The 57,671-nt window shown below is 54.9% G+C and carries 49 protein-coding genes (2 of these 49 running past the window's edge); 22 read left to right on the top strand and 27 right to left on the bottom strand.

Annotation, left to right across the window (positions count from 1 at the left end; translation table 11 throughout):
- From pdhR to lpdA, 4 genes are all read left to right on the top strand, one after another.
- A protein-coding gene (gene pdhR, locus ACOTX4_RS14805; RefSeq protein ID WP_023315403.1) for a pyruvate dehydrogenase complex transcriptional repressor PdhR crosses the window boundary here: on the top strand, positions 1–72 show its 3' end. 693 nt of this gene lie to the left of the window's left edge; only the last 72 of its 765 coding nucleotides appear in the window; its start codon lies off the left edge, out of view; its stop codon occupies positions 70–72.
- Positions 73–195: 123 nt separating this feature from the next.
- Complete coding sequence (gene aceE / locus ACOTX4_RS14810; protein WP_003856315.1) at positions 196–2,859, top strand: pyruvate dehydrogenase (acetyl-transferring), homodimeric type; 2,664 nt, start codon at positions 196–198, stop codon at positions 2,857–2,859.
- A gap of 14 nt (positions 2,860–2,873) precedes the next feature.
- Complete coding sequence (gene aceF / locus ACOTX4_RS14815; RefSeq protein WP_023315404.1) at positions 2,874–4,772, top strand: pyruvate dehydrogenase complex dihydrolipoyllysine-residue acetyltransferase; 1,899 nt, start codon at positions 2,874–2,876, stop codon at positions 4,770–4,772.
- 175 nt (positions 4,773–4,947) lie between these two features.
- Positions 4,948–6,372: a dihydrolipoyl dehydrogenase gene (lpdA, locus tag ACOTX4_RS14820; RefSeq protein WP_003856313.1), complete on the top strand. Its 1,425-nt coding sequence runs from the start codon at positions 4,948–4,950 to the stop codon at positions 6,370–6,372.
- Positions 6,373–6,424: 52 nt separating this feature from the next.
- Here lpdA and ACOTX4_RS14825 read toward each other — a convergent pair whose 3' ends face one another.
- Both ACOTX4_RS14825 and ACOTX4_RS14830 read right to left on the bottom strand, forming a co-directional pair.
- On the bottom strand, positions 6,425–7,216 hold the full coding sequence (locus tag ACOTX4_RS14825) for a DUF2950 family protein (protein WP_045330964.1): 792 nt from the start codon (positions 7,214–7,216) through the stop codon (positions 6,425–6,427).
- A 10-nt stretch (positions 7,217–7,226) separates the two neighbouring features.
- The gene (locus ACOTX4_RS14830) at positions 7,227–8,711 is read right to left on the bottom strand and encodes a DUF3300 domain-containing protein (RefSeq protein WP_045330966.1); all 1,485 of its coding nucleotides are present in this window, start codon (positions 8,709–8,711) and stop codon (positions 7,227–7,229) included.
- Positions 8,712–9,160: 449 nt separating this feature from the next.
- Here ACOTX4_RS14830 and acnB point away from each other — a divergent pair, with 449 nt between their 5' ends.
- Both acnB and yacL read left to right on the top strand, forming a co-directional pair.
- Positions 9,161–11,758, top strand: a complete 2,598-nt coding sequence (gene acnB / locus ACOTX4_RS14835; protein ID WP_045330968.1) for a bifunctional aconitate hydratase 2/2-methylisocitrate dehydratase — start codon at positions 9,161–9,163, stop codon at positions 11,756–11,758.
- A gap of 190 nt (positions 11,759–11,948) precedes the next feature.
- On the top strand, positions 11,949–12,311 hold the full coding sequence (gene yacL, locus ACOTX4_RS14840) for a protein YacL (RefSeq protein ID WP_003856309.1): 363 nt from the start codon (positions 11,949–11,951) through the stop codon (positions 12,309–12,311).
- Positions 12,312–12,342: 31 nt separating this feature from the next.
- On the opposite strand, the gene speD is transcribed toward yacL, so the two are convergent.
- The 3 genes from speD to ACOTX4_RS14855 form a co-directional block, all read right to left on the bottom strand.
- Positions 12,343–13,137 carry an adenosylmethionine decarboxylase gene (gene speD / locus ACOTX4_RS14845; protein WP_003856308.1) on the bottom strand — a complete coding sequence of 265 codons (795 nt, stop codon included), beginning with the start codon at positions 13,135–13,137 and terminating at the stop codon, positions 12,343–12,345.
- Positions 13,138–14,007, bottom strand: a complete 870-nt coding sequence (gene speE / locus ACOTX4_RS14850) for a polyamine aminopropyltransferase (protein ID WP_045330972.1) — start codon at positions 14,005–14,007, stop codon at positions 13,138–13,140.
- Positions 14,008–14,108: 101 nt separating this feature from the next.
- On the bottom strand, positions 14,109–14,456 hold the full coding sequence (locus ACOTX4_RS14855) for a YacC family pilotin-like protein (protein ID WP_003856306.1): 348 nt from the start codon (positions 14,454–14,456) through the stop codon (positions 14,109–14,111).
- 145 nt (positions 14,457–14,601) lie between these two features.
- On the opposite strand from ACOTX4_RS14855, the gene cueO reads away from it, so the two are divergent.
- Positions 14,602–16,161 carry a multicopper oxidase CueO gene (gene cueO / locus ACOTX4_RS14860; protein WP_047654672.1) on the top strand — a complete coding sequence of 520 codons (1,560 nt, stop codon included), beginning with the start codon at positions 14,602–14,604 and terminating at the stop codon, positions 16,159–16,161.
- 87 nt (positions 16,162–16,248) lie between these two features.
- On the opposite strand, the gene ACOTX4_RS14865 is transcribed toward cueO, so the two are convergent.
- A complete protein-coding gene (locus ACOTX4_RS14865) occupies positions 16,249–18,639 on the bottom strand; it encodes a glucose/quinate/shikimate family membrane-bound PQQ-dependent dehydrogenase (protein ID WP_003856304.1) in 2,391 nt (796 codons plus the stop codon).
- Between the two features lie 206 nt (positions 18,640–18,845).
- On the opposite strand from ACOTX4_RS14865, the gene hpt reads away from it, so the two are divergent.
- Entirely contained in the window at positions 18,846–19,382 is a 537-nt protein-coding gene (hpt, locus tag ACOTX4_RS14870; RefSeq protein WP_003856303.1) for a hypoxanthine phosphoribosyltransferase, read from the top strand.
- A 64-nt stretch (positions 19,383–19,446) separates the two neighbouring features.
- Here the strand turns inward: hpt and can are convergent, their stop codons facing one another.
- Complete coding sequence (can, locus tag ACOTX4_RS14875) at positions 19,447–20,109, bottom strand: carbonate dehydratase (protein ID WP_003856301.1); 663 nt, start codon at positions 20,107–20,109, stop codon at positions 19,447–19,449.
- Positions 20,110–20,216: 107 nt separating this feature from the next.
- Between can and ACOTX4_RS14880 the strand changes: the two genes are divergently transcribed.
- The 4 genes from ACOTX4_RS14880 to ACOTX4_RS14895 all read left to right on the top strand — a co-directional run bounded on the left by ACOTX4_RS14880 (position 20,217) and on the right by ACOTX4_RS14895 (position 23,768).
- Positions 20,217–21,143: an ABC transporter ATP-binding protein gene (locus tag ACOTX4_RS14880; RefSeq protein WP_003856300.1), complete on the top strand. Its 927-nt coding sequence runs from the start codon at positions 20,217–20,219 to the stop codon at positions 21,141–21,143.
- Positions 21,140–21,910 (top strand): ABC transporter permease, encoded by a 771-nt coding sequence (locus ACOTX4_RS14885; RefSeq protein ID WP_023324161.1) that lies wholly within the window; start codon positions 21,140–21,142, stop codon positions 21,908–21,910. Before ACOTX4_RS14880 ends, ACOTX4_RS14885 begins: the two co-directional genes overlap by 4 nt.
- Positions 21,911–22,016: 106 nt before the next feature.
- A complete protein-coding gene (locus tag ACOTX4_RS14890; protein WP_003856295.1) occupies positions 22,017–22,457 on the top strand; it encodes a PTS sugar transporter subunit IIA in 441 nt (146 codons plus the stop codon).
- A gap of 63 nt (positions 22,458–22,520) precedes the next feature.
- Positions 22,521–23,768 carry a polysaccharide deacetylase family protein gene (locus tag ACOTX4_RS14895; protein WP_003856293.1) on the top strand — a complete coding sequence of 416 codons (1,248 nt, stop codon included), beginning with the start codon at positions 22,521–22,523 and terminating at the stop codon, positions 23,766–23,768.
- A 1-nt stretch (position 23,769) separates the two neighbouring features.
- Here ACOTX4_RS14895 and ACOTX4_RS14900 read toward each other — a convergent pair whose 3' ends face one another.
- From ACOTX4_RS14900 to thpR, 16 genes are all read right to left on the bottom strand, one after another.
- Positions 23,770–24,843 (bottom strand): fimbrial protein StkG, encoded by a 1,074-nt coding sequence (locus ACOTX4_RS14900; protein WP_003856292.1) that lies wholly within the window; start codon positions 24,841–24,843, stop codon positions 23,770–23,772.
- 11 nt (positions 24,844–24,854) lie between these two features.
- The gene (locus ACOTX4_RS14905) at positions 24,855–25,463 is read right to left on the bottom strand and encodes a fimbrial-like protein (RefSeq protein WP_022650406.1); all 609 of its coding nucleotides are present in this window, start codon (positions 25,461–25,463) and stop codon (positions 24,855–24,857) included.
- Positions 25,464–25,477: 14 nt separating this feature from the next.
- The gene (locus ACOTX4_RS14910; protein WP_045330980.1) at positions 25,478–26,041 is read right to left on the bottom strand and encodes a fimbrial protein; all 564 of its coding nucleotides are present in this window, start codon (positions 26,039–26,041) and stop codon (positions 25,478–25,480) included.
- Positions 26,042–26,067: 26 nt separating this feature from the next.
- Positions 26,068–26,640: a fimbrial protein gene (locus ACOTX4_RS14915; protein WP_003856288.1), complete on the bottom strand. Its 573-nt coding sequence runs from the start codon at positions 26,638–26,640 to the stop codon at positions 26,068–26,070.
- Between the two features lie 28 nt (positions 26,641–26,668).
- Positions 26,669–29,260 (bottom strand): outer membrane usher protein, encoded by a 2,592-nt coding sequence (locus ACOTX4_RS14920; RefSeq protein ID WP_022650408.1) that lies wholly within the window; start codon positions 29,258–29,260, stop codon positions 26,669–26,671.
- A gap of 79 nt (positions 29,261–29,339) precedes the next feature.
- Entirely contained in the window at positions 29,340–30,083 is a 744-nt protein-coding gene (locus tag ACOTX4_RS14925; RefSeq protein ID WP_003856286.1) for a fimbrial chaperone, read from the bottom strand.
- Positions 30,084–30,163: 80 nt separating this feature from the next.
- Positions 30,164–30,772 carry a fimbrial protein gene (locus tag ACOTX4_RS14930; RefSeq protein WP_045331001.1) on the bottom strand — a complete coding sequence of 203 codons (609 nt, stop codon included), beginning with the start codon at positions 30,770–30,772 and terminating at the stop codon, positions 30,164–30,166.
- Between the two features lie 276 nt (positions 30,773–31,048).
- Positions 31,049–31,429: an aspartate 1-decarboxylase gene (gene panD, locus ACOTX4_RS14935; RefSeq protein WP_003856284.1), complete on the bottom strand. Its 381-nt coding sequence runs from the start codon at positions 31,427–31,429 to the stop codon at positions 31,049–31,051.
- A 31-nt stretch (positions 31,430–31,460) separates the two neighbouring features.
- Complete coding sequence (panC, locus tag ACOTX4_RS14940) at positions 31,461–32,312, bottom strand: pantoate--beta-alanine ligase (protein WP_003856282.1); 852 nt, start codon at positions 32,310–32,312, stop codon at positions 31,461–31,463.
- Between the two features lie 11 nt (positions 32,313–32,323).
- A complete protein-coding gene (gene panB / locus ACOTX4_RS14945; RefSeq protein WP_003856280.1) occupies positions 32,324–33,115 on the bottom strand; it encodes a 3-methyl-2-oxobutanoate hydroxymethyltransferase in 792 nt (263 codons plus the stop codon).
- Positions 33,116–33,238: 123 nt separating this feature from the next.
- Positions 33,239–33,718 carry a 2-amino-4-hydroxy-6-hydroxymethyldihydropteridine diphosphokinase gene (gene folK / locus ACOTX4_RS14950; protein WP_032608527.1) on the bottom strand — a complete coding sequence of 160 codons (480 nt, stop codon included), beginning with the start codon at positions 33,716–33,718 and terminating at the stop codon, positions 33,239–33,241.
- Complete coding sequence (gene pcnB, locus ACOTX4_RS14955) at positions 33,715–35,112, bottom strand: polynucleotide adenylyltransferase PcnB (protein ID WP_071785222.1); 1,398 nt, start codon at positions 35,110–35,112, stop codon at positions 33,715–33,717. Before pcnB ends, folK begins: the two co-directional genes overlap by 4 nt.
- 42 nt (positions 35,113–35,154) lie before the next feature.
- Positions 35,155–36,045, bottom strand: coding sequence for a tRNA glutamyl-Q(34) synthetase GluQRS (gene gluQRS, locus ACOTX4_RS14960; protein WP_063937942.1), 891 nt, complete (start codon positions 36,043–36,045; stop codon positions 35,155–35,157).
- Positions 36,046–36,104: 59 nt separating this feature from the next.
- Positions 36,105–36,560: an RNA polymerase-binding protein DksA gene (gene dksA, locus ACOTX4_RS14965; protein WP_001155232.1), complete on the bottom strand. Its 456-nt coding sequence runs from the start codon at positions 36,558–36,560 to the stop codon at positions 36,105–36,107.
- Between the two features lie 176 nt (positions 36,561–36,736).
- On the bottom strand, positions 36,737–37,441 hold the full coding sequence (sfsA, locus tag ACOTX4_RS14970; protein WP_003856251.1) for a DNA/RNA nuclease SfsA: 705 nt from the start codon (positions 37,439–37,441) through the stop codon (positions 36,737–36,739).
- A complete protein-coding gene (gene thpR, locus ACOTX4_RS14975; protein WP_003856249.1) occupies positions 37,431–37,985 on the bottom strand; it encodes an RNA 2',3'-cyclic phosphodiesterase in 555 nt (184 codons plus the stop codon). Before thpR ends, sfsA begins: the two co-directional genes overlap by 11 nt.
- 73 nt (positions 37,986–38,058) lie before the next feature.
- Here thpR and hrpB point away from each other — a divergent pair, with 73 nt between their 5' ends.
- The 6 genes from hrpB (at position 38,059) to fhuB (ending at position 49,323) form a co-directional block, all read left to right on the top strand.
- Entirely contained in the window at positions 38,059–40,488 is a 2,430-nt protein-coding gene (hrpB, locus tag ACOTX4_RS14980; RefSeq protein ID WP_045330986.1) for an ATP-dependent helicase HrpB, read from the top strand.
- A gap of 144 nt (positions 40,489–40,632) precedes the next feature.
- Positions 40,633–43,158: a bifunctional glycosyl transferase/transpeptidase gene (gene mrcB / locus ACOTX4_RS14985; RefSeq protein WP_032608531.1), complete on the top strand. Its 2,526-nt coding sequence runs from the start codon at positions 40,633–40,635 to the stop codon at positions 43,156–43,158.
- 237 nt (positions 43,159–43,395) lie between these two features.
- Positions 43,396–45,606, top strand: coding sequence for a ferrichrome porin FhuA (gene fhuA / locus ACOTX4_RS14990; protein ID WP_023299357.1), 2,211 nt, complete (start codon positions 43,396–43,398; stop codon positions 45,604–45,606).
- Between the two features lie 50 nt (positions 45,607–45,656).
- On the top strand, positions 45,657–46,454 hold the full coding sequence (gene fhuC / locus ACOTX4_RS14995) for a Fe3+-hydroxamate ABC transporter ATP-binding protein FhuC (protein WP_003856242.1): 798 nt from the start codon (positions 45,657–45,659) through the stop codon (positions 46,452–46,454).
- Positions 46,454–47,344 (top strand): Fe(3+)-hydroxamate ABC transporter substrate-binding protein FhuD, encoded by an 891-nt coding sequence (gene fhuD / locus ACOTX4_RS15000; RefSeq protein ID WP_048210793.1) that lies wholly within the window; start codon positions 46,454–46,456, stop codon positions 47,342–47,344. Before fhuC ends, fhuD begins: the two co-directional genes overlap by 1 nt.
- Positions 47,341–49,323 (top strand): Fe(3+)-hydroxamate ABC transporter permease FhuB, encoded by a 1,983-nt coding sequence (gene fhuB / locus ACOTX4_RS15005; RefSeq protein ID WP_063937944.1) that lies wholly within the window; start codon positions 47,341–47,343, stop codon positions 49,321–49,323. Before fhuD ends, fhuB begins: the two co-directional genes overlap by 4 nt.
- Before the next feature lie 94 nt (positions 49,324–49,417).
- Here fhuB and hemL read toward each other — a convergent pair whose 3' ends face one another.
- Positions 49,418–50,698 (bottom strand): glutamate-1-semialdehyde 2,1-aminomutase, encoded by a 1,281-nt coding sequence (gene hemL, locus ACOTX4_RS15010; protein WP_003856235.1) that lies wholly within the window; start codon positions 50,696–50,698, stop codon positions 49,418–49,420.
- Positions 50,699–50,875: 177 nt separating this feature from the next.
- On the opposite strand from hemL, the gene clcA reads away from it, so the two are divergent.
- Both clcA and erpA read left to right on the top strand, forming a co-directional pair.
- Positions 50,876–52,276, top strand: a complete 1,401-nt coding sequence (clcA, locus tag ACOTX4_RS15015) for a H(+)/Cl(-) exchange transporter ClcA (protein WP_032608537.1) — start codon at positions 50,876–50,878, stop codon at positions 52,274–52,276.
- 85 nt (positions 52,277–52,361) lie between these two features.
- Positions 52,362–52,706, top strand: coding sequence for an iron-sulfur cluster insertion protein ErpA (gene erpA, locus ACOTX4_RS15020; RefSeq protein WP_003856230.1), 345 nt, complete (start codon positions 52,362–52,364; stop codon positions 52,704–52,706).
- A gap of 58 nt (positions 52,707–52,764) precedes the next feature.
- Here erpA and ACOTX4_RS15025 read toward each other — a convergent pair whose 3' ends face one another.
- The 3 genes from ACOTX4_RS15025 to mtnN are packed head-to-tail and all read right to left on the bottom strand — an operon-like array spanning position 52,765 to position 54,912.
- Positions 52,765–53,388, bottom strand: coding sequence for a TRIC cation channel family protein (locus tag ACOTX4_RS15025; protein WP_003856227.1), 624 nt, complete (start codon positions 53,386–53,388; stop codon positions 52,765–52,767).
- Between the two features lie 23 nt (positions 53,389–53,411).
- Complete coding sequence (gene btuF, locus ACOTX4_RS15030) at positions 53,412–54,221, bottom strand: vitamin B12 ABC transporter substrate-binding protein BtuF (RefSeq protein WP_032608538.1); 810 nt, start codon at positions 54,219–54,221, stop codon at positions 53,412–53,414.
- Positions 54,214–54,912 (bottom strand): 5'-methylthioadenosine/S-adenosylhomocysteine nucleosidase, encoded by a 699-nt coding sequence (mtnN, locus tag ACOTX4_RS15035; protein WP_003856223.1) that lies wholly within the window; start codon positions 54,910–54,912, stop codon positions 54,214–54,216. The genes btuF and mtnN overlap by 8 nt, the downstream gene beginning before the upstream one ends.
- A gap of 82 nt (positions 54,913–54,994) precedes the next feature.
- Here mtnN and dgt point away from each other — a divergent pair, with 82 nt between their 5' ends.
- A complete protein-coding gene (gene dgt, locus ACOTX4_RS15040; RefSeq protein ID WP_063937946.1) occupies positions 54,995–56,509 on the top strand; it encodes a dGTPase in 1,515 nt (504 codons plus the stop codon).
- Between the two features lie 132 nt (positions 56,510–56,641).
- On the top strand, positions 56,642–57,671 hold the 5' portion of the coding sequence (degP, locus tag ACOTX4_RS15045; RefSeq protein ID WP_003856219.1) for a serine endoprotease DegP. Its footprint extends 404 nt past the window's final position; the window shows 1,030 of its 1,434 coding nt (coding positions 1–1,030); its start codon is at positions 56,642–56,644; the stop codon falls past the right edge of the window.

Raw genomic sequence — 57,671 nt, forward strand, 5'->3', positions numbered from 1 at the left:
TTGCTGGACCGCAGCCGTGAACAATCGCGTCGCGAACGTTCATTACGCCGCATACAGCAACGAAAGGATTAAGCGCCAGGTACTTTTAGAGCGCGGCAACTAAACGCAGAACCTGTCTTATTGTGTTTTCTGGCGAAAATACAATGGGACAGGTTCCAGACAAATCAACGTATTAGATAGATAAGGAATACCCCCATGTCAGAACGTCTCCAAAATGACGTGGATCCGATCGAAACTCGCGACTGGCTACAGGCGATCGAATCGGTCATCCGTGAAGAAGGTGTTGAGCGCGCTCAGTATCTGATTGATCAGCTGCTTTCTGAAGCACGCAAAGGCGGCGTGAAAGTGGCTTCAGGTGCAGGGGCTAGCAACTACGTAAACACGATTGCCGTCGAAGACGAACCGGAATACCCGGGCAATCTGGATCTGGAACGCCGTATCCGTTCTGCTATCCGCTGGAACGCCATCATGACCGTTCTGCGCGCATCCAAGAAAGACCTGGAACTGGGTGGCCACATGGCGTCCTTCCAGTCTTCTGCGACCATTTACGAAGTGTGCTTCAACCACTTCTTCCGTGCAGCTAACGAGAAAGACGGCGGCGATCTGGTGTACTTCCAGGGCCACATCTCTCCGGGCATCTATGCACGTGCCTTCCTGGAAGGTCGTCTGACTGAAGAGCAGATGAACAACTTCCGTCAGGAAGTTCACGGTAAGGGTCTGTCTTCTTACCCGCACCCTAAACTGATGCCTGAGTTCTGGCAGTTCCCGACCGTATCTATGGGTCTGGGTCCAATCGGTGCGATCTATCAGGCTAAATTCCTGAAGTACCTGGAACACCGTGGTCTGAAAGACACCTCTGAGCAGACCGTTTACGCCTTCCTGGGCGACGGTGAAATGGATGAGCCAGAATCTAAAGGCGCGATCACCATCGCGACCCGTGAGAAGCTGGACAACCTGTGCTTCATCATCAACTGTAACCTGCAACGTCTGGATGGTCCGGTAACCGGTAACGGCAAGATCATCAACGAACTGGAAGGCATCTTCGCAGGTGCTGGCTGGAACGTGATCAAAGTGATGTGGGGCGGTCGTTGGGATGAACTGCTGCGTAAAGACACCAGCGGTAAACTGATCCAGCTGATGAACGAAACCGTTGACGGCGACTACCAGACCTTCAAATCCAAAGACGGTGCCTACGTTCGTGAGCACTTCTTCGGCAAATATCCTGAAACCGCAGCCCTGGTTGCAGACTGGACTGACGAGCAGATCTGGGCGCTGAACCGCGGTGGTCACGATCCGAAGAAAGTTTACGCTGCACTGAAAAAAGCGCGTGAAACCAAAGGTAAAGCGACTGTGATCCTGGCCCACACCATCAAAGGTTACGGCATGGGTGATACCGCAGAAGGTAAGAACATCGCTCACCAGGTTAAGAAAATGAACATGGACGGCGTGCGTTATATCCGCGACCGTTTCAACGTTCCAGTGACCGATGAGCAGGTAGAAAAACTGTCTTACATCACCTTCCCGGAAGGGTCTGAAGAACACAAGTACCTGCACGAACGTCGTCAGGCGCTGAAAGGCTACCTGCCTGCTCGTCAGCCTAACTTCACCGAGAAGCTGGAACTGCCAGCGCTGGAAGATTTCTCTCAGCTGCTGGAAGAGCAGAACAAAGAGATCTCTACCACTATCGCTTTCGTTCGTGCCCTGAACGTGATGCTGAAGAACAAGTCGATCAAAGATCGTCTGGTTCCAATCATCGCCGACGAAGCGCGTACTTTCGGTATGGAAGGTCTGTTCCGTCAGATCGGTATCTACAGCCCGAACGGCCAGCAGTACACCCCGCAGGACCGTGAGCAGGTTGCATACTACAAAGAAGACGAGAAAGGCCAGATCCTTCAGGAAGGTATCAACGAACTGGGTGCAGGCGCATCCTGGCTGGCCGCTGCGACCTCTTACAGCACCAACAACCTGCCGATGATCCCGTTCTACATCTACTACTCCATGTTCGGGTTCCAGCGTATCGGTGACCTGTGCTGGCAGGCAGGCGACCAGCAGGCTCGCGGCTTCCTGATCGGTGGTACTTCCGGTCGTACGACCCTGAACGGTGAAGGTCTACAGCACGAAGATGGTCACAGCCACATTCAGTCACTGACTATCCCTAACTGTATCTCTTACGATCCGTCTTACGCGTACGAAGTGGCAGTCATCATGCATGACGGCTTGCAGCGCATGTACGGTGAAGCGCAAGAGAATATTTACTACTACATCACCACCCTGAACGAAAACTACCACATGCCGGCAATGCCAGCAGGCGCCGAGGAAGGTATCCGTAAAGGTATCTACAAACTCGAAACCATCGAAGGTAGCAAAGGTAAAGTTCAGCTGCTGGGCTCCGGTTCTATCCTGCGTCACGTTCGTGAAGCAGCGCAGATCCTGGCGAAAGACTACGGTGTGGGTTCCGATGTGTACTCTGTTACCTCCTTCACTGAACTGGCGCGTGATGGCCAGGATTGTGAGCGCTGGAACATGCTGCACCCAATGGAAACCCCACGCGTTCCGTACATCGCTCAGGTGATGAACGACGCGCCAGCGGTGGCGTCTACTGACTATATGAAACTGTTCGCTGAGCAGGTTCGTACTTACGTTCCAGCTGATGATTATCGCGTACTGGGTACTGACGGCTTCGGTCGTTCTGACAGCCGCGAAAACCTGCGTCACCACTTCGAAGTTGATGCTTCCTACGTGGTTGTAGCAGCACTGGGCGAACTGGCTAAACGTGGCGAAATCGATAAGAAAGTGGTTGCAGACGCAATTACTAAATTCAACATCGATGCAGATAAAGTTAACCCGCGTCTGGCGTAAGAGGTAAAAGAATAATGGCTATCGAAATCAATGTACCGGACATCGGGGCTGATGAAGTTGAAATCACCGAGATCCTGGTCAAAGTGGGCGACAAAGTTGAAGCTGAACAGTCGCTGATCACCGTAGAAGGCGACAAAGCTTCTATGGAAGTCCCGTCTCCTCAGGCTGGCATCGTTAAAGAGATCAAAGTCTCTGTTGGCGATAAAACCGAGACTGGCAAACTGATCATGATTTTCGATTCCGCCGACGGTGCAGCAGCTGCTGCACCTGCGCAGGAAGAGAAGAAAGAAGCCGCTCCTGCTGCTGCTCCAGCGGCGGCCGCGGCAGCGAAAGAAGTGAACGTGCCTGACATCGGCGGTGACGAAGTTGAAGTCACTGAAATCCTGGTGAAAGTGGGCGATACCGTTGCGGCTGAGCAGTCACTGATCACCGTAGAAGGCGATAAAGCCTCTATGGAAGTACCAGCGCCATTCGCCGGTACCGTTAAAGAGATCAAGATCAACACCGGTGACAAAGTGTCTACGGGTTCCCTGATCATGATTTTCGAAGTGGCGGGCTCTGAAGGCGCTGCGGCTCCAGCGAAAGCGGAAGCTGCTCCGGCTCCGGCTGCTGCACCAGCGGCTGCTGGCGGCGTGAAAGACGTTAACGTACCAGACATCGGCGGTGACGAAGTTGAAGTGACCGAAGTGATGGTGAAAGTGGGCGACAAAGTTGCCGCTGAACAGTCACTGATCACCGTTGAAGGCGACAAAGCTTCCATGGAAGTGCCTGCGCCGTTCGCGGGTACCGTTAAAGAGATCAAAATCAGCACCGGCGACAAAGTCTCTACCGGCTCTCTGATCATGGTCTTCGAAGTGGAAGGCGCTGCACCTGCCGCCGCTCCTGCTGCTGCGGCTGCTCCGGCACCGGCTGCTGCACCGGCTCAGGCTGCTAAACCGGCTGCTGCCCCTGCTGCTAAAGCAGAAAAATCTGAGTTCGCTGAAAACGACGCTTATGTCCACGCGACTCCGCTGATCCGTCGCCTGGCGCGCGAATTCGGCGTGAACCTGGCGAAAGTGAAGGGCACCGGCCGTAAAGGTCGTATCCTGCGCGAAGACGTTCAGGCTTACGTGAAAGACGCGGTGAAACGCGCCGAAGCTGCACCTGCGGCAGCCGCTGGCGGCGGTATCCCGGGTATGCTGCCATGGCCGAAAGTGGACTTCAGCAAGTTCGGCGAAATCGAAGAAGTGGAACTGGGCCGTATCCAGAAAATCTCCGGTGCTAACCTGAGCCGTAACTGGGTGATGATCCCGCACGTTACCCACTTCGATAAGACCGATATCACCGATCTGGAAGCGTTCCGTAAACAGCAGAACGCCGAAGCTGAGAAGCGTAAGCTGGACGTGAAGTTCACCCCAGTGGTCTTCATCATGAAAGCGGTTGCGGCGGCGCTGGAACAGATGCCACGCTTCAACAGCTCCCTGTCCGAAGACGGCCAGAAGCTGACGCTGAAGAAATACATCAACATCGGTGTTGCGGTTGATACGCCAAATGGTCTGGTTGTTCCGGTCTTCAAAGACGTGAACAAGAAGAGCGTCACAGAGCTGTCCCGTGAACTGACCACCATCTCCAAGAAAGCGCGTGATGGTAAGCTGACTGCCGGCGAAATGCAGGGCGGCTGCTTCACCATCTCCAGCATCGGCGGCCTGGGTACCACCCACTTCGCGCCGATTGTGAACGCGCCGGAAGTGGCTATCCTCGGTGTGTCCAAGTCCGCGATGGAGCCGGTGTGGAATGGCAAAGAGTTCGTACCGCGTCTGATGATGCCAATCTCTCTGTCCTTCGACCACCGCGTGATCGACGGGGCTGATGGTGCGCGTTTCATCACCATCATTAACAACATGCTGAGCGACATTCGCCGCCTGGTGATGTAATCGAAAAGCCGGCCAATCGGCCGGCTTTTTTCTGATAATCTCATGGGGTTTTTGAGGTTATTGGTGAAAGCGATAATTCGTGAGCCGTTTGTTGTTTCAAAATTGTTAACAATTTTGTAAAATACGGGCGGATAGAACGACCCGGTGGACGACGGGTATACATTAAGAGGTCATGATGAGCACAGAAATCAAAACTCAGGTCGTAGTACTTGGGGCAGGCCCGGCAGGTTATTCCGCAGCATTTCGCGCCGCGGATTTAGGTCTGGAAACCGTCATCGTAGAACGTTACAGCACCCTCGGCGGTGTTTGTCTGAACGTCGGCTGTATCCCTTCTAAAGCGCTGCTGCACGTAGCGAAAGTTATCGAAGAAGCCAAAGCGCTGGCTGAACACGGTATCGTCTTCGGCGAGCCGAAGACCGACATCGACAAAATTCGTACCTGGAAAGAGAAAGTTATCACTCAGCTGACCGGCGGTCTGGCGGGTATGGCCAAAGGCCGTAAAGTGAAAGTGGTAAACGGTCTGGGTAAATTCACCGGTGCGAACACCCTGGAAGTGGAAGGTGAAAACGGTAAAACCGTGATTAACTTCGACAACGCGATCATCGCGGCAGGCTCTCGCCCAATCGAACTGCCATTCATTCCACATGAAGATCCACGCGTGTGGGATTCCACCGATGCGCTGGAGCTGAAAACCGTTCCTAAGCGTCTGCTGGTTATGGGCGGCGGTATCATCGGTCTGGAAATGGGTACCGTGTACCATGCGCTGGGTTCAGAGATCGACGTGGTTGAAATGTTCGACCAGGTTATCCCGGCTGCCGACAAAGACATCGTTAAAGTCTTCACCAAACGCATCAGCAAGAAATTCAACCTGATGCTGGAAACCAAAGTGACTGCCGTTGAAGCGAAAGAAGACGGTATTTACGTTTCCATGGAAGGCAAAAAAGCCCCATCCGAACCTCAGCGTTACGACGCCGTACTGGTGGCTATCGGTCGTGTGCCGAACGGTAAAAACCTCGACGCGGGCAAAGCTGGCGTGGAAGTGGACGACCGTGGCTTCATCCGTGTTGACAAACAGCTGCGTACCAACGTGCCGCACATCTTTGCTATCGGCGATATCGTCGGTCAGCCAATGCTGGCGCACAAAGGTGTTCACGAAGGTCACGTTGCCGCTGAAGTTATCGCCGGCATGAAGCACTACTTCGATCCGAAAGTGATCCCATCTATCGCCTACACCGAGCCAGAAGTTGCATGGGTTGGTCTGACTGAGAAAGAAGCGAAAGAGAAAGGCATCAGCTACGAAACCGCCACCTTCCCGTGGGCTGCTTCTGGCCGTGCTATCGCGTCCGACTGCGCAGACGGTATGACCAAACTGATCTTCGACAAAGAAACTCACCGTGTAATCGGTGGTGCGATTGTCGGTACCAACGGCGGCGAGCTGCTGGGTGAAATCGGTCTGGCTATCGAAATGGGCTGTGACGCGGAAGACATCGCGCTGACCATCCACGCTCACCCGACTCTGCACGAGTCCGTGGGCCTGGCGGCAGAAGTGTTTGAAGGTAGCATCACCGACCTGCCAAACGCGAAAGCGAAGAAGAAATAAGTTTCTTCAGATGAAAAAAGCGGCCTCAGGCCGCTTTTTTTATGCACTGCGTTCAGGGGGTAACAGGCTGCCAGGTTTTATCCGGGTGGTATGCAGCGAGCGCCTGCGCTTTCTGCGCCGAATCGTTGCCGAGATTTGCCTGATAAACCTTGTCTTCCTGGTTAACGACAAAGCTCATTACCCCCGTCTGACCATAGCTTACGGGCCAGGCAACCATCGCAAAGCCATTTTTATCCGACAGAATGCGGAACCGATAGCCGTGATAGCCCATACCAGGCTCCGGCGGGCTAAAGGCGGGACCCAGCGGGCTTGGCGCTTCGCCCGGCGAGATGGGCCAGTACAGGCCGTCTTTTAGCCCTGGCGTGCTGACAATCTTCTGCGCATAGCGGTGGTTCATGGCGTAGTAGCTCCGCTGTGCGTCGACGTAGGCGTGCAGCGCTTCGATAGCCGCGAGTTCGTTGCGGCCGATTTCGCGGGTCAGGATCTCATCAGCCGCTTTCTGCATATCAAATTGCCAGCCCTCTTTTTTCTTCACTACCGGTATGGGGAGTTGCCAGCCGTTATCGCCAACTGACAGATGGGCAATATCGTCGCTGATTTCGGTACGATGGTTTATCTTCCAGTCACGCAGGAATCGAGCCACCGCCTCCGGATCAACCCCTTCAGGTGGCAGATAGTCGCGCCAGTTATCCCCCAGCAGGTCGGCCATCGCGCTCTCATTCTGCTCGCTGATGGCCTTCGTCAGGGCATTGGCCGCCTGCTCAGGTGTGGAGAAAGATTGCTGGGCGAAGGCGAAGGTGGATACCATCAACAACAGCATTCCACCGATCGGTTTCATGTTCATAGCGGCTCCCTTAACGACGGTGGAATTCATGGTGTTCGGACAGCTGCTGGCGGAAGCTGGCACGCTGCTCATTGTTCAGCGACGCGTGCTGGCGGCTTTGCAGCCCGCGCTGGTGCTGGGCCTGCCAGCTGGCCGAACGGCTGTCGTTGCCGCTCAGGGCGTTTGCCCGCAGCGGCTGATGCTGAACCTGCGTCGGGCGTCTGGTTTGCGCAAGAGTATTATTCATCTGTTGTGCGTGGGGCCGCACGCTGTCGTAGCCGCGGTAGTTGCTGCGCTGAGAGAGCTGCTTCAGTTGCTGCGCGGACGCTGAATGTTGCGGGAAATGCGCGTCGCCATGCTGTAGCTGTGTGAGCGTTTTGCCCGTCGACTGCTGTACCTGCGCCATCGCGGCCTGCCGCTGGCTATCGCGGTTGACCGGCTGCTGTCGGGTAGCGCTCAACCCGCCCGGCACTGAAGTCTGATGATAGCGGCTGGCAAGCTGGCTATTGGCGTAGGGCACGCCGTTGCGGTAGGCCGGATTATGCTGCCAGACCTGGTGATTATCGGTACGGTGCTCGCCGGTGATCTTATTGAAGTTATTAACATTAATATTAATGTTATCGCCGTTATGCGAATAACCGCCGTGGTGATCGTCATCACGATCGTGATGATGATCGTCGTCATCGTCCCAGTCGATGTTACTGAACAGCGCATAGGTGGTGGCTACGCCGAGGCTATAGCCAAAGCCTCTGACAAAACTATTGGTAAACTGCTGGCCGGGAGACGGAGGCAGATACACCGGCGGATAGCTGGCATTTGGCCACGTGCCGTAAACGGTGGAAGGGTTGTAGGTAGGGACATAAACCACCTGTGGATCGGCTGGCTCAATTTTAATCACCGTCGGACTAGCCGACGTTGACGTCGCGGCTGTACTGGCGGAGGCTGGCGCAGATTTTTTCACGGTGGTGACGGTCTGCTGCGGGGTGGATTGCAATGTGCCTGTCTGCTTCGCCAGCAGGCGCAGACGCTGCACGGAATCCATCACATCCTTTGGCTGGGCCAGAAAGGCGTCGCCGAGGCTTTGTACCCACGACGGGTTTTCCCCCATCAGCGACATTAACTGCGGAAAGGCGACCAGCGATTTCACGCTGGCATCCCATGGCTGCCCGCTGACCGCCTGAATGGCGGCATCGCCCTGCATTTTAGGGTTGTCCTTTGACCACTGGGCGGCCTGAATCACGCTCGCCGGATAGGTTGAGGCCATCAGAATTTGCGACAGCAGCGCGTCGGGGTAGAGCGCAATGGGCGCGGTCCACTGATCGATCTGCGCGGCGGTATAGGCAGGGGTGGCCACCGGGGCAGGCTGTGCTGCCGGGTCGGGGAGCTGCGGGGCTACCGGCGCAGGTGCGGGAGCGGGTTCCGTTGCGCGGCTTTTAACGAACATGACGCCCGAGGCGGCAAACAGCCCCGCACTGCAAAGCAGAACAAGAAGATGTGGTTTAAAAGGCAACTTCATAGATTGACTCCAACGAGACGAGTGCAGTGCCGTGAGGCGTTGCTGTTGCCGCGAGTATCATTCACCCGTGTTTTACAGTTTTGACTTTTGTTGGGAAAAACTCTGAAGCATCCGGATAAAGAGTGTGAGTATTTATTACACAATTATATCGGATGGCTGAGCAGGCGACGGAAATTCAAAAGGCCGCTCTTGCGAGCGACCAGCAGCGCGTTGCCGGGGGGACGACAGACTTACGGAACTGCTTCCGGGCCCGGTGACGGGGTGCTACATCATGCTTAACGATTCAGCAAATTTTTTAATGTTGCTTTTTTGTAAACAGATTAACACTGTGCAGAAATCCTGCTATGCTGCCCGACGCGGTATCGGGCATTTACCCTACAAACTGCTGTCTCACAGGAGCGTGAAGAGAACGCCCGCCGCATATGACAATGAGAGCGAGGAGAACCGTCGTGCTAGAAGAATACCGTAAGCACGTAGCAGAACGTGCCGCCGAGGGAATTGTACCCAAACCGTTAGATGCAACCCAAATGGCCGCGCTCGTCGAGCTGCTGAAGAACCCGCCTGAGGGCGAAGAAGAATTCCTGTTAGATCTGCTGATCAACCGTGTACCGCCTGGCGTAGATGAAGCTGCCTACGTAAAAGCCGGATTCCTTGCCGCCGTTGCCAAAGGCGAAGCCACCTCCCCACTGGTTACTCCTGAAAAAGCGATTGAACTGCTCGGCACCATGCAGGGTGGCTATAACATTCATCCGCTGATTGACGCGCTGGATAACGACAAGCTGGCACCGATTGCCGCTAAAGCGCTCTCTTCAACGCTGCTGATGTTCGATAACTTCTACGATGTGGAAGAAAAAGCCAAAGCAGGCAACGTCTATGCGAAGCAGGTGATGCAGTCCTGGGCCGATGCCGAATGGTTCCTGAACCGCCCTCAGCTTGCTGAAAAAATTACCGTTACCGTCTTCAAAGTGACCGGTGAAACCAACACCGATGACCTCTCCCCGGCACCGGACGCGTGGTCTCGTCCTGATATCCCTCTGCACGCCCTGGCGATGCTGAAAAACGCCCGTGAAGGCATTGAGCCGGACCAGCCGGGCAGCGTTGGCCCGATCAAACAGATCGAAGCCCTGCAACAAAAAGGTTTCCCGCTGGCTTACGTGGGTGACGTTGTGGGTACCGGCTCTTCCCGTAAGTCCGCCACCAACTCCGTGCTGTGGTTCATGGGCGACGACATTCCGCACGTGCCAAACAAGCGCGGCGGCGGCCTGTGCCTCGGCGGCAAAATTGCGCCAATCTTCTTCAACACCATGGAAGATGCTGGCGCGCTGCCGATCGAAGTGGATGTCTCTCACCTGAACATGGGCGACGTGATTGACGTTTACCCGTATAAAGGCGAAGTGCGTAATCACGAAACTAATGAGCTGCTGGCAAGCTTTGAGCTGAAAACCGACGTGCTGATCGACGAAGTACGTGCTGGTGGCCGCATTCCGCTGATCATCGGCCGTGGCCTGACCACCAAAGCGCGTGAAGCGCTGGGTCTGCCGCACAGCGACGTGTTCCGTCAGGCGAAAGACGTGGCGGAAAGCAACCGTGGCTTCTCGCTGGCACAAAAAATGGTCGGTCGCGCCTGCGGCGTCGCTGGTATCCGTCCTGGCGCGTACTGCGAGCCGAAGATGACCTCCGTCGGCTCTCAGGACACCACCGGTCCGATGACCCGTGATGAGCTGAAAGACCTGGCGTGCCTGGGCTTCTCTTCCGATCTGGTGATGCAGTCCTTCTGCCACACTGCGGCGTATCCGAAGCCGGTTGACGTGACCACGCACCACACGCTGCCAGATTTCATCATGAACCGCGGTGGCGTGTCTCTGCGTCCGGGCGACGGCGTTATCCACTCCTGGCTGAACCGCATGCTGCTGCCGGATACCGTCGGTACCGGCGGTGACTCCCATACCCGTTTCCCAATCGGTATCTCCTTCCCGGCGGGCTCCGGTCTGGTGGCGTTTGCTGCCGCGACCGGCGTGATGCCGCTGGATATGCCGGAATCGGTGCTGGTGCGCTTCAAAGGTAAAATGCAGCCGGGTATTACCCTGCGCGACCTGGTTCACGCGATCCCGCTGTATGCCATCAAACAGGGTCTGCTGACCGTTGAGAAAAAAGGGAAGAAAAACATCTTCTCTGGCCGCATTCTGGAAATTGAAGGTCTGCCGGATCTGAAAGTTGAGCAGGCTTTCGAGCTGACCGATGCCTCCGCTGAGCGTTCGGCTGCGGGCTGTACCATCAAGCTGAACAAAGAGCCGATTATTGAGTATCTGAACTCTAACATCGTGCTGCTGAAGTGGATGATTGCAGAAGGCTACGGCGACCGTCGTACGCTGGAGCGTCGTATCCAGGGCATGGAAAAATGGCTGGCCGATCCGCAGCTGCTGGAAGCCGATGCTGACGCAGAGTACGCGGCGGTGATCGACATCGATCTGGCGGATATCAAAGAGCCAATCCTGTGTGCACCGAACGATCCGGACGACGCGCGTCCGCTGTCCGAAGTTCAGGGCGAGAAGATCGACGAAGTGTTCATCGGTTCGTGCATGACCAACATCGGCCACTTCCGTGCAGCCGGCAAGCTGCTGGATACCCACAAAGGCCAGCTGCCAACCCGTCTGTGGGTGGCGCCGCCAACCCGTATGGACGCGGCTCAGCTGACCGAAGAGGGCTACTACAGCGTGTTTGGTAAGAGCGGCGCGCGTATCGAAATTCCTGGCTGTTCCCTGTGTATGGGCAACCAGGCGCGCGTAGCCGACGGCGCGACGGTGGTCTCCACTTCGACCCGTAACTTCCCGAACCGTTTAGGTACCGGTGCGAACGTCTTCCTGGCCTCTGCGGAACTGGCGGCGGTTGCGGCGCTGATTGGCAAACTGCCAACGCCGGAAGAGTACCAGACCTTTGTGGCTCAGGTGGATAAGACGGCGGTGGATACCTATCGCTACCTGAACTTCGACCAGCTCTCTCAGTACACCGAGAAGGCAGACGGGGTGATCTTCCAGACGGCGGTATAAACAGCAAAACCGTCTCTACGAGACGGTTTTTAGTGTTTGCACCCTCTCCCGTGGGAGAGGGACGGAGTGAGGGCATCAGGCCGCAGGGTCTTGCTCTCACCTTTTTATTTTCATTCCTCCCACCTCTCCCGCTTTTTTTCTTCCTCGCTGCTGCGATAATTACCTTAATGGCTTTGCAGAGGAAAACACTATGGATTACGAATTTCTGCGCGACATCACCGGCGTGGTGAAAGTGCGAATGTCGATGGGGCACGAAGCCGTTGGACACTGGTTTAACGAAGAGGTGAAAGAGAACCTCGCGCTGCTGGATGAAGTTGAGCAGGCGGCGGAAACGGTGAAAGGCAGTGAACGCTCCTGGCAACGCGCCGGGCACGAATACACCCTGTGGATGGATGGCGAAGAGGTGATGGTGCGCGCCAACCAGCTTGAGTTCTCGGGTGATGAAATGGAAGAGGGGATGAGCTACTACGACGAAGAGAGCCTGTCGCTGTGCGGCGTGGAAGACTTCCTGAGTGTGGTGAATGCCTACCGCGACTTTATGAAACAGAAGTAACTTCCCGAAGCGTCCCTGCTCCGGGTCACGTTTACACGGTCGGAATGTTACGGCCGTAGTAAATTTCGCGCATCTCTTTCCAGAGCAGGTCGGTAATGACCTTTCGCTCTTCCTCACTTAAATCTTCCGGCTTCGTGTGGAACATGTAGTGCTTAAGGTCGAATTCCTTAAGTAACATTTTGGTGTGGAAGATATTCTCCTGATAGACGTTCACATCCATCATGTCGTACAGCGACTTCATGTCCTCGGACATGAAGTTCTGAATGGAGTTGATCTCATGATCAATGAAGTGCTTCATGCCGTTGATATCACGGGTAAAACCGCGTACGCGATAATCAATGGTGACGATGTCCGATTCCAGCTGGTGGATTAAATAATTCAACGCATTCAGCGGTGAAATCACGCCGCAGGTGGACACTTCAATATCCGCGCGGAAGGTACACAGCCCGCCTTCCGGGTGGCTTTCCGGGTAGGTGTGCACGCAGATGTGGCTTTTATCCAGGTGAGCAACCACCACTTCCGGCAGCGGGCCGGGGTGTTCGGTTTTGTCGATAAGCTGTGGGTCAACCGGCTCTTCACTCACCAGAATGGTGACGCTCGCACCCTGAGGCTCATAATCCTGGCGCGCGATATTGAGGATGTTCGCGCCGATAATCGAGCAGGTCTCTGTCAGGATCTCGGTCAGACGGTTGGCGTTGTAGAGTTCATCGATATAGGCGATGTAACCATCGCGCTCTTCTGCTGTTTTGGCGTAGCAGATATCGTAAATACAAAAACTCAGGCTTTTGGTCAGATTGTTAAAGCCATGCAGTTTAAGCTTTTTCAATTAGTTCACCTCCTTTGAGGACAGCGCGTCTTGCAGATATTGAGGCAACGCAAAGGCTGCGGTATGAATAGCCGGATTGTAGTATCGGCACTGTAGACCTGCCTGATGGAAGCGGGCCTGAATAATTTCGGTGGAGAGATGACGTAATACGTCGTTATCCGTCGCCCAGGCAAAGGTCATGATACCGCCGTAGTACGTCGGAATGGCCGCCTGATAGAAGCTGACGTCAGCAAAATAGGTGCTCAGCTTACGGTGGCTATCAAGCGCTTCATCCTGTTGCAGGAAGCAAACGCCGTTTTGCGCCACAAAAATTCCGCCAGGCTTCAGGCAGCGCTTGCAGCCTTCGTAAAACGACGAGGTAAACAGCGACGCGCCCGGACCGATAGGGTCGGTACAGTCAGAGATAATGACATCAAACGTTTGCGTGGTCTGGTTAACAAAATTGACACCATCGTCGATAACCAGATTAAACCGCGGATCGTCATAGCTGCCGGCATTATGGTTGGGCAGATACTGGCGGCAGAACGACACGACCCCGGCGTCAATTTCCACCATGGTGATGGTTTCGACATTCTGATGGCGAGAGACTTCACGCAGCATCGCGCCGTCGCCGCCGCCGATAATCAGCACGTCCTTCGCGTGGCCGTGGGCCAGCAGCGGGACGTGGGTCATCATTTCGTGATAGATAAACTCGTCGCGCTCGGTGGTTTGCACCACGCCGTCCAGCGCCATCACGCGGCCAAAAGCGGCGTTTTCGAATATTATCAAATCCTGATGATCGGTTTTCTCATGATAGAGCACGTTATCCACGGCAAAATACTGACCAAAATGGTCGTGCAGCGTTTCTTGCCATACCGTTTTTTCGGTCATGGGGAGCACCTCCTTCGTTAACATCCATTACATCCGGCAGATGGGCGCAACACAACACCACCGTGAGGCGGTTAGCGGGTCAACAAGGGGCGTCGGGAAGGTTACTTCACGTAGGCGAGCAGGCTGAGTGAATCGCGAGCCAGCGCTTTGCATTTTTTAGCAGTGGGAATGCCAATACCGCTTAAATCACGGTAGCTGTCTTCACCGAGCGCCTTCATGTCGAAGCTGTCGTAGTTGCTGAGGTCCCATTGATTCTGCTGGGCAAAAAAGACCAGTGCGCGACGAATTTGCCCATTGGGTAAATTCTGGTAACCACAATCGTTTTTCAGAAAAACAAAAACTGCCGTCAGATCGGCCATATCTTCCGCTTCGTTTTCACTTAGCGCGTAACTGTTCGCACACATCGCCATCAGGCTGGCGAACAAAATTGTTCTGAAAAACGTCTTCATTGCCTTTACCACTGCATCACGGAAAATTAACGTTAGCATACTTGATGCCAGGCCGACGATCTTTATTATTGCCGCCGTGCTTGACCTTCCGGTAAGGGGAGGGTTTATGCTCAAAAGATCGCCTGCTGAAAATAAGGAAATGCACATGCAACGTCGTGATTTTTTAAAATTTTCTGCCGCGCTGGGGGTTGCCAGCGCGATACCTCTCTGGAGCCGCGCCGTTTTTGCCGCCGACAGACCGGCTTTACCCATTCCTGAATTACTCGCCCCAGATGCCCGCAGCCGCATTCAGCTTGTGGTGCAGGCCGGTAAAACCACGTTCGGTCAGCACGCCGCCACGACGTGGGGCTATAACGGCAATCTGCTCGGCCCGGCGTTGCAGTTACGCAAAGGGAAGGCGGTGACGGTAGACATTCATAACACGCTTGCGGAAGAGACCACGCTGCACTGGCACGGGCTGGAAGTCCCGGGCGAAGTGGATGGGGGGCCTCAGGGCGTCATCAGGCCTGGTGGTAAACGCAGCGTAACCTTTACCCCGGAACAACGCGCGGCGACCTGCTGGTTCCACCCGCATCAGCATGGCAAAACGGGCCATCAGGTGGCGATGGGGCTGGCCGGGCTGGTGCTGATTGAAGACGATGAAAGCCGCCTGCTGCGCCTGCCGAAACAGTGGGGTATCGACGATGTCCCGGTGATTGTGCAGGATAAAAAATTCAGCGCTGACGGGCAAATTGACTATCAGCTGGACGTAATGAGCGCGGCGGTAGGCTGGTTTGGCGATACGCTGCTGACCAACGGCGCGATCTACCCGCAGCATGCCGCGCCAAAAGGCTGGCTGCGCTTACGTCTGCTTAACGGCTGTAACGCCCGCTCCCTGAACTTCGCCACCAGCGATAAACGCCCGCTTTATGTAGTGGCAAGCGACGGCGGCCTGCTGCCGGAGCCGGTGAAGGTGAGCGAGCTGCCGATGCTGATGGGCGAGCGCTTCGAGGTGTTGGTGGATATCAGCGATGGCAAAGCGTTTGACCTGGTGACCCTGCCGGTCAGCCAGATGGGGATGGCCGTCGCGCCGTTTGATAAGCCGCATCCGGTCCTGCGCATTCAGCCGCTACAGATCACCGCCTCCGGTACGCTGCCGGAGACCCTCACCACGCTGCCAGCACTCCCGTCGCTGGACGGGCTTACGCAGCGTAAACTTAAGCTTTCCATGGACCCGATGCTCGACATGATGGGCATGCAGGCGCTGATGAAGAAGTACGGCAATCAGGCCATGGCGGGAATGCATCACGGCCAGATGATGGGCCATATGAATATGGACCACGGCAATATGGGCGGCATGAATCACGGCGGCCATGGTTTCGATTTCCACAATGCCAACCGCATCAACGGCAAAGCGTTCGATATGAACACGCCCATGTTCGCCGCCACGAAAAGGCAGTTTGAACGCTGGGTGATTTCAGGCGAAGGCGACATGATGCTGCACCCGTTCCATATCCACGGCACGCAGTTCCGTATTCTGTCTGAAAATGGTAAAGCGCCGGAGGCGCATCGTGCGGGCTGGAAAGATACGGTGAGGGTGGAAGGCGGCGTCAGCGAGGTGCTGGTGAAGTTCGACCACGAGGCGCCGAAAGAGTTTGCCTATATGGCCCACTGTCATCTGCTGGAGCATGAAGATACGGGGATGATGCTCGGTTTTACCGTATAAAAAAAAGCCGGGTGGCGGCTTCGCCTTACCCGGCCTACATAGGGCACCCGTAGGCCCGGTATGCGTTAGCGCCACCGGGCTTTTTCGTTACTTAGCGTCGTCAGGCAGTGCATACGCGACAATATAGTCGCCCATCTTCGTGCCAAACGAACCGTGACCACCCGCGGAGATGACAACATACTGTTTGCCATTCACTTCATAGGTCATCGGCGTTGCCTGTCCACCGGCTGGCAGACGGCCTTGCCACAGTTTTTCACCGTTGGTCATGTTGTACGCGCGCAGGTAGTTATCTGCGGTTGCCGCGATAAACAGCACGTTACCGGCGGTGGAGATTGGGCCACCCAGCATTGGCATACCCATATTGAACGGCACTGGAACAGGCATCGGGAACGGCATGCTGTCCTGTGGCGTACCAATACGTTTTTTCCAGACGATCTTATTGGTCTTCAGATCCAGACCGGAGATATAACCCCAGGCAGGCTGTTTACACGGCAGACCGAACGGAGAAAGGAACGGATTCAGGGTCACACCATAAGGAACGCCATACTGCGGCTGGATACCGGCTTCGGTACCGCTGCCTTTCGCATCTTTCGGCTGCTCCATTGGGTTACCCGGACCGCGTGGGATCAGACGGGAAACGAACGGCAGCGCCATTGGGTTAGCGATGGCGACCTGACGGTTAGGGTCAACGGAGATCCCACCCCACTCGAACATCCCCAGGTTACCCGGGAAGACCAGCGTGCCCTGCTCTGAAGGCGGCGTGAAGATGCCTTCATAGCGCAGTTGATGGAACATCACGCGGCACACCAGCTGGTCAAACATGGTGGCACCCCACATGTCTGCACCGCTGAGATCTTTCTTCGGACGGAAGCTCAGGTCAGAGAACGGCTGCGTTTTGGTAACGTAGTCGCCTTTGGCCGCGCCCTGCGGAACCGGTTTTTCTGGCGCAGGAACAACCAGCTTACCGTTGCTGCGATCCAGCACGAAGATGTTGCCGGTTTTGGCCGGGGCGTAAATGACCGGAACGGTTTTACCGTTAACGGTAATGTCCGCCAGCGTCGGCTGGGACGGCATATCCATATCCCACAGATCGTGGTGAACGGTCTGGTAGCTCCATGCCAGTTTACCGGTCGTTGCGTTCAGCGCCACGATGGAGCTGGCGTAACGTTCCTGCTCCGGCGTGCGGTTACCGCCCCAGATATCCGGCGTGGTCACGCCCATCGGCAGGTAAACCAGGTCCAGCTTCGCGTCATACGCTGCCGGTGCCCAGGAGTTCGGTGAGTTAAAGGTAAAGGTGTGTTCATCGGATGGGATCGCGTTAGGATCTTTCGCGCCCGGGTCGAAGGCCCACAGCAGTTTACCGGTGTTCACGTCGAAACCACGGATAACGCCGGAGGTTTCGCGGGTAGAGAAGTTATCCGTTACCGAACCGGCAATCACGATGGTTTTATCAGTGATGATTGGCGGGGAGGTCGGCTCATACAGACCCGGCGTAGTGTCCGGCATGTTGGTCTGAAGATTCAGAATGCCTTTGTTAGCGAAGGTTTCGCACAGCTTACCGGTCTCAGCATTGATGGCAAACAGGCGGCCATCGTTCACCGGCAGCATAATGCGGCGAGGACAGTCGGCAATGACTTCCGGGCTGGCATTATCTGCGCGCGCTTCGTGGTAAGAGACGCCGCGGCAGGTGATGTGCTGGAACGACGGGTTGGAGTTCAGCTGTGGATCAAAGTGCCATTTCTCTTTACCGGTGGCCGCGTCGAGCGCGAACAGGCGCTGGTGCGCCGTACACAGGTAGAGCATGTTGCCCACTTTAATCGGGGTCACTTCGTTGGTCAGCTCACCCGGATCGTTTGGCATCTTCAGGTCGCCGGTACGGAATACCCAGGCTTCCTTCAGGTTTTTCACGTTGTCCGCGTTGATCTGCTTCAGCGGGGAGTAGCGTTGACCTTCCTGGTTACGACCATAAGCAGGCCAGTCACCGTCCGCCACCTGCGAAATAGCCGCAGCCGGCGTGGATTCCGCGTTCAGCGTGCCATTGATCTCCTGCGGGTCGTTAAAACCGGCCCAGGTCAGGATGCCGCCACTAATCAGCAGAGCAACGACCAGACCGGCCACGGCGCCACTGGAAGGGACAATCAGACGACGCCAGACAAACGGCAGGATCAGCCAGATACCGAAGAAGACCAGAATGTCGCTGCGCGGCGTCAGCGCCCAGAAGTCGAACCCGACTTCCCAGACGCCCCAGATCATGGTTGCGAGCAGTAACGCTGCGTACAACCACAGAGCAGATTGTTTTCTGCGTAAAAGCAGGACGGTTACGCCAACCATAACCAGACCCGCAATCGGGTAGTACCAGGAGCCGCCAATCGCGACCAGCCATACGCCACCGATTAACAAATACAGCGCGCAGAATGCGGCAAACGCGGCTGTTAATGTCACCAGTAGACGCGGCTGTTTAGTTTTTGTTTCAGCCATAGAAAAGTACTCGTCAGTTTTGTTAATTATTTGCTAGCAATTAATTATAGGTATTAACAACTGTGATCGGAATCACAAATATTGCTTTTTATAACTCATACGCCAGGCTTATCCATTTACTGGTATAATGGCTGACTTGCGTATCGATGCCGGAGCGAGAGTCATCCGCATTGAGAGATTTTCACTAAAATCATTTGGTTAGTAATATGAAACATACTGTTGAAGTGATGATCCCGGAAGCCGAGATCAAAGCGCGTATCGCCGAACTGGGTCGTCAAATCACCGAACATTACAAGGACAGCGGCAGCGAAATGGTGCTGGTCGGTTTGTTGCGTGGCTCTTTCATGTTCATGGCAGACCTGTGCCGTGAAGTGCAGGTGCCGCACGAGGTCGATTTTATGACCGCCTCCAGTTACGGCAGCGGCATGTCCACAACCCGTGATGTGAAAATCCTGAAAGATCTGGATGAAGATATTCGTGGCAAAGATGTGTTGATTGTTGAGGACATCATCGACTCCGGCAACACGCTCTCTAAAGTGCGTGAGATCCTGAGCCTGCGTGAACCTAAATCACTGGCGATTTGTACTCTGCTGGATAAGCCTGAGCGCCGTGAAGTGCAGGTGCCGGTGGAGTTCGTTGGTTTCTCCATCCCGGATGAGTTCGTGGTGGGTTATGGCATTGATTACGCACAGCGTTATCGCCATCTGCCGTATGTTGGGAAAGTGGTGATTCTGGACGAATAATTGCGGGCTGATGCCCTCACCCCAGCCCTCTCCCACAGGGAGAGGGTGAAAACCCCCGGCTTTGTTATTTATGGTTAACGTGCTTAAGCTTGAGGTTGGCAATTCCCGAGCGGTAACGCTGTTCCAGCGTTTCGCGGTTGGTGGCGGTCACTTCCAGATTGCGCAGTAGGCCGTCGTGAATACCGTACGCCCAGCCGTGGATAGAGACCTTCTGCCCGCGTTTCCAGGCAGACTGCATAATCGTCGAATGGCCCAGGTTATACACCTGCTCCATCACGTTCAGCTCACACAGCGTGTCGAGACGGCGCTCCTGCGGCATTTCGCCCAGCAGTGAGCTATGTTTGAACCAGATATCACGAATGTGCAGCAGCCAGTTATCGATTAACCCCAGCTCTGTATTTTCGACTGCCGCCTGCACGCCGCCGCAGCCGTAGTGACCACAAATAATGATGTGCTCAACCTCAAGAACGTCGACGGCATACTGAACAACCGAAAGGCAGTTGAGATCGGTATGAATAACCAGGTTAGCCACATTGCGGTGAACAAACAGTTCGCCAGGTTCAAGACCAGTCAGACGTTCGGCGGGGACGCGGCTGTCGGAACATCCAATCCAGAGAAAGCGCGGGTTCTGCGCTTGCGCGAGTTTTCCAAAAAATCCGGGGTCTTCCTCCACCAGCATTTTTGACCATAGTGCATTGTTGCTGATGAGTGTATCAATGTCGTTCATGGAGGTTAGCGACCTGTAACCAAGTGATTGCGTTGCGCTACTATAGGGTAACCCGACTTTTAATGAAACCACACAACGTGTGTCAGAACTTAAGGTAAGTTGAATTCATGGCGATTGCACTGGAGCTTGAACAGCTCAAAAAAACCTACCCGGGGGGCGTTCAGGCGCTGCGCGGGATAGATCTTAAAGTCGAAGCGGGAGATTTCTACGCGCTTCTGGGGCCGAACGGGGCAGGGAAATCCACCACCATCGGGATCATCAGTTCACTGGTCAATAAAACCTCGGGCCGCGTCAGCGTGTTTGGCTACGATCTGCAAAAAGATGTGGTCAACGCCAAGCGCCAGTTGGGGCTGGTGCCGCAGGAGTTCAACTTTAACCCGTTTGAGACGGTACAGCAGATTGTTGTTAACCAGGCGGGTTACTATGGCGTGGAGCGCAAAGAGGCGCTTGAGCGCAGCGAAAAGTACCTGAAACAGCTTGATCTGTGGGAGAAACGTAACGAGCGCGCGCGGATGTTGTCCGGAGGGATGAAGCGCCGCCTGATGATTGCCCGCGCGCTGATGCACGAGCCAAAGCTGCTTATCCTTGATGAGCCGACCGCTGGTGTGGATATTGAACTGCGTCGCTCCATGTGGGGTTTCCTGAAAGATCTGAACGACAAAGGCACCACCATCATTCTGACCACGCACTACCTGGAAGAGGCGGAAATGCTGTGCCGCAATATCGGCATCATTCAGCACGGTGAGCTGGTGGAAAACACCTCGATGAAGAATCTGCTCTCCAAGCTCAAATCAGAGACCTTTATCCTCGATCTGGCGGCGAAAAGCGCGCTGCCGAAACTGGAGGGCTACAACTATCGCCTGGTCGATACCTCGACGCTGGAGGTAGAAGTGCTGCGCGAGCAGGGTATTAACAGCGTGTTCTCACAGTTGAGTGCGCAGGGCATTCAGGTATTAAGCATGCGTAACAAAGCAAACCGACTGGAAGAGCTGTTTGTCTCTCTGGTGCACGACAAACAAGGAGACAAGGCATGACGCATCTTTACTGGGTCGCGCTGAAAAGCATCTGGGCGAAAGAGATTAACCGCTTTATGCGTATCTGGGTGCAAACCCTGGTGCCGCCGGTGATCACCATGACGCTCTACTTCATCATTTTCGGCAACCTTATTGGCTCCCGCATTGGTGAGATGCACGGCTTCACCTATATGCAGTTTATCGTGCCGGGCCTGATCATGATGGCGGTGATCACCAACGCCTACGCGAACGTGGCGTCCTCATTCTTCAGCGCCAAGTTCCAGCGCAACATTGAAGAGCTGCTGGTGGCGCCGGTGCCAACGCACGTCATCATCGCCGGTTACGTGGGCGGCGGCGTGGCGCGCGGGCTGTGCGTGGGTATCCTGGTAACGGCCATTTCGCTGTTCTTCGTGCCGTTTCAGGTTCACTCCTGGCTTTTCGTGGCGCTGACGCTGCTGCTCACCGCGATTCTGTTCTCGCTGGCCGGCTTGCTGAATGCGGTGTTCGCTAAAACCTTTGACGACATCAGCCTGATCCCGACCTTTGTGCTGACGCCGCTGACCTACCTCGGCGGGGTGTTTTACTCCCTGACGCTGCTGCCGCCGTTCTGGCAGGCACTCTCGCACCTGAACCCGATTGTCTACATGATCAGCGGCTTCCGCTTTGGTTTCCTCGGCATTACCGATGTCCCGCTGTTTACCACGGTGGTGGTGCTGGTGGTGTTCATTATCGCCTTCTACCTGCTGTGCTGGTATCTGATCCAGCGTGGACGTGGGCTGCGTAGCTAACCTTCTGCCCGGCAGACGTTCTGTTTGCCGGGCGCTTTCTTTGACAGTTATCACCGTAAACTAACCTTCACTTCGGTAAACTACTCGCCTGCTAAGGAGAGACGTTATGCTGGGATGGGTGATCACCTGCCACGATGAAGTGGCGCAGGAAATGCTGCTGAAGCTGGAGGCCCGGTTTGGTCCCCTGGCGCAATGCCGTGCTGTAAATTACTGGCGAGGGTTAAGCACCAACATGCTCAGCCGGATGATGTGCGACGCGCTGCATGAAACCGACACCGGTGATGGCGTGATTTTTCTCACCGACAAATCGGGCGCGGCGCCTTACCGTTCAGCGGCGTTAATGAGCCATAAGCATGATAATTGTGAAGTGATCTCCGGTATCAGCCTGCCTTTACTCGAAGCGATGTATCCGCTGCGCGCAACGTTGAGCAGCGCTGAGTTTCGCCACGCCATTGTGGCGCAGGGCTCCCCGGGCGTGAGCAGCCTGTGGCACCAGCAGCAGAAGAACCCGCCTTTCGTTCTGCTTCACGATCTGTATAAGCATTAAACATTGGTATTGATGTCGCTTTTGCTACAATGGCGACTGATTTTCCGTATCGATTTATATCCCATGCTTATGCGCGTTATCTTTATCCTTCTGCTGCTGGTTTCCGGTGGTGCGTCTGCCAGCCTGACCAGTCAGCAAGGCCTTCCTGCCCAATATATGCAAACCACCGAAGATGCGGCCATCTGGGCGCAGGTGGGAAATGCCGTCGTGAATGTAGGGAATGTTCGCGCCGGGCAGATCCTCGCTGTCTTTCCGGCCGCGGCGGATTACTATGAATTTCGTTTCGGATTCGGTACGGGGTTTATTGATAAAGACCACCTTGAAAAAGTTCAGGGCAAACAACGCGTTGAGGATAGCCTGGGTGACTTGAACAAGCCGCTCAGTAATCAAAACCTCATTACCTGGAAAGACACGCCGGTGTATAACGCCCCCAGCAGCGGAAGCGCGCCCTTTGGCACCTTAAGCGCCAATCTTCGCTATCCGATTCTGAATAAGCTGAAAGACCGCCTGAACCAGACCTGGTTTCAAATTCGCATCGGTAATCGTCTGGCGTGGATCAGCAGCCTCGATGCACAGGAAGATAACGGGCTACCGGTTCTGACTTACCATCATATTTTGCGTGATGAAGAGAACACCCGTTTTCGACATACCTCCACGACGACCAGCGTACGTGCGTTTAATAATCAGATGGCCTGGTTACGCGATCAAGGCTATACCACGCTGACGATGTACCAGCTTGAAGGGTACGTGCGTAACAAGATGAACCTACCCGCGAAAGCAGTGGTGATCACCTTTGATGATGGTCTCAAATCGGTGAGCCGCTACGCGTACCCTGTTCTGAAAGAATATGGCTTCAACGCGACGGCGTTTATAATTTCATCACGTATCAAAGGCCATCCGCAGAAGTGGGATCCAAAATCGCTACAGTTTATGAGCGTTCAGGAAATCAAGGGCATCCAGGATGTGTTCGACATTCAGTCTCACACCCATTTCCTGCATCGCGTGGATGGCTATAAACACCCCATCCTGTTGAGCCGTAGCTATCACGTGATCCTGTTTGATTTTGAACGATCACGTCGTGCACTGGCGCAGTTCAACCCGCGCGTGTTGTATGTGTCGTATCCGTTTGGCGGCTATGACAATAAAGCGATTAAAGCGGCGAACGATGCGGGGTTTCATCTGGCGGTGACCACGGTGAAAGGGAAGGTGAAGCCGGGGGATAATCCGTTCTTACTGAAACGTCTGTATATTTTAAGAACGGATTCGCTGGAGACCATGTCGCGGCTGATCAGTAATCAGCCGCAGGGGTAGGTTATTCGTACGTGGTCTGAATGGTCACGGTGGTGCCGAAAACACCGACGGTTACCGGATCGCTGCCGATCTTAACCAGTTTGGCCCAAATTGATTTGTCTAAAATACTCACGGGATCGCCGTACACTTCACCCACCGCGATGACGTGCTTGCTGCCATTCGCTGGCACAGGATAATTATCATTCTGGCTATCCAGAATCATAACGCCAACGCCACCTGCCGCAGTCACACCACCTGAACTCTCCACGGTATTGGTAAAATATTTCTTATCTGCGGTGGTGTGCGTGGAGGATAGCGTATAGTAAACGCCGATGGTATTCACGCATGTACCCGTCACATGGAACTCGACTTTGCTGGTATTCCCGCTTTCGACCTCCGCGGGATACCAGTCACCAAGGTTTACCGTTGTGGGCGCACGTAAGGCACAGGTCGGGCGATTTAATGGAATACTGAACGACATCTGAGACATATTCACCAGAGGGCGAGGGTGATCTTCTACTGTCGTTCCATTTGGATTACCGAGGATAATTTGACCGATTGGACCACTGCTTGCGGTCAGGAAGTCTTCGTCGTTGGGAACACCGGTGAATCCGTTTGTCTGCCAGAACTCCATACGAACGTGCCAGGTTTTTCCTTTTACAGCATCTTCGTTATCATGATCGTTACCCGTGAGATAAAACTCATTTGGATTGGGTGGGAACCAGGCCGTTACACCATTGCCATCAGGATAGAATGCCAGCGTGTAAACAATCCCGGGGATGTTTGTACGAAAAGTGGCTTTGCCATCGATCTCCCCCCAAAGCATTGCATTGTTCGTCATCTGGTAAACATTTTCACCATCGTCACCAACTTCGCAACTTGATGTTAATGCTGGGGTTGTTTCCATAATAATAGTGTTACTGATCTGCACGGGTGTCGTTACCGTACCAACAGGCAGAGGTGTAATGACCGGCTGTGTGCCCGGAGACATAATGAGCAGCGTATCATTACTGTTAAATTTACATTCTAACGCGGAATGCGCTGCGCCAGACAGCCCGAACGCCGCTAACGCTAATATAGTAAGATATTTTTTCATCCTAAATCCCTTTATTCATAGCTTACGTTAACCAGAACATTACTCATCACAGCGCCGCTGGTGATAGTTCCAACGTTCTGATAACGCGCGTAAAATCCATAATCCTTTATATAGTTCTCGCTACTTCCACTGACATCGTAAATAACGTTTGATGTCCCGTCGCTGTTCAGGACGTTAGTTTTGAACGCATCTGAAAAAATAACGATACCCACATTTTCAGCCGCACCGGCTGTGGCATCGTTTTTAAAGACCTGGTTGTGATTACTCCAGAAACCATTTTGCGGAGCAAAACTAAATTTCAGTTTGTTAATCGTTGCGCCTTCTGTACTGCTCGCGTAGCAGTCATCTACGTGGATCGTAAAAGGCGTTCCTGCTTCATCATCGGTTGGCGATAGACGATCGCTCTTGTCGCTGTTATAAAACCAGTCTCGTGTCACGGTCGGCAAAGTGATCTCTCCGCCGTTTTCGACGCTTAGCCGACAGGTATTATTAACAATATTTGCTGTCAGGTTTACATCCACACCTGAACCTGCCTGGCATATGCCAGGCAGAGTGCTACCAGCCAGACCGATAAGCAACACAAGACCGGGCTGGTGTAAATTAAACGGTGATTGTTGCATGATGGTACCTGGAATTATTGATAGGTGACGGTAAACGTTACCGGAGCGGTAACCGCACCTGTGCCAACATCACTAATCGCCATGCCTTGGCCTATGACAATACGAGAGTTCATCGGGAATTCACCCGCGCCGTCAGTAATGGTGACTTCCTGAGCCGCCGGAGGCGTGTTACAGCTCATCAACAAGCCTGTATCGACAGTGCCGGACCAGATTTCAAAGCCCGTTGCTAAGCCGCCAGAGAAAGAGTCACCATTTTTGGCTATACCACTACATTCTCCGCCAGCGCCTTTCGCGGCAGCGACCGTTGCCTTCGTTACCCCAGAACAGTTAGTGAAGCTTATTTTGAGCGGCTCGACGCGGGTTTTATTCACCAGATCCGATTTGTATACATCGCCAAATGCAATTTCAGTGGATGCAGTACCTGCGCCGTTGAGCACTTTTGCTGTACAGGTGCCTGAAACTACCTTTGTTTGAATCGTCATACTGACACTATCGGTGCCTGTAATTGCAGCGCTTACCACTCCAGAGAAGAGAAGGGTAGAAACGGACAGGGCGATTAAAGTTGATTTAAATTTCATAATATTGCTCCGTTTTCCTGCGCCAATTACTCGTAGCTAAACTCGAAAGTTGCCACGGCCTGGAAATCACCAACTGTCATGCTGTTAGCTTTGGTTTCACGCAATGTGGCTACCAATTGAACTTCTTTATTCTGGATTTCTGTAGGGGTCCAGACCAGGCGCTCCGAATCGTCTTTGGAGTTAATGATAAACGGGGCATCCGGTGTGCTGGCTCTGGCAATTTCAACAGCAGAGTAGTCTGCGCCTCCGGCGGTTTTTAATATTGAGTTAACAAGGCCGGAGAATAAATAACCAGAGCGTGTTCCCGATACTGTGGTTTTCAATGAGGTCAGAGATGCCGGGCACTCAACGATCACGATTTTGAAATTGGCATTTGCGGTGCCAGCTTTGACATCGTCAAGGCGCACCTGACCGCCACCGATTTTCAGCGTTTGCTGAGTATCGGAACCCTCACCACCAACCAGTTTCATATCACAAGTGGTTTCACGGATATTAGCCGTGAAGTTAACATCGAGATTCGTGCCCTCGGCGAGCGCTGCACCTGATAACGCCAGCATCGTCATGGCAACGGCTGACAGGCTATAAAGATTTTTTTTCATACAAACTCTCGTCTATTTTCCCGAATAATTACATCTGGCACACTTGATTGCTGAGTACCGTTGTAAGTCCTACTTTTTGAGCATGTGATGAGACGTTATAATGCACGTCACACTTACTGTCTTTATCGCTTCCCCAGACAACATGAAGCGTGCCTTCATCTTCAACGCCGCGGACATAGGCTTGCCCCGCCTGCCCTACGGTGCCAATTGATTCATTTTTTTCATTTAAAACATCAGCGCCTAAAGGAATAAATCCGTTATCGGTGCGCTTAAGTTCTAAAATTAATGAACGACCTTCATCGGTTACAAAATCAACCAGCACAACGGAACCACTGCGGGGAACCGTAATTTCACTGGTGTTTTTAATTTCAACATCGTTTTCCAGCGTGCTGATATCAAGGTATACGCGGTTTTCACGGTAGGCAGACATATAAGGCAGAATGCCATAGCCGGAACTGCCTATTTCACTGTTACCAAAGCCGATACCGGCACCTTTCGCGCCACTCGCTTTGACCAGCGCCAGCGCATCGTTGTCACCAATACTCCCTGGCGCAAATGCGATGCCCCCTGAATGCAATACCATGCCACCGCTATAGGAGGCAGAATATTGTTTACTGTTGTCATCGCCAAAAGAGGCAGATAAACCCAGCGGGCCATATTCACTGTTATAGGACCCGTAGCCGCTTATCTGATTCAGGTCACCATAATTACCGCTGTTTGACGAGGCGCTAACGGAATAACTCACCTTATTATCTTGCGTATTTCCACCCGCGGACGTGTTAAAGCTTGTGCCGCCTTTAAGGTCGGAACGTAATCCCATGTTAATGTTCGAGAATCCACCAGAATTCCCTCTATCTTTTGAGAATACACTTAATGGAATGCTCAGGCTTAAATAAACGCTGTCGTCTTTCTTGCCGTTCTGATCATAGGTTCGCTGTAATGACAGGCTGTAGCTGCCATAGGTGAAGCTATTGTTATAACCAATATTATAATTGGAAGTTGAGCCCGTAGCGTTCCAGTAATCCTGCCAGGTGCCGCTTACATACAGGGAGCCATAATTGTCCTCTCCGGATGTTAGCGGTTGGTTAAGACTAATTTGCACCTGATTTTTGGTGCGCTGGTAGTCTGCATATAACGCTTCGTTTGAGTCATAGCTACGGTTTGAGTATTTCTGGTGCTTAATACTGTCCTGAAGTTGCGCCGCATCGTTAAGCGTCAGGTAGTCTTCCGTCGAGAAACGATAAGCCGCAACGTTAAAGGAAGTATTCGTCGACTCAATCATTTTACTGTACGTTAAACGATAACTTTGACCGCTTAATTTATCCAGCCCCTCAATATCTGCGTATGATTGCGTAACGTCGAATGCAAACGCACCAACAGGGGTATTCATTGCCACGCCGAGAATACCGGCATAAAAATCCATATCGGTATATTGTGCGCCAATATAACCCGTGAACGTATTATTCAGGCCATAGTAAAGGGTACCGTAACCCACTTTAGGCGCATCAATCAGTGAATCGTCATTTAATTCACCTAAACCGACGTCCCAGCGAGAGGCTCCCGGACGGAGCATCTGAGTAACGGATGAAAAGGGTACGGTAAAAGAGCGTTTGCTGCCGTCCGCTTCTTCAATCGTTACCAGTAAATCATTACCGTAACCTGTGGTACTCAGGTCGTTTATTTCAAACGCGCCTGGTGGCACCGAGGTTTCATAGATCTTATTGCCGCTCTGCGTGACGCTGACCTTCGCGTTACTGTTCGCGACACCCCGGATGACAGGAGCGTAGCCTGTGGACCCCATTGGCAACATGCGATCGTCACTGTACATGCGTGCACCGCGAAGGCTCATAGAGTTAAATACCTCGCCACGCGTGTAAGAGTCGCCGATGACAAACTGGGCGCTCAACGGTGTAATATCGCGCTGCAAATAGACATCCTGACTGGAATATTTTGTGCCACTATCTTTGTCCCAGTTAAAATTGCCACGCGAGCGCAGACGCCATGGCCCCATATTCAGACCATAGCGTAATCCTACATATGCACTTTCTGATGTACTGCCGTTGTTCTCGCTACGCCACCCGTTCATGTCATAAGAGAGCAGAGCGGCAGGGATCCCATTATCCCACAACGATGGATCGACATAGCCTGCCGGGCGTTTCAGCACATAAATCTGCGGAAAATTAAAATCCATTGCCTGCTTGCCACTGTCATAGCTAACCGTAGCGCCAGGGAAGGATTTTTTAATATCGACGCAGGTTTCATCGTCTTCCGGTCCGTCAGGCAATGTGCTGGTGTCGACACCCGATTGTGACAGCAGCAGTTTTGTTATGCACGGTGTCGCACGAGGTGTTCCGTTATCTTTAAACGTGACCTCCACGGTAGACTTCAGTTTACCGTTCAGGTTGATCTTAGTGCGATAGGTCCCCGGTAAAACCGGGTTGCCATGTGAAAAACGATTAATATCAATACTAGCACTGCCATTTAAAAGAAATTGATCGTTAAACTCGACCTCTTCTTCATTATCAGGCAAATCTTTTGCTGGCGTGATATTTTCTGCGCAAGCATAAAAAGGCAATGCTGCGCTTATCGCAAGACATAAAAGAGAACGTTTAAATAACATGGCACATCCACTTAATCAGTGTAGAGAGAACTCTCCACAGAGTTAATGCTATCAATTATTATGTGTATTAAAGCGTGTTCTATTTAAGTCCAGCTTCGTGATGGTCTGTGCCGCCATAATCATTAATGGTATCAAACTCGACTTTACCATTTACGGCAGAAGCTAAGCCTTTCACCGTCATTGTGGTATCACTAAACGGTGGAACGGCCTTATGATCAACGTCGTATGTTTTTTGACTGGCTTTAATGGTGACCGCTGAAACGGAGACGTTATAGGGTGAGTTATTATGGGCAACAAGCTTAACTGCGTTCCCCTCTTTTTTCTGCGTCCATGTCAAATGCTCAGCGGCTTCACCTGCCGAGCCTTTTAACCCGTCTGGTCGGTAAAAGAATTTAATACGCGTTCTGAATGCCAGCTGAAGCTGGTTAAGATTCTCTTTATCCGCAGCTTTTGATTTTGGCGGAATCTCCAGGACATTGAACCAGAAAAGCGATTCACGATCCTGTGGTAAAGGTATACCTGTGTAGGTAATACGTACGGATTGGCCTTTTTTCGGGTCAATGCGGGATACCGGAGGGGTAATGATAAAAGGAAGCTTCAACTCTTCCGGGTTTACGCCATCACGCCCATCATCAAGCCAGGTTTGAACCAAAAGCGGTTTGGTTCCATGGTTATCGAGATTAACGACGACATCCTTCGATGACTGTGGGTAGATAATACGGGTGCCGGAAATAACAATGTCCGCACTTGCATTCGATGCGGCCAAAAAAGCAGTTGCGAGCAATGCGGCTTTAAAATTTTTAATAAAGATTGAATGAGACATTTTTCCACTTCCTTTTGGAATTACACAAGCAATCCCTCATTTATCATGAAGGATTGCTTAATTTAAAGTTTACGAATCTCTTATTCGTAAATCATGGTGAAGGCAACCTGTGCCTGCACGGTACCAGCAGATACTGGGTTGCTTGTTGCATTCCAGCCCTGACCCTGGGTGTATGCTACGCGGTAGTACAGGTTTCCTGCGCCAGAAGTCGCATCAATAGTTGCTTTCTGAGTGTTGTTGGTCTGGTCAATTTTAATCTGATCGGTAGCTGAGTTACCGTCGTTTGACAGCACCAGGTTAACGTTCTTAGCAGAACCCTGTGCATTGCTTGGTGGCACCAGCAGACCGCCTTCTGTAGAAGAAGAACCCGCCCATGAAGAGAACTGGGCAGACGCTTTCTTCGCAGTCTCGGTATCACAACCGGTCAGAGAAAGGGAGAATTTCTTTTCACCCAAGGTGCTGGTGGTACCCAGTGCGGTTGAAAAATCACGTACAAATACAGTGTCCAGGGTTACGTCAAAATCGTTACCGTTTTGATCGATTTTCTGGTCAAGGGAGACCTGGCAAGTATTGTTAGAAACCATGCCGTGGAAAGTAATAGTCCCGGTGTCAGAATCTGCTGCTACCGCTGAACCCGCAGCCAGAACGCTTGCTAGTGCAATTGGCAAACCATATTTTTTAGAAATCATTTCAATATCCATATTCGTTGAGTAAATAATAAGTGCCTGTAAAGCTTTTATTTGAAATTAAATTTCGTGGCGAATTATATTGTTAATCTCAATGAAATGTAGATATTGTGCGTGATTTAAACTAAAAGAATAGTTTAGTAAATTTAAAGTTATTTGTTATCAATATGGTGTGTTTGTCTGGTGGGGCGGGAAGAGCTGGATATTAATTCAATAAATGCTTTTTAAAGACCCATTCATTTAATAAATGCACAAGAATGGGTCGTGGGATAAATATTATCAGGCAACCTGCACCGGAATCGCCTTCGCGGTACGTTTCATCTCATTATCGCCTTCAAAGTAGGCCACTTTAGGCTGCCAGCGACGTGCTTCTTCGTCAGACATCATCACAAAGCTGGCAATAATGACGATATCGCCTACGTCCGCGCAGTGCGCTGCTGCCCCATTAACGGAGATGATTTTAGATCCGCGTTCAGCGGCAATCGCGTACGTTGAAAAGCGTTTGCCGTTATTAACGTTCCAGATATCAATAGCTTCGTTTTCGAGAATACCCGCCGCGTCGAGAAAATCCTGGTCAATCGCGCAGGAGCCTTCATAGTGCAGGTCGGCCTGGGTGACTTTCACACGGTGAAGCTTACCTTGTAGCATTTTGCGAATCATTACGTTTACCTTTCACTTCCGGGTAGTAAAACTACGCCAGTTCAACCACTTTGTTATCGATAAGGCGGGCCTGGCCGAGCCATGCCGCCACCAGAATTACCGCACGTTTGCTGGTCTCTGTAAGCGCCAGAAGCGTATCGGCATCCCGAATTTGAACGTCGTCAGCACGAAGACCTTTCTCGTTCAGCGCCTGTTCAGCCAGAGCGATAATTTCTTCTGCGGTTAACTCTTTTGCCAGCAGTTGCTCTGCCATGGTATTCATGACTTTGCTTAAACCCGGCGCAATTTTACGCTGTTCGGCGGTCAGATAGCCGTTACGGGAGCTGAGCGCCAGGCCATCTTTCGCACGCACAATCGGTACGCCGACTATCTCAATGTCGTAGCCCATATCGGCAACCATTTTGCGGATCAGCGCCAGCTGCTGGAAATCTTTCTCGCCAAAACAGGCGATGTCCGGCTGCACCAGGTTAAACAGCTTGCTGACGATGGTAGAAACGCCACGGAAATGGCCCGGGCGGCTGGCGCCCTCCAGCATGGTCGAAATACCCGGCACATCGACGTAGGTCGATTCAGTGGTGCCCTGGGGATATACATCTGCGGGGGCCGGAGCGAAGACGATATCCGCATGACGTTTTTTGAGCTTCTCGCAATCTTCCTGCAAGGTACGTGGGTAGCGCGCCAGATCGTCTTCGCGATCGAACTGCATCGGGTTAACGAAGATACTGACTACCACAATATCTGCACGGGCTCTCGCTTCATCGACCAGCTTCATATGGCCGTCGTGCAGGTTGCCCATGGTTGGAACAAGGGCGATACGTTTACCTTCCTGACGTGCACGGCGGATATGCTGGCGCAGCAGCGGCAGAGTTTCTATGATTAGCACACCTGGACTCCTTAATGGAAACTGTGTTCTTCGCCCGGATAAACGCCGGACTCAACCTCGGCAATATACTGCCGCACAGCAGCACGCATGTCGCCTGCTTCTGTCAGGAAATTTTTAGCAAATTTTGGAATGTGGCCGCCGGTGATCCCGAAGGCGTCGTGCATGACCAGAATCTGGCCATCGGTGACGTTGCCCGCGCCGATGCCGATCACCGGAATCGACAGCGCCTCAGTGATACGCTTAGCCAGCTCAACCGGCACACACTCCAGCACCAGCAGCTGTGCGCCCGCGGCTTCCAGCGCCACGGCATCATCAAACAGCGTCTGCGCCGCATCGCCTCGGCCCTGCACCTTATATCCGCCAAAGATGTTGACAGACTGCGGCGTTAGCCCCAAATGACCACAAACCGGCACGGCGCGTTCGGTAAGCATTTTTACCGTATCGACCAGCCAGGCGCCGCCTTCGATTTTGACCATATTGGCGCCAGCACGCATCACTGTCGCCGCATTTTCAAAGGCCTGTTCCGGGGTGGCATACGCCATAAACGGCAGATCGGAAAGCAGCAGGCAGGCGGGCGCACCCCGGCGCACGGCGCGGGTATGGTAAGCAATATCCTCGACCGTGACCGGCAGAGTGGAATCATGTCCTTGTACCGTCATCCCTAACGAGTCCCCGACCAGCATGACGTTGATCCCTTCTTCGGCAAACAGTTTTGCGAAGCTGTAGTCATACGCGGTGATAGTGGCGAAGCGTTTTTTTTCCTGTTTGCATTTCTGCAATAAGGAGATGGTGGTTGGTTTCATACTGTTTCCTGATGGCCCAATAGCGAATCTTTGCGCATTCTAACAGTAACATTCGAGGGAACAATGATTTTAGGCAATCGATTAACCGCAAATAAGGAATGGTTAATCGATGCAGAGGCGGGATTACCAGCGGGTCGGTTTATCCGCGTTGAGATTTTGCAGAACGGCTTGCAGCGAGGCGCCGTCAGGGAAGGTGAGATCGGGCGCGACTTCAAACAGCGGCCAGAGCATAAACCCGCGGTTTTTCATGTCGTAATGCGGAACGGTGAGGCGTTCGGTGTTAATCACCTCGTGGCCGAAAAGCATAATATCGAGATCGAGGGTGCGCGGTCCCCAGCGTTCGGCTTTGCGGACGCGACCCTGCTGTAGCTCAATACGCTGGGTATTATCCAGCAGCGTTTCTGCGTCAAGGGTCGTTTCCAGCACCACGGCGGCGTTCAGATAATCAGGCTGATCCTGCGGGCCGAGCGGCGGCGTACGGTAAAATGAGGACAGCGCGACGATGCGGCTTTGCGGGATCTTCCCCAGCGCCTGCACAGCAGCGTTAACCTGCTCCAGCGGAGAGGCCAGATTGCTGCCGATGGCGATATACGCAAGGGTCATGCCGTGCCTTCACGACGCGGTGCGCGTTTGCGCGGGCGACGGTGACGACGGCGCGGTGCCGGCTCGTCATCCAGATCCGTAAGCATATCTTTCTGCTCTGGTGGTGCAGAGACCTGAAATTCTCCCCACCACTGCGCCAGACGCTGTAGCTCCTGGTTTCTTTCGACTTCAGCACGCAGAGAGAGCAAATCGAACGCGGCGCGGAACTTAGGATGCTCCATCAGCTTCCAGGCGCGTTTACCCTGACGGCGGGACATACGCAGCTGAAGCTGCCAGATATCACGCACCAGCGTGGTAATACGTTTCGGGATCGCCAGCGTGCGACAGCCTTCGTCCAGCACGTCGTTTGCCGCCAGCGCGAACGCATCATAATAGGCGAGACCACTCTCCTGAGTGATGCGCTGCGCCGTTTCCAGCAGCGGATACCAGAACATGGCCGCGAACAGGAACGCCGGATTCACGCGCATATCGTTATGAATACGGGTATCTGTGTTCTTCAGCACCTGTGCAATCATCCGCTCCATTGCGCTGTCACCGTTTTCGGTGAAGTAGCGGGTAATGGTCGGGAACAGCGGCTGGAACAGGTTGTATTCACGCAGCAAATTGTAGGTTTCAAACCCGTAGCCTGCCTGGAGCAGCTTTAACGACTCCTCAAACAGACGGGCAGGGGGGACGTCGTTAATCAGCGTCGCCAGGCGCGGGATCGGCTCTGCGGTTTCCGGACTGATACGCATGTTCAGCTTGGCGGCGAAACGCACGGCGCGCAGCATTCGGACCGGATCTTCGCGATAGCGCGTTTCCGGCGTGCCGATCAGGCGAATCAGGCCGTCTTTCAGATCCTGCATACCGCCGACGTAATCGCGCACGGTAAAATCCGCCACGCTGTAGTAAAGGCTGTTGATGGTGAAATCGCGACGCTGAGCATCTTCTTCAATAGAGCCGAAGATGTTGTCGCGCAGCAGCATGCCATTTTGGCCGCGCTGGGAAGTCGTGCGATCGTTGACGCCCGCTTCGTGGTGACCGCGGAAGGTCGCCACTTCAATGATTTCTGGTCCAAACATCACGTGCGCCAGACGGAAACGGCGGCCAACCAGACGGCAGTTGCGGAATAATTTACGCACCTGCTCAGGCGTGGCGCTGGTCGTCACGTCGAAATCTTTTGGTTTTTTGCCCAGCAGTAAATCGCGCACCCCGCCGCCGACGAGATAGGCCTCGTAGCCTGCTTTATTCAGACGATAGAGCACCTTGAGGGCATTTTCACTGATATCTTTGCGGGAAATATTGTGCTGCTCACGCGGAATGACCGACATGTGTGGCTGTGCAATAGCGTCGTTCGCCATGCTCTCTTCGCGGCTCAGCACTTTACGGCAAAAATTAGCGACTCGGGTAAAAATAGTACACCTCGTAGTGTGTTTTGTTATCAAAAAAGCGGCTAATCATAGCTCAGCGCAACGCATTTGAGAATGCTGGATTTTTGGCACGGTGATAAGCGCCCAGTCAGCAATGGCCGTTTTCAGCAATTCATCCAGACTCAGATCCTGCCATTCCTGCGTTACATTCTGGTTGAGAAATCGCAGCGCGTCGATCAAAACCGGGCGCGGATCGCCGTCAGGCAGCGCCGGGGCATGATTCTGTTTCGACAGCTTATTTCCCTGTTCATTGACCGCCAGCGGCAGATGGATGTAATCCGGCACCGTCCAGCCAAACTGCTGGTAAAGCGATATTTGCCGCACGGTAGGCTCAACCAGATCCGCCCCGCGCACGATTTCCGTGACGCCCTGGAAATGGTCATCGACAACCACCGCCAGGTTATAGGCAAACAAACCATCACGACGGTGAATAATAAAATCTTCACGCGCCAGGCGTTCATCCGCCTGAATGGTTCCTGAGAGAACGTCGGTAAACTGCGTCACCGGAGAACGCTGTATCAGCCGTACGGCAGCATTCTCAGGACCGTTGTGCCGCGTACGACAGTGGCCGTCGTAAACGCCACCCACGCTTTGAATTCGCGCCCGCGTGCAGGTGCAGTTATAGGAAAGGCCCTGTTCAGCAAGCCACGCCAGACGTTCACGGTAGGCATCATGGCGTTGAGACTGCCAGAGTACGTCGCCGTCCCAGTGAAGACCGTAATGTTCCAGCTGACGCAGAATAGTTTCTGCTGCACCGGGAACTTCACGCGGAGGATCGATATCTTCAATGCGGACCAGCCATTGACCCTGACGGGCGCGAGCCTGTAGGTAGCTGCCAAGCGCGGCAATTAATGAGCCGAAGTGTAATTCACCGGAGGGAGATGGCGCAAAGCGCCCGATATAGTGAGATTCAGACATATCAACAGTAACAAGGCGGGAGAGACTCCCGCCTTAGCAGAGTAGTGAGAGGGCAGGCGTTAGCCAGCCATCTGTTTTTCGCGGATTTCTGCCAGCGTTTTACAGTCGATGCACAGATCGGCTGTTGGACGCGCTTCCAGGCGACGAATACCGATTTCAACACCGCAGGATTCGCAGTAGCCAAAATCTTCGTCCTCGACCTTCTTCAGCGTTTTTTCGATCTTTTTGATCAGTTTGCGCTCGCGGTCACGGTTACGCAGTTCGAGGCTGAACTCTTCTTCCTGAGCGGCACGGTCGACCGGGTCCGGGAAGTTAGCAGCTTCGTCCTGCATATGTGTAACGGTGCGATCGACTTCATCCCTGAGTTGATTACGCCATGCTTCAAGAATACGCTTGAAGTGCGACAGCTGGGCTTCGTTCATATACTCTTCGCCCGGCTTCTCTTGATACGGCTCCACCCCAGCGATGGCGAGAATACTCAGGGACGATGTTTTACGGTTTTGCCCTTCTTGCATGTTGCTTCTCCTTAACACGCACTATCGATCCCCGTGTTGGGGGAAAAATCAGGTCGCTATAAATAGCAGATGCTTTTCCGTATGGCAATTATCTAAACGTAACACTTGACAACCCTGTGAGGAAAAGCGTATTTGCGCACGCGGCCAGAACACTTATTAGTCAATCGTCTAATCCCTTATAAGACAATGGGAAGAGAGGATCTCAGAGTCATATTATCGGCAGAAAGTTCCGCTTTATAAGCGAAAATCTCTACCCCCTGCTTTTGTGCCTCATTCAACAATTGCGCGTATTTAGGATCAATATGACGGGCCGGGGAAAACCGTTCAATGGCTGAATGCAGAACCGCAAACAGCAACACGGCGCGCTTGCCCGCCGCCGCTACACTCATTAGCTCTCGCAGATGCTTCTGGCCACGTAGCGTTACCGCATCCGGAAAGAAGCCGTTTTCCTGTTCCGCTAACGTCACTGATTTCACTTCAATATAGCACTCAGGGCGGTCTTCCGCCTGTAACATAAAATCAATTCTGCTGCCTTCATCGCCATATTTCACTTCGCTTTTTTGCGTGCCGTAACCCACCAGTTCAGGAAGCATTCCATTTGTCAGAGCTTCCTTAACCAGCTGATTTGCGCGCAGGGTATTAACGCAAATAAATGCCCCGCTTTGCGTCTCGGTCATTTCCCAGGTATGGGGATATTTGCGTTTAGTATTTTCTGATGTGGAATACCAGACCGTGTCACCCGGCGTGGCGCAACCGGTCATGGCGCCGGTGTTAGGGCAGTGCAGCGTGAGCGTTTCGCCCGCAGGGGTGATCACATCAGCGAGAAAGCGTTTGTAACGCTGGATCAGCGTGGCGGGCTGGAGTGCAGGACTAAACTTCATCAGGATTCCTTAACGTGTCGCCCAGCGTCCAGCGCTGGAGCGGAGTATAGCGGGTGCGTCCTTGTACAAAGGCAGATTCGTACAGCGCAAATTCATTCACCTGAAAGGACCAGTGAAAGCCCGGTGGCGGGATGGCAACGGCCTGACCCGCATCGCGCAGCAGGGTAATGTGGGGATGAAACGGCTGCGGGCTCTGATAACAGCCGCTGCGCGCGGCCTGCGCCCGCAGCATGTTGGCGAGCTGTAGCAGTCCGCGAGGGGGCTGCCGCGTCCCCAGCCAGACCACCCTAGAGCGCAGCCATTGCCCGGCATCGTCAAGATGCAGCGTAAACCCCGGCTGCGAAATGCGTCCGGCCATTGCGCTTAACGCGCGCTGCTTTTCAGCGCTTACTTCACCAAGAAAGGCTAACGTCAGGTGCATATTGGCGGCGACGACGGGGCGGCCCGCTTCCGCGGGGAAGTGGCTGGCGCGCCAGCGAACAATCTGCCGTTGAAGCGTGGTGGGTAATTCAATGGCGAAGAATAGCCGTTTAGACTCAGACATGCGCAAGACTCGGTAATGATATGCGCCGATGCTACAATGTACGCCGATTAATGTTAACCCTCTGGAGCCGTAAGTGTCCTCTTTGCCCGTCGCCGTCGTCCTTCCTGAGCTACTCGCAGCCTTAGAACATGCGCCACAGGTTTTGCTCAGCGCGCCCACCGGAGCGGGTAAATCCACCTGGCTGCCCCTGCAAATTCTGCGCGATGGGAACATCAGCGGGAAAATTATCCTGCTGGAGCCGCGCAGGCTGGCGGCGCGCAATGTGGCGCAGCGCCTGGCGGAACTGCTGAATGAAAAACCGGGCGAGACGGTAGGGTACCGGATGCGCGCCGAAACCTGTGTTGGACCATCCACGCGGCTGGAAGTGGTCACCGAAGGTATTCTTACCCGTATGTTGCAAAACGATCCGGAGCTGACCGGCGTCGGGCTGGTGATCCTTGATGAATTTCACGAGCGCAGCCTCCAGGCCGATCTGGCCCTTGCGCTGCTGCTCGACGTTCAGCAGGGGCTGCGCGACGACCTTCGGCTGCTGATTATGTCGGCGACGCTGGATAACGAGCGGCTCCGGCAGACGCTCCCTGACGCGCCGATGATCTCCTCTGAAGGGCGTGCGTTCCCGGTCGAGCGCCGCTATCAGCCGCTGCCTGCCCATCAGCGTTTTGACGAAGCGGTTGCCATCGCCACCGCTGAATTGCTCCGCCAGGAGCCCGGCTCGCTGCTGCTGTTTTTACCCGGCGTAGGCGAAATCCAGCGCGTACAGGAGCAGCTGGCATCCCGGGTGAACAGTGACGTTATGCTGTGCCCGCTCTACGGCGCGCTGCCGTTGGCTGACCAGCGCAAGGCGATCCTTCCCGCACCGGCGGGGCAGCGCAAAGTGGTGCTGGCAACCAATATCGCGGAAACCAGTTTGACCATCGAAGGCATTCGCCTGGTGGTGGACAGTACGCTGGAGAGGGTGGCCAGTTTTGATCCGCGTTCCGGGCTGACCAGGCTGCTGACGCAGCGCATCAGCCAGGCCTCAATGTTGCAGCGCGCAGGGCGAGCAGGGCGTCTTGAGCCGGGTATTTGCCTGCATTTAACCAGCGCCGAGCAGGCGGAGCGTGCGGCATTCCAGAGCACGCCTGAGATTTTACAAAGCGATCTCTCCGGACTGGTGATGGATCTGATGCAGTGGGGCTGTCCGGACCCTGACCAGCTCACCTGGCTTAATCCTCCGCCTGTCGTCAACCTTTCCGCCGCGCGCAGCCTGCTGACCCAGCTTGGCGCGCTGGAAGGCGAGCGACTGACGGCGCGCGGCCAGAAAATGGCGGCGCTGGGCAACGATCCACGTCTGGCGGCAATGCTGGTGGCAGCACAGGGCGACGATGAAATTGCCACGGCGGCAAAACTGGCGGCTATTCTTGAGGAGCCGCCGCGCGGTGGCGGCAGCGATCTGGGACAGGCCTTTTCACGCCATCAGGGAAACTGGCAACAGCGGGCGCAGCAGCTGTGTAAACGCCTGAATTGCCGGGGCGGTTCGCCTGACAGCGATAAAGTTATCCCTCTGCTGGCCCAGGCCTTCCCGGACAGAATCGCGCGCCGTCGCGGGCTGGATGGTCGCTATCAGCTGGCAAATGGGATGGGCGCGATGCTGGACAGCGATGACGCCCTGACGCGTCATGAATGGCTGATCGCGCCGCTCTTACTCCAGGGGAGCCACTCCCCGGACGCGCGTATTTTACAGGCGGTTGCCGTGGATATTGACGTCCTGACGCGTACCTGCCCGCAGCTGCTTCAGCAATCTGACATCGTGGAATGGGATGATACCCAGGGCACGCTGAAGGCGTTCCGTCGTAGCCAGATTGGCAAACTGACGCTCGGGACGAAACCGCTGGCGAAGCCGTCGGAGGAAGAGTTACACCAGGCGATGCTGAATGGCATTCGGGAAAAAGGGCTGAGCGTACTGAACTGGACGCCGGAGGCTGAACAATATCGTATACGTCTGCACTGCGCCGCGAAGTGGCTGCCGGAACAGGGGTGGCCAGCTGTGGATGATGAGACGCTGCTCGCGACGCTTGAACAGTGGCTGTTGCCGCAGATGAGCGGCGTACACTCGCTGCGCGCCCTGAAGGCGCTTGATGTTAAGGCTGCGTTACAGAATTTACTGGACTGGTCGTTACGTCAACGTCTGGATAGTGAACTGCCTGGGCATTACACTGTGCCAACCGGGAGCCGGATTGCCATTCGTTATCATGAGGATAATCCGCCGGCGCTGGCGGTTCGGATGCAGGAGATGTTTGGTGAGGCCACCACGCCGTCCATTGCTGAAGGCCGTGTGCCGTTAGTGCTTGAGCTGCTTTCGCCTGCGCATCGTCCCTTGCAGATCACCCGCGACTTGGGAGCGTTCTGGGCGGGGAGCTATCGTGAAGTGCAGAAAGAGATGAAAGGGCGATATCCCAAACACGTCTGGCCGGACGATCCGGCGAATACCGCGCCGACACGGCGCACGAAAAAATATTCGTAATGGGGAAAGTGCGGGCTGATGCCCTCACCCCGGCCCTCTCCCACAGGGAGAGGGAGAAACAAACTTTGAGAGATTTCTTCTTTCACTGACCTGTGCAAGATAAGAAAATCTGGCCTTTGCGCCTGAATGTTGCGGAGAAAAAGCATGGCGGGGAATGACCGCGAGCCAATAGGACGTAAGGGAAAGCCGACGCGTCCGGCGAAAGAAAAGGTAAGCCGTCGTCGCCTCAGAGATGAGGAGTATGACGATGACTATGAAGACGATTATGAGGATGAAGAACCGATGCCGCGTAAAGGGAAAGGCAAAGGGCGTAAGCCTCGTGGTAAGCGCGGCTGGTTCTGGCTGCTGCTGAAGCTGTTCATTGTTTTTGTTGTCCTGATCGCGATTTACGGCGTTTATCTGGATCAGAAGATCCGCAGCCGTATTGACGGGAAAGTCTGGCAATTGCCTGCGGCAGTATACGGCCGCATGGTGAACCTTGAGCCGGACATGTCCATCAGCAAGAACGAGATGGTGAAGCTGCTGCAAGCCACGCAGTATCGTCAGGTCACGAAAATGACCCGTCCAGGCGAATTTACCGTCCAGGCGAAAAGTATTGAGATGATCCGCCGTCCGTTCGACTTCCCGGACAGTAAAGAAGGGCAGGTTCGCGCGCGTCTGACCTTTGACGGCGATCGTCTGGAAACCATTGAGAACATGGATAACGATCGCCAGTTCGGTTTCTTCCGTCTCGATCCGCGTCTCATCACCATGCTGTCGTCCGCAAACGGCGAACAGCGGCTGTTCGTGGCGCGTAACGGCTTCCCGGATTTGCTGGTGGATACCCTGCTGGCAACCGAAGATCGCCACTTCTACGAGCACGACGGTATTAGCCTTTACTCCATTGGTCGTGCGGTACTGGCGAACCTGACCGCCGGGCGTACGGTGCAGGGGGCGAGTACCCTGACCCAGCAGCTGGTGAAAAACCTGTTCCTCTCCAGCGAGCGCTCTTACTGGCGTAAAGCCAACGAAGCGTACATGGCCGTGCTGATGGATGCGCGCTACAGCAAGGATCGTATTCTTGAGCTGTACATGAACGAGGTGTACCTCGGTCAGAGCGGCGATAACGAGATCCGCGGCTTCCCGCTGGCGAGCCTGTACTACTTTGGCCGTCCGGTAGAAGAGCTGAGCCTTGACCAGCAGGCGCTGCTGGTGGGCATGGTGAAAGGCGCGTCGATCTACAACCCGTGGCGTAACCCGAAACTGGCGCTGGAGCGTCGTAACCTGGTGCTGCGTCTGCTGCAACAACAGCAGGTGATTGACCAGGAGCTGTACGACATGCTGAGCGCACGTCCGCTGGGCGTTCAGCCGCGCGGTGGGGTGATCTCTCCGCAGCCTGCCTTTATGCAGATGGTGCGTCAGGAGTTGCAGTCGAAGCTCGGAGATAAAGTGAAAGATCTCTCAGGCGTGAAGATCTTTACCACCTTTGATTCCGTGGCGCAGGATGCGGCAGAAAAAGCGGCGGTAGAAGGTATTCCGGTGCTGAAAAAGCAGCGTAAGCTGAGCGATCTGGAAACCGCGATGGTAGTGGTTGACCGTAACACCGGCGAAGTTCGTGCCATGGTGGGCGGTGCTGAGCCACAGTATGCGGGCTATAACCGCGCAATGCAGGCGCGTCGTTCGATTGGTTCACTGGCAAAACCGGCGACTTATCTGACCGCGCTGAGCCAGCCGAACCTCTATCGACTGAACACCTGGATTGCCGATGCGCCAATCTCCCTGCGCCAGCCTAACGGCCAGGTATGGTCACCGCAGAACGATGACAGACAGTTCAGCGGTCAGGTGATGCTGGTGGATGCGTTAACCCGCTCGATGAACGTGCCAACGGTTAACCTCGGGATGGCGCTGGGCCTGCCAGCCATCACCGACACCTGGCAGAAGCTGGGCGTACCGAAAGATCAGCTGCACCCTGTGCCAGCGATGATCCTGGGGGCGCTTAACCTGACGCCAATCGAAGTGGCGCAGGCGTTCCAGACCATCGCCAGCGGCGGTAACCGAGCGCCGCTCTCCGCTCTGCGTTCGGTGATTGCCGAAGATGGCTCCGTGCTGTATCAGAGCTTCCCGCAGGCGGAGCGCGCTGTTCCGGCACAGGCGGCCTATATGACGCTGTGGACCATGCAGCAGGTGGTTCAGCGCGGTACCGGTCGTCAGCTGGGGGCGAAGTATCCTGGTCTGCATCTGGCGGGTAAAACCGGGACCACCAACAACAATGTCGATACCTGGTTCGCCGGTATTGATGGTCGTGAAGTGGTCATCACCTGGGTGGGGCGCGATAACAACCAGCCGACCAAACTGTATGGCGCGAGCGGTGCGATGTCGATTTACCAGCGCTACCTCGCGAATCAGTCTCCGGTGCCGCTGAACCTCGTTGCTCCGGAAGATATCGTCGATATGGGCGTGGACAGCTCGGGTAACTTCATTTGCGGCGGTGGCGTGCGTACGCTGCCGGTCTGGACGACCAACCCGGATGCGCTGTGCCAGCAAAGCCAGCCAGAAGAACCGACAGGTAACCCGTTCGATCAGTCTTCTCAACCTCAGCAGCCGCAGCAGCAACAGCCGCAGCAGCAGGAAGAGAAGAAAGACAGCGACGGCGTCGCCGGCTGGATCAAGGATATGTTCGGCGGGAACTAACCCTACTGATACCCCCTTCCCGGGAAGGGGGTATTTTTTCACCTCGGCAACTCATTTCCTTAACCCCATTTTCAACCCTTATTAACGACCCATTTTCCGTTGATTATTTCTTAAACCCTTAATTCTTGTAGGGCCGCATATCGCTTGCTATGCCGTCAGCGTTTCGCATATTATTCTGCGGTCATAATAATAATTCTCGTTTACGTTATCATTCACCTTTTTCATCAGAGATCCATCATGGCGCTTTCCAATACTGCTCAGCCAATTAACACGTCGCTGCGTAAAATCGCAGCCGTCGTAGCCACAGCGGTTGCCGGCATGTCTGCTTACGCACAGGCCGCTGAAACCCCCAAGAAAGAAGAAACCATCACCGTGACTGCCGCACCGGCTGCACAGGAAAGTGCCTGGGGTCCTGCACCGACGATTGCAGCAAAGCGCACTGCAACGGCGACGAAAACCGATACACCGATCGAGAAAACCCCGCAGTCTATTTCCGTGGTTACACGTGAAGAGATGGACATGAAACAGCCGGGAACAGTTAAACAGGCGCTGGCCTATACCCCAAGTGTTTTCGCAACGCGCGGCGCATCAACAACTTACGATGTGGTTTCGATTCGTGGTTTCACGACCTCCAGCACCGTGAATACCAACCAGTATCTGGATGGTATGAAGTTGCAGGGAGACAACTACTCTGAAGCGTCCATGGACCCGTACTTCCTTGAGCGCGTAGAGCTGCTGCGTGGCCCGACGTCTGTACTGTATGGCAAAAGCCATCCTGGCGGCGTAGTGAGTATGGTCAGCAAGCGTCCAACTACGGAACCGTTGAAAGAAATTCAGTTCAAAATGGGGACGGATAACCTCTGGCAGACCGGGTTTGATTTCAGCGACGCGATTGACGATGACGGCGTGTGGTCCTACCGTCTGACCGGTCTGGGGCGCAGTGAAAATGCGCAGCAGGAAATGGTGAAGTCTACTCGTTACGCGATTGCGCCGTCTTTCAGCTGGCGCCCTGATGATAAAACCGATTTCACTTTCCTGAGCAACTTCCAGAGCGATCCGGATGCGGGTTACTACGGCTGGCTGCCGCGTGAAGGTACCGTTGTGCCTTACTATGATGCTAACGGAAAAGCGCACAAACTGCCGACCGACTTCAACGAAGGCGATGAAGACAATAAAATCTCCCGTCGTCAGAAAATGGTGGGTTACAGCTTCGCGCATGAATTCAACGACACCTTCACCGTGCGTCAGAACCTGCGTTATACCAAAATCAACACGCTTTACCGTTCAGTTTACGGTAACGGCTATATCGCCCCGGCCCAGATCAGCCGCGCGTACGTGCGCTCAGATGAAGACCTCAACTCGTTCACGGTTGATACACAGCTCCAGTCGAAATTCGCGACCGGCGCCGTTGACCATACCCTGCTGACAGGTGTGGATTACCTTCGTATGCGCAATGACATTGATGCTGACTACGGTACCGCCGATCCGATCAGTATGAACAATCCGCAGCACGGCAATGCGAACGTTAATGTGAACTTCCCGTATGCCATGCTCAATCGCCAGGAGCAGACCGGGCTCTATGCGCAGGATCAGGCGGAATGGGATAAGTGGGTACTCACCTTGGGTGGCCGCTATGACTTTGCGAAAACGTCTGCCTTCAACCGTAATAACGGAACCACCGCGGAAATTAACGATCAGGCATTTACCTGGCGCGGGGGGATTAACTACCTGTTCGATAACGGGATTACACCATACTTCAGCTACAGTGAATCTTTCGAACCGCTCTCTGGCACTACTCAGGGTGGTAAACCGTTCGATCCGGCACGCGGCAAGCAATATGAAGCGGGCGTGAAGTATGTTCCAAAAGATCTGCCTGTTGTGGTGACGGCAGCGGTATACCAGCTGACCAAGAACAATAACCTGACCGCCGATCCGGCGAACCCGACCAGCGGCTTTAGCGTGCAGGGCGGTGAAATCCGCTCCCGTGGCTTTGAGCTGGAAGCGAAAGCGGCGGTGTCGGCTAATGTGAACGTGACGGCGGCCTACAGCTACACCGATGCGGAATATACCCACGATACCTGGTATGAAGGTCGTCGTCCGGCAGAAGTACCGCGCAACATGGCATCCCTGTGGGCGGATTACACCTTCCACGAGACGGCGCTGAGTGGCCTGACCGTCGGTGCAGGCGCGCGTTACATCGGTAACACGGTGACGTACTACTCCTCAGCGTCGCCTAAAGCCTATGAGTCCTTTAACGTCGCGGGTTATGCCCTGGCGGATGCGACCGTGAAATACGATCTGGCGCGCTTCGGTCTGCCGGGCTCTTCCGTCGGCGTCAACGTGAACAACATCTTTGACCGTGAATACGTCTCCAGCTGCTACAGCGAGTATGCATGCTACTGGGGAGCAGGACGCCAGGTTGTTGCCACGGCGACCTTCCGCTTCTAACCTCTTTATGGGCACGGTTCGCCGTGCCCTTTTTATTTAAGTTGGCTGACATGCAGGATAACAAAACGCAATCCGACTCCACCTTCACGCTCAACAATCTCTCCTTTCGCGTACCCGGGCGCACCTTGCTGCATCCGCTCTCTTTGACGTTTCCCGCAGGTAAAGTGACCGGTTTAATCGGGCACAATGGTTCCGGTAAATCGACGCTGCTGAAGATGCTGGGCCGTCATCAGCCACCGTCCGAGGGCGACATTTTGCTGGATGACCAGCCGCTGGCGAGCTGGAGCAGTAAGGCCTTTGCCCGCAAGGTGGCCTATCTGCCGCAGCAGTTGCCGCAGGCGGAGGGGATGACGGTGCGCGAACTGGTGGCGATTGGACGTTATCCGTGGCACGGTGCGCTCGGGCGTTTTGGCGTTGCTGACAGAGAGAAAGTGGAAGAGGCGATCGCGCTGGTGGGATTAAAACCGCTGGCGCACCGTCTGGTGGATAGCCTGTCCGGTGGCGAGCGTCAGCGCGCATGGATCGCAATGCTGGTGGCGCAGGACAGCCGCTGCCTGCTGCTCGACGAACCCACGTCGGCGCTGGATATTGCTCATCAGGTTGACGTCCTGGCGCTGGTGCATCGCTTAAGCCAGCAGCGCGGCCTGACGGTGATTGCCGTTCTGCATGATATCAACATGGCGGCACGCTATTGCGACTATCTGGTAGCGCTGCGCGGCGGTGAAATGATCGCTCAGGGTACGCCTGCCGAACTGATGCGTAGCGAAACGCTGGAACATATCTACGGTATTCCTATGGGCATCCTGCCTCACCCGGCCGGGGCTGCACCCGTGAGCTTTGTCTACTGATGCTGGATTCAACATTCATTAGCCGCCGTCGCCTGCTGACGGCCATGGCGCTCTCACCGCTGCTGTTAAAGATGGGCCCGGCCCGCGCTGCGGCTATCGATCCGCACCGCATCGTGGCGCTGGAGTGGTTGCCCGTTGAACTGATGATGGCGCTGGGCGTGACGCCTTACGGTGTGGCCGATATTCCCAACTACACCCTGTGGGTGAATGAGCCAAAACTGCCGGACTCCGTCATCGACATCGGTCTGCGTACGGAGCCGAACCTTGAGCTTCTCACCCAGATGAAACCGTCTTATTTATTCTGGTCTGCGGGGTATGGTCCGTCGGAAGAGACCATGGCGAAGATTGCGCCCGGACGGGGCTTTTCCTTTAGCGACGGTAAAAAGCCGCTGACCATGGCAAAAAATTCCATCCACGAGATGGCGCAGTTCCTCAACCGTGAGGCTGAGGCGAAAAAACATCTCGATGAATTTGATGCGCTGATTGATTCCCTCAAGCCGCGCTTTGCCCACCGTGGCGATCGGCCTTTGCTGATGGTGACCCTGCTGGATGCCCGCCATATGCTGGTCTTTGGAAATAACTGTCTGTTCCAGGAAGTGCTCGACAGCTTTGGCATTCGCAATGCCTGGGAAGGCGAGATGACGTTCTGGGGCAGTACCGCCGTGGGGATTGACCGTCTGGCGGCGTTTCGTGATGTGGACGTGCTGTGCTTTGACCACGGCAATGAGCGCGAGATGCAAACCCTGATGGCGACTCCGCTCTGGCAGGCAATGCCGTTCGTCCGCGAGCAGCGCTTCCTGCGCGCGCCAGCGGTATGGTTCTACGGCGCGACGCTGTCGGCCATGCATTTTGCCCGCGTGCTGGACAATGCACTGGGAGGCAAGGCATGAGCACGCGTATGGCCCGTTTCCCGATGTTACTGTTAGCAATCATTTTTCTGGCTGCCCTGGCGTTAACCGGCTTTAACCTGACCACGGCGTTGCCGCGCGATCAGTGGGCAGCCGCGTTTGCCGCACCGGATATCGATAATATTCAGCAAATGCTGTTCCACTACAGCCTGCTGCCGCGTCTGGCTATCTCCCTGCTGGTCGGGGCGGGACTGGGACTGGTGGGCGTACTGTTTCAGCAGGTGCTACGTAACCCGCTGGCGGAGCCGACCACGCTGGGCGTGGCGACGGGGGCTCAGTTGGGGATCACCATCACCACTCTCTGGACCCTGCCGGGAGCGTTAACCTCGCAGTTTGCCGCGCTGGCAGGCGCATGCGTGGTCGGTGCGCTGGTCTTTGGCGTGGCCTGGGGAAAACGTCTCTCGCCGGTCACGCTGATCCTCGCGGGGCTGGTCGTCAGCCTCTACTGTGGGGCGATCAACCAGCTGCTGGTGCTGTTTCACCACGACCAGTTGCAAAGCATGTTTATGTGGAGTACCGGCACGCTCACCCAGACCGACTGGAGTATCGTTCAGCGCCTGTGGCCGCAGCTGTTTGGCGGCGTGGTGCTGACACTGCTGCTGCTGCGTCCGCTCACGCTGATGGGCCTGGACGACGGCGTGGCGCGCAATCTCGGGCTGGCGCTGTCGCTGGCGCGTCTGGCGGCCCTGACCCTGGCGATTGTGCTCAGCGCGTTACTGGTTAACGCCGTCGGCATCATCGGCTTTATCGGCCTGTTTGCGCCGCTGCTGGCAAAAATGCTCGGCGCACGCCGTCTGCTGGCGCGCCTGATGCTGGCGCCGCTGATTGGTGCGCTGATCCTCTGGCTTTCCGATCAGCTCATTCTCTGGCTGGCGCGCGTCTGGATGGAAGTTTCCACGGGCTCGGTGACGGCCCTGATCGGCGCGCCGCTGCTGCTGTGGCTCTTGCCGCGCCTGCGCAGCATTAGCGCCCCGGCAATGGATGCCGGCGATAAAGTACATGCTGAGCGTCAGTCGGTGGTGTGGTTCAGCCTTGCCGGACTGGCAGTGCTGGTTATCGCCTCGTTTGCCGCACTCTCGCTGGGACGCGACGCCACGGGCTGGCACTGGGCGACGGGGGATTTGCTGCATGAACTCATGCAGTGGCGCTGGCCGCGGATCTTCTCCGCGCTGATTGCGGGCGTCATGCTGGCGGTGGCGGGCTGTATTATCCAGCGTCTCACCGGTAACCCGATGGCAAGCCCGGAAGTCCTGGGCATCAGTTCCGGCGCCGCGTTTGGCGTGGTGTTGATGCTGTTTCTCGTGCCGGGGAATGCCTTCGGCTGGCTGATGCCTGCCGGGAGTATCGGTGCGGCGGCGACGCTGATGATTATCCTGATCGCCTCCGGGCGCGGCGGTTTCTCGCCTCACCGCATGCTGCTGGCCGGGATGGCGCTGAGCACCGCGTTTACCATGCTGCTGATGATGTTGCAGGCGAGCGGCGATCCGCGCATGGCGCAGATCCTGACCTGGATTTCCGGTTCAACATACAACGCCACCGGCAGTCAGGTGGTGCATACCGGGATTGTGATGATCGTGCTGCTGGCGATTGTGCCGCTGTGCCGTCGCTGGATGACCATTCTGCCGCTGGGTGGGGATACCGCTCGCGTGGTCGGGGTGGCGCTGACGCCAACGCGCATCGCCCTGCTGCTGCTGGCCGCGTGCCTGACGGCGACGGCCACCATGACTATCGGCCCGCTCAGTTTTGTCGGATTAATGGCGCCGCATATCGCCCGTATGATGGGCTTCCGCAGGACTTTGCCACATATCGTGATCTCTGCGCTGACGGGCGGGGCGATCCTGGTCTTTGCTGACTGGTGCGGAAGGATGGTGCTGTTCCCGTATCAGATCCCGGCGGGCCTGCTGTCGACCTTTATCGGCGCGCCGTACTTTATATATCTGTTGAGAAAGCAGAGTCGGTAATAAAAGTAAACGGCAATCCTTAGATTGCCGTTTTAGTGTTTGCTCCCTCTCCCTTGAAGGAGAGGGCTGGGGTGAGGGCATCAGGCCGCACATTTTACAGCTTCGCAAACACCTTACGCGCTGCGTCGATGGTGTTATTGATATCTTCTTCGCTGTGTGCCACGGACATAAAGCCCGCTTCAAACGCTGACGGGGCCAGATACACGCCTTCTTCCAGCATCAGGTGGAAGAAGCGTTTGAAGCGTTCCACGTCGCATTTCACCACGTCCTGATAGCAGGTCACGGTTTTCGCCTCGGTGAAGAAAATCCCGAACATCCCGCCGACGTGGTTTACCACCAGCGGAATACCCGCGTCTTCTGCGGCTTCCAGCAGACCGTTTGCCAGCTGCGTCGTCCGGTCCGTCAGGGTTTGGTGGATGCCCGGCTGCGCCACTTCGGTCAGACAGGCAAAGCCCGCCGCCATCGCAATCGGGTTACCGGAGAGCGTACCCGCCTGGTAAACCGGACCGGTTGGCGCCAGCGCGTCCATTACGTCCTTACGGCCGCCAAACGCGCCGACAGGCATGCCGCCGCCAATGATCTTGCCGAGGCAGGTCAGATCCGGCTCGACGCCGTAGTATGACTGCGCCCCCGCCAGTGCGACGCGGAAACCGGTCATCACTTCGTCGATGATCAGCAGCGCGCCGAACTCATCGCACAGTGCGCGCAGGCCCGGCAGGAAGTCAGGCTGCGGTGGGATACAGTTCATGTTGCCCGCCACCGGTTCGACGATAATGCAGGCGATCTCCTGCGGATACTGCTCGAACGCCGCGCGAACGGTGTCCAGATCGTTATAGGTGCAGGTGAGGGTGTGTTTTGCGAAGTCAGCCGGCACGCCCGGAGAGTTAGGCTGACCGAGCGTCAGCGCGCCGGAACCGGCTTTTACCAGCAGGCAGTCGGCGTGGCCATGGTAACAGCCTTCGAACTTGATAATCTTGTCACGGCCGGTAAAGCCGCGCGCCAGACGGATGGCGCTCATGGTCGCTTCCGTACCGGAGTTCACCATACGCACCATGTCCATCGTTGGCACCAGCTCGGTGACCAGCTCCGCCATTTTAACTTCCATCTCGGTTGGCGCGCCGAAGCTCAGGCCGCGCTGAGCGGCTTCAATCACCGCGTTGCGGATCGCCGGGTGGTTGTGGCCCAGTACCATCGGGCCCCAGGAGCCGACGTAATCGACATAGGCTTTACCATCCACATCATACAGATATGCGCCATCCGCACGTTCGATAAACAGCGGGGTGCCACCCACGCCGGTAAAGGCGCGCACCGGTGAGTTTACGCCGCCTGGGATAAGCTCGCGGGCTGCGCTGTAGAGGTTTTCAGACTTGCTCATGGCGTCGTTCCTGGTTCGTAGAAATAAGTTAAGGCAACTATTCTAAGTGATTCGGAAGAGGTTATAAAATTTTTGCCCCTCAGAAGGCTTAACAATTGTTAAGTATTTTTCAGGGGACGAGGGGATTGTCTCTGGTAAAATCCATGCGGCCATTTGTATGACGAAACAGAAAAGGTAATGAACGAGAACACTCCGTCTTTTGAACAACAGCAGTTTACGCGCGCGAAGCGCCGGGTCAGCATCCGGCGGCTGCTCAACCGTGACAAAACCCCGTTGGCCATTCTGCTGGCAGCTGCCGTTGTGGGCACGCTGGCCGGTCTCGTGGGCGTCGCGTTTGAAAAAGCCGTCAACGCGGTGCTCAACTGGCGCATAGGCACCGTCGCCAGCTTTGCGGATCGGGAATGGCTGGTCTGGGTGTGGGCCTTTGGCCTTTCGGCCCTGTTTGCCATGGTGGGCTATTTCCTGGTACGTAAATTCGCACCCGAAGCGGGCGGCTCGGGGATCCCGGAAATTGAGGGGGCGCTGGAGGAGCTACGCCCGGTTCGCTGGTGGCGGGTACTTCCTGTGAAATTTATCGGCGGGATGGGAACGCTCGGGGCGGGCATGGTGCTCGGTCGGGAAGGGCCAACGGTACAGCTGGGCGGTAACGTCGGGCGCATGGTCGGCGATCTGTTCCGTATGCGCAGCGCCGAAGCACGGCATACGTTGCTGGCGACGGGGGCGGCGGCGGGGCTGTCTGCGGCGTTTAACGCGCCGCTGGCGGGTATCCTGTTTATCATTGAAGAGATGCGCGCCCAGTTCCGCTACAACCTGATCTCCATTAAAGCGGTGTTTACCGGCGTGATTATGTCGAGCATTGTCTTTCGCGTCTTTAATGGCGAAGGGGCGGTGATTGAAGTTGGCAAGCTGACCAATGCGCCGGTCAATACTTTGTGGCTGTATCTGGTTCTTGGGATGATTTTTGGCGTCGTTGGCCCGCTTTTTAACACCCTGATTTTACGGGCTCAGGATATGTTTCAGCGCATCCATGGCGGAAATACCACGAAATGGGTGCTGGTGGGGGGCCTGCTTGGCGGCGTGTGCGGGATCCTCGGCTTCATCGAACCGAACGCGGCGGGCGGCGGTTTCGGCCTGATTCCCATTGCCGCGGCGGGGAATTTCAGCGTGGGGCTGCTGCTGTTTATGTTTATCTCGCGGGTTATCACGACCGTGCTGTGTTTCTCCTCCGGCGCACCGGGCGGCATATTTGCCCCGATGCTGGCGCTGGGAACGCTGCTGGGCACGGCGTTTGGCATGGCGGCAGCGGTTGGCTTCCCGGCCTATCATCTGGACGCGGGGACGTTTGCGGTGGCGGGAATGGGGGCGCTGCTGGCGGCCTCCCTGCGCGCGCCGCTTACCGGGATCGTACTGGTGCTGGAAATGACCGACAATTACCAGCTCATTTTGCCAATGATCATTACCTGTCTCGGCGCGACACTATTAGCCCAATTCCTGGGTGGAAAACCGCTATACTCCACCATTCTTGCCCGTACCCTGGCGAAACAGGAAGCTGAACAGGCCCTGAAGCAGAATACTTGAATGAATTACCAGGGTATTAGATAATGACAAAAAGAATTGGGTGATTTTTGCCCAATAGCAGTCGCAGTATTCATGGGAGCATAAGATGAGTGATGACGTAGCGTTGCCGCTGGAATTTACCGAAGCAGCAGCGAAAAAAGTGAAAACCCTGATTGCCGACGAGGACAATCCGGATCTGAAACTGCGTGTTTATATTACCGGCGGCGGCTGTAGTGGCTTCCAGTATGGTTTTACCTTTGACGACCAGGTTAACGATGGTGATATGACTATCGAGAAACAGGGCGTCGCGCTGGTGGTTGATCCGATGAGCCTGCAATATCTGGTGGGCGGTTCAGTGGACTACACTGAAGGTCTGGAAGGTTCGCGCTTTGTGGTGACTAACCCGAATGCGACCAGCACCTGCGGGTGTGGTTCTTCGTTCAGTATTTAAGCCTGGACGCAGATTGTAGGCCCGGTAAGCGAAGCGCTACCGGGCTTATAAACGACACCTATCTTGAATTTTCATCCAGCGCAAAGGTCGGCAGCTTCAGGTGCCAGCGTATCGCCGCTAAACGGATCACCAGCGTGACCACCATCCCCAGCATCGCCGCATTCTCCAGCGGGACAGCAAAGGTGTAATACGCCGTGGCGTGAACGATCCCCCCGATGATACAGGCCGTCGCGTAGATTTCCGTTCGCAGGATCATCGGGACTTCTCGCGCCAGTATGTCGCGAATAATCCCTCCGCCCACGCCAGTTAACACCCCCATGCAGATCGCCACCAGCGGGCCAGTCCCGGCAATAAAGGCTTTGTTCACGCCTATTCCCACAAAGACCGCCAGACCGACGGCATCCAGCACCGGTAATATCCATTTTGGCAGTCTGCGAGGCTGACGAACCAGCACGATGGTTAACAGGCAGGTGACCATCGCCACCACCAGATCCGTGGGATCTTTTACCCAAAATACCGGGCCATTTGCCAGCGCCATATCGCGGATCGTTCCGCCTCCCACCGCCGTAACGACGCCGAGCACCAGTACGCCAAAAGGATCCATGCGTAGTTTTCCGGCAAGCAAAACGCCGGAGATAGCAAAAACGGCTGTGCCAAGAATATCCAGCCAATACACGAGCATCGTTAAATCCTCGAAGGGGGTATTTATCTGTTTGAGTGACTCTCTGCCAGTTCGGCGCAGAGTTGTTTTGCGGCGAGGATAATACGCGGGCTGGCGCGTTCAAACCAGTCGCTGTTGAGTGCGATGACCGGAATTTTAAGCTGCCGATGCCAGAATTGTTCTATTTTAGGAATCTCGCTCGCATTTCCGACCACCACAATGGCCTGCGGTTGTCGCGCCAGAACCTGCTCACGACTGACCTGGGGCCAGGGGACCCGGCTTTCGGCAAAGATATTTTCACCTCCACAGGTTTCAAGCACCTGGTTCTGGATCGAACCTTTCCCGGTAGTGAACAGCGGCTGGCTGCCAAATTGCAGAAAAACGCGTTGTTTCGGTTGCGTGCCGTATCGGGCTTTTAGCGCGGCATAGTCGTTGAGCATCTGCTGTGCAGCCTGTCCGGCGCGTTGGGGGGTAGGGCTGAAGGGCGCGAGGTCACGGAGGGTTTGCGCCACCTGTTCGATGCTCACCGCGTCCACCCATTTAACCGTTATTCCCAGCGAAGAGAGCTGGTTTACCTGCCGTTCGGCATTACCGCCGCGCCAGGCGAGTACCAGATCGGGCTTTAGCGCAACGATGCGTTCCAGATTCATTCCCTGCCAGGTGGCAACCTGTTCGATTTGGGCGGCCTGCGGTGGATAATCGGAAAAGCTGCTCACCGCAACGGGCGTGATCCCGGCGGCAAACGCCAGTTCCGTATTGGCAGGGGAGAGTGTGATCACCCGCGGCGCGGCGATGAGCCAGGCCGGAGCGAACAGAAGCAGGGCGACCAGCGCCCTGAATGACACCTTACCCACGCGCCAGTTTCTGCACCAGGGTTTCCACCATCACGGTGGACTGCTTGGCCGCAACGGCCAGGAACTCGTCGAAGCTGATGTGGGACTGCTGGTCCGCTACGTCAGAGATCGCGCGAACGACCACGAACGGCACGCTGAAGTTATGGCACACGTGCGCAATGGCCGTGGCTTCCATCTCAACGGCCACAGCCTGCGGGAAGTTATGACGGATTTTCGCCAGACCAACAGAGCCGTTGATAAAGGCATCGCCGCTGACGATCAGGCCACGCACCGCATTGAGGTTCAGCTCGTTGATGCAGCTTTCAGCGGCGGCAATCAGCTTATCATCCGCTTTAAACCCGGCCGGGCAGCCCGGAAGCTGACCATATTCGTAGCCGAATGCGGTGACGTCTGCATCGTGGTAACGCGCTTCGTCGGAAACCACGATATCGCCCACTTTCAGCGTCGGCGCCAGACCGCCCGCAGAACCTGTATTAATGATAACGTCAGGCTTGCAGCGCTCAAGCAGCAGGGTCGCGCCCAGTGCCGCTGCAACTTTACCGATGCCTGATTTCAGCAGAGCCACGTCAACACCGTTCAGCTGGCCGGTGTAGATCTCACAGCCACCGAGGGAGAGGGTCTGACGGTTCTCAATTTTGTCACGCAGCAGCGTAACTTCTTCTTCCATTGCACCAATAATGCCGATTTTCATAGATTTACTCGCGATGTGCCTTGTTAAGATGCATAGTCTATCATGCGGTTAAGGGGAAACGCATTCTCACGCGGGGGAGCACATGGCACCAATCGATTTTCGCACCAAAATTAACTGGCACCGACGTTTCCGTTCGCCACAGGGCGATAAGAGCGAACATGAGATCCTGCGCATTTTTGAAAGCGATCGCGGACGCATCATCAATTCGCCCGCCATCCGCCGGTTACAGCAAAAAACCCAGGTGTTCCCGCTGGAGCGTAACGCCGCGGTGCGTACGCGGTTAACGCACTCCATGGAAGTGCAGCAGGTGGGGCGCTACATTGCGAAAGAGATCCTCAGCCGCCTTAAAGAGCAACGTCTGCTGGAAACCTACGGACTGGATGAACTGACCGGCCCGTTCGAAAGCATCGTTGAGATGGCCTGCCTGATGCACGATATCGGCAATCCTCCCTTTGGTCATTTCGGCGAGGCCGCCATCAATGACTGGTTTAAACAGCGGCTTTTTCCCTCTGATGCCATAAGCCAGCCGCTCAGCGATGACCGCTGTGTGGTACGCGATTTACGCCTGCGTGAAGGTGAAGATAGCCTGAACGATCTGCGCCGTAAGGTGCGCCAGGATCTGTGTCATTTCGAAGGTAACGCGCAGGGGATCCGTTTGGTGCACTCCCTGATGCGGATGAATCTGACCTGGGCCCAGGTGGGCTGTATTCTTAAATACACGCGTCCCGCGTGGTGGACCGGAGAAACGCCCGCCACGCATAGCTACCTGATGAAAAAACCGGGCTATTACTTATCGGAAGAAGCATATATCGCGCGGTTGCGTAAAGAACTGTCTCTGACCCCCAATGGCCGTTTTCCATTGACATGGATTATGGAAGCGGCTGATGACATTTCTTATTGCGTGGCCGATCTGGAAGACGCGGTGGAAAAAAGAATATTCAGCGTCGAGGAGCTGTATCAGCATCTTCATGATGCCTGGGGAGAGCATGAAAAAGGTTCTCTGTTTGCGCAGGTCGTCGAGAATGCCTGGGATAAATCGCGTTCAAATTCGCTGAGCCGCAGTACCGAAGATCAGTTCTTTATGTATTTGCGAGTAAACACGCTGAATAAACTGGTGCCGTATGCAGCCGCCCGTTTCATTGATAATTTGCCGATGATATTTAGCGGGGAATTTAATCACGCCCTGCTGGAAGATGAGAGCAGTTTTAGCCAGCTTCTTGAATTATATAAAAACGTGGCTGTTCGCCATGTTTTCAGCCACCCGGATGTCGAGCAGCTGGAGCTGCAAGGATACCGGGTTATCAGCGGGTTGCTGGAGATTTATGGCCCGCTGCTCCAGCTGACGGTCGATGAGTTTAGCGAGCTGGTCGAAAATGAACGTGTTCGCCGCCTGCCGATTGAATCTCGTCTCTATCAGAAGCTTTCAACGCGCCACCGGCTGGCATACATTGAAGCCGTCAGTAAAATAGAACGTCATTCTTCCCAATGGCCAGTCATGGAATATTATTATCGCTGTCGTCTTATCCAGGACTATATCAGCGGGATGACAGATTTGTATGCCTGGGATGAATACCGCAAGCTTATGGCCGTTGAATAAGCCATGAGTTTTGTAAAGACGACCAATAAATTTTTACTTTTTCCATAAACTTAATCCCGGAACTAAGCGGTATAAAACGAATCTGAGTTACACAGCAATTTTGCGTTATCTGGTAAATCGAGATTGAGAAACATGAAAAAAACCACATTAGCAATGAGTGCACTGGCTCTGAGTTTAGGTTTAGCGCTGTCCCCTCTGGCGACGGCGGCCGAGACAGCTTCCTCGGCAGCGACTGCGCAGCAGATGCCAAGCCTGGCCCCGATGCTCGAAAAAGTGATGCCATCGGTGGTGAGTATTAACGTTGAGGGCAGCACAACCGTCAATACGCCGCGTATGCCGCGTAATTTCCAGCAGTTCTTCGGCGACAATTCGCCATTCTGCCAGGACGGTTCGCCATTCCAGAGCTCCCCGTTCTGTCAGGGCGGCGGTGCAGGGGATGACGGCATGGGCGGCGGCCAGCAGCAGAAATTCATGGCACTCGGCTCGGGCGTGATTATTGATGCAGCCAAAGGCTACGTGGTGACCAATAACCACGTGGTGGATAATGCTAACACCATTAAGGTGCAGATGAGCGATGGCCGTAAATTCGATGCCAAAGTGGTCGGTAAAGACCCGCGCTCCGATATCGCGCTGATTCAAATCCAGGATCCGAAGAACCTGACGGCGATTAAGCTTGCCGACTCTGACGCGCTGCGCGTGGGTGACTACACCGTCGCCATCGGTAACCCGTTTGGTCTGGGCGAAACCGTGACCTCGGGTATCGTCTCGGCGCTGGGACGTAGCGGCCTGAATGCGGAAAACTATGAAAACTTCATCCAGACGGATGCGGCCATTAACCGTGGTAACTCCGGCGGTGCGCTGGTTAACCTGAATGGTGAACTGATCGGTATCAACACCGCTATCCTGGCACCGGACGGTGGCAACATCGGTATCGGCTTTGCTATCCCGAGCAACATGGTGAAAAACCTGACTGCGCAGATGGTGCAATATGGACAGGTGAAACGCGGTGAGCTGGGTATCATGGGTACCGAGCTGAACTCCGAGCTGGCGAAAGCAATGAAAGTAGACGCTCAGCGCGGCGCATTCGTAAGCCAGGTCATGCCGAACTCCTCGGCGGCGAAAGCCGGCATTAAAGCGGGTGACGTGATCACTTCGCTGAACG

The organism is Enterobacter cloacae complex sp. IR5459 (assembly GCF_049238005.1).
Classification (GTDB): domain Bacteria; phylum Pseudomonadota; class Gammaproteobacteria; order Enterobacterales; family Enterobacteriaceae; genus Enterobacter; species Enterobacter hormaechei_C.

Excerpts from the sequence above, each read along its gene's own strand:
- aceE (WP_003856315.1), top strand. The coding sequence starts at position 196 with ATGTCAGAACGTCTCCAAAATGACGTGGATCCGATCGAAACTCGCGAC.
- aceF (WP_023315404.1), top strand. The coding sequence starts at position 2,874 with ATGGCTATCGAAATCAATGTACCGGACATCGGGGCTGATGAAGTTGAA.
- lpdA (WP_003856313.1), top strand. The coding sequence starts at position 4,948 with ATGAGCACAGAAATCAAAACTCAGGTCGTAGTACTTGGGGCAGGCCCG.
- ACOTX4_RS14825 (WP_045330964.1), bottom strand. The coding sequence starts at position 7,216 with ATGAACATGAAACCGATCGGTGGAATGCTGTTGTTGATGGTATCCACC.
- ACOTX4_RS14830 (WP_045330966.1), bottom strand. The coding sequence starts at position 8,711 with ATGAAGTTGCCTTTTAAACCACATCTTCTTGTTCTGCTTTGCAGTGCG.
- yacL (WP_003856309.1), top strand. The coding sequence starts at position 11,949 with ATGGATTACGAATTTCTGCGCGACATCACCGGCGTGGTGAAAGTGCGA.
- speE (WP_045330972.1), bottom strand. The coding sequence starts at position 14,007 with ATGACCGAAAAAACGGTATGGCAAGAAACGCTGCACGACCATTTTGGT.
- ACOTX4_RS14855 (WP_003856306.1), bottom strand. The coding sequence starts at position 14,456 with ATGAAGACGTTTTTCAGAACAATTTTGTTCGCCAGCCTGATGGCGATG.
- cueO (WP_047654672.1), top strand. The coding sequence starts at position 14,602 with ATGCAACGTCGTGATTTTTTAAAATTTTCTGCCGCGCTGGGGGTTGCC.
- ACOTX4_RS14865 (WP_003856304.1), bottom strand. The coding sequence starts at position 18,639 with ATGGCTGAAACAAAAACTAAACAGCCGCGTCTACTGGTGACATTAACA.
- hpt (WP_003856303.1), top strand. The coding sequence starts at position 18,846 with ATGAAACATACTGTTGAAGTGATGATCCCGGAAGCCGAGATCAAAGCG.
- can (WP_003856301.1), bottom strand. The coding sequence starts at position 20,109 with ATGAACGACATTGATACACTCATCAGCAACAATGCACTATGGTCAAAA.
- ACOTX4_RS14880 (WP_003856300.1), top strand. The coding sequence starts at position 20,217 with ATGGCGATTGCACTGGAGCTTGAACAGCTCAAAAAAACCTACCCGGGG.
- ACOTX4_RS14885 (WP_023324161.1), top strand. The coding sequence starts at position 21,140 with ATGACGCATCTTTACTGGGTCGCGCTGAAAAGCATCTGGGCGAAAGAG.
- ACOTX4_RS14890 (WP_003856295.1), top strand. The coding sequence starts at position 22,017 with ATGCTGGGATGGGTGATCACCTGCCACGATGAAGTGGCGCAGGAAATG.
- ACOTX4_RS14895 (WP_003856293.1), top strand. The coding sequence starts at position 22,521 with ATGCTTATGCGCGTTATCTTTATCCTTCTGCTGCTGGTTTCCGGTGGT.
- ACOTX4_RS14900 (WP_003856292.1), bottom strand. The coding sequence starts at position 24,843 with ATGAAAAAATATCTTACTATATTAGCGTTAGCGGCGTTCGGGCTGTCT.
- ACOTX4_RS14905 (WP_022650406.1), bottom strand. The coding sequence starts at position 25,463 with ATGCAACAATCACCGTTTAATTTACACCAGCCCGGTCTTGTGTTGCTT.
- ACOTX4_RS14910 (WP_045330980.1), bottom strand. The coding sequence starts at position 26,041 with ATGAAATTTAAATCAACTTTAATCGCCCTGTCCGTTTCTACCCTTCTC.
- ACOTX4_RS14915 (WP_003856288.1), bottom strand. The coding sequence starts at position 26,640 with ATGAAAAAAAATCTTTATAGCCTGTCAGCCGTTGCCATGACGATGCTG.
- ACOTX4_RS14920 (WP_022650408.1), bottom strand. The coding sequence starts at position 29,260 with ATGTTATTTAAACGTTCTCTTTTATGTCTTGCGATAAGCGCAGCATTG.
- ACOTX4_RS14925 (WP_003856286.1), bottom strand. The coding sequence starts at position 30,083 with ATGTCTCATTCAATCTTTATTAAAAATTTTAAAGCCGCATTGCTCGCA.
- ACOTX4_RS14930 (WP_045331001.1), bottom strand. The coding sequence starts at position 30,772 with ATGATTTCTAAAAAATATGGTTTGCCAATTGCACTAGCAAGCGTTCTG.
- panD (WP_003856284.1), bottom strand. The coding sequence starts at position 31,429 with ATGATTCGCAAAATGCTACAAGGTAAGCTTCACCGTGTGAAAGTCACC.
- panB (WP_003856280.1), bottom strand. The coding sequence starts at position 33,115 with ATGAAACCAACCACCATCTCCTTATTGCAGAAATGCAAACAGGAAAAA.
- folK (WP_032608527.1), bottom strand. The coding sequence starts at position 33,718 with ATGACCCTTGCGTATATCGCCATCGGCAGCAATCTGGCCTCTCCGCTG.
- gluQRS (WP_063937942.1), bottom strand. The coding sequence starts at position 36,045 with ATGTCTGAATCTCACTATATCGGGCGCTTTGCGCCATCTCCCTCCGGT.
- dksA (WP_001155232.1), bottom strand. The coding sequence starts at position 36,560 with ATGCAAGAAGGGCAAAACCGTAAAACATCGTCCCTGAGTATTCTCGCC.
- sfsA (WP_003856251.1), bottom strand. The coding sequence starts at position 37,441 with ATGAAGTTTAGTCCTGCACTCCAGCCCGCCACGCTGATCCAGCGTTAC.
- thpR (WP_003856249.1), bottom strand. The coding sequence starts at position 37,985 with ATGTCTGAGTCTAAACGGCTATTCTTCGCCATTGAATTACCCACCACG.
- mrcB (WP_032608531.1), top strand. The coding sequence starts at position 40,633 with ATGGCGGGGAATGACCGCGAGCCAATAGGACGTAAGGGAAAGCCGACG.
- fhuA (WP_023299357.1), top strand. The coding sequence starts at position 43,396 with ATGGCGCTTTCCAATACTGCTCAGCCAATTAACACGTCGCTGCGTAAA.
- fhuC (WP_003856242.1), top strand. The coding sequence starts at position 45,657 with ATGCAGGATAACAAAACGCAATCCGACTCCACCTTCACGCTCAACAAT.
- fhuD (WP_048210793.1), top strand. The coding sequence starts at position 46,454 with ATGCTGGATTCAACATTCATTAGCCGCCGTCGCCTGCTGACGGCCATG.
- fhuB (WP_063937944.1), top strand. The coding sequence starts at position 47,341 with ATGAGCACGCGTATGGCCCGTTTCCCGATGTTACTGTTAGCAATCATT.
- hemL (WP_003856235.1), bottom strand. The coding sequence starts at position 50,698 with ATGAGCAAGTCTGAAAACCTCTACAGCGCAGCCCGCGAGCTTATCCCA.
- clcA (WP_032608537.1), top strand. The coding sequence starts at position 50,876 with ATGAACGAGAACACTCCGTCTTTTGAACAACAGCAGTTTACGCGCGCG.
- erpA (WP_003856230.1), top strand. The coding sequence starts at position 52,362 with ATGAGTGATGACGTAGCGTTGCCGCTGGAATTTACCGAAGCAGCAGCG.
- ACOTX4_RS15025 (WP_003856227.1), bottom strand. The coding sequence starts at position 53,388 with ATGCTCGTGTATTGGCTGGATATTCTTGGCACAGCCGTTTTTGCTATC.
- mtnN (WP_003856223.1), bottom strand. The coding sequence starts at position 54,912 with ATGAAAATCGGCATTATTGGTGCAATGGAAGAAGAAGTTACGCTGCTG.
- dgt (WP_063937946.1), top strand. The coding sequence starts at position 54,995 with ATGGCACCAATCGATTTTCGCACCAAAATTAACTGGCACCGACGTTTC.